Source organism: Erythrobacter donghaensis (assembly GCF_001557325.1).
Classification (GTDB): domain Bacteria; phylum Pseudomonadota; class Alphaproteobacteria; order Sphingomonadales; family Sphingomonadaceae; genus Erythrobacter; species Erythrobacter donghaensis_B.
Genome location: NZ_LSJS01000036.1, coordinates 1 through 45,378, shown reverse-complemented (window position 1 = coordinate 45,378; position 45,378 = coordinate 1). Strand labels below are relative to the sequence as shown.

At 68.6% G+C, this 45,378-nt stretch carries 41 protein-coding genes and 1 tRNA gene; 27 read left to right on the top strand and 15 right to left on the bottom strand.

The genetic code is table 11. The features are described from left to right. The 3 genes from AX692_RS00895 to AX692_RS19415 form a co-directional block, all read right to left on the bottom strand. Positions 1 to 3,339 (bottom strand): hydantoinase B/oxoprolinase family protein (locus tag AX692_RS00895; RefSeq protein ID WP_073977530.1); only part of this gene is annotated, 3,339 nt, incomplete at its 3' end. Positions 3,340 to 3,560: 221 nt separating this feature from the next. Continuing rightward, positions 3,561 to 4,856, bottom strand: coding sequence for a dicarboxylate/amino acid:cation symporter (locus AX692_RS00890; RefSeq protein WP_073975531.1), 1,296 nt, complete (start codon positions 4,854 to 4,856; stop codon positions 3,561 to 3,563). Then, positions 4,853 to 5,830: a methyltransferase gene (locus AX692_RS19415; protein WP_073978019.1), complete on the bottom strand. Its 978-nt coding sequence runs from the start codon at positions 5,828 to 5,830 to the stop codon at positions 4,853 to 4,855. Before AX692_RS19415 ends, AX692_RS00890 begins: the two co-directional genes overlap by 4 nt. Positions 5,831 to 6,076: 246 nt before the next feature. On the opposite strand from AX692_RS19415, the gene cphA reads away from it, so the two are divergent. The 8 genes from cphA to AX692_RS00845 all read left to right on the top strand — a co-directional run bounded on the left by cphA (position 6,077) and on the right by AX692_RS00845 (position 14,185). Further along, a complete protein-coding gene (gene cphA / locus AX692_RS00880; protein WP_196491745.1) occupies positions 6,077 to 8,872 on the top strand; it encodes a cyanophycin synthetase in 2,796 nt (931 codons plus the stop codon). After that, entirely contained in the window at positions 8,869 to 9,753 is an 885-nt protein-coding gene (locus AX692_RS00875; protein WP_073975363.1) for an isoaspartyl peptidase/L-asparaginase family protein, read from the top strand. Before cphA ends, AX692_RS00875 begins: the two co-directional genes overlap by 4 nt. Next, on the top strand, positions 9,750 to 10,589 hold the full coding sequence (locus tag AX692_RS00870; RefSeq protein WP_073975362.1) for a cyanophycinase: 840 nt from the start codon (positions 9,750 to 9,752) through the stop codon (positions 10,587 to 10,589). The genes AX692_RS00875 and AX692_RS00870 overlap by 4 nt, the downstream gene beginning before the upstream one ends. Positions 10,590 to 10,647: 58 nt before the next feature. Continuing rightward, positions 10,648 to 11,931: an NAD(P)/FAD-dependent oxidoreductase gene (locus AX692_RS00865; RefSeq protein WP_230959635.1), complete on the top strand. Its 1,284-nt coding sequence runs from the start codon at positions 10,648 to 10,650 to the stop codon at positions 11,929 to 11,931. Beyond that, positions 11,928 to 12,884: an NAD(P)/FAD-dependent oxidoreductase gene (locus tag AX692_RS00860; RefSeq protein WP_073975361.1), complete on the top strand. Its 957-nt coding sequence runs from the start codon at positions 11,928 to 11,930 to the stop codon at positions 12,882 to 12,884. The genes AX692_RS00865 and AX692_RS00860 overlap by 4 nt, the downstream gene beginning before the upstream one ends. A gap of 79 nt (positions 12,885 to 12,963) precedes the next feature. Beyond that, positions 12,964 to 13,155: a hypothetical protein gene (locus AX692_RS00855; protein WP_073975360.1), complete on the top strand. Its 192-nt coding sequence runs from the start codon at positions 12,964 to 12,966 to the stop codon at positions 13,153 to 13,155. Beyond that, complete coding sequence (locus tag AX692_RS00850; RefSeq protein WP_073975359.1) at positions 13,155 to 13,334, top strand: hypothetical protein; 180 nt, start codon at positions 13,155 to 13,157, stop codon at positions 13,332 to 13,334. The genes AX692_RS00855 and AX692_RS00850 overlap by 1 nt, the downstream gene beginning before the upstream one ends. Continuing rightward, positions 13,331 to 14,185, top strand: coding sequence for an MBL fold metallo-hydrolase (locus tag AX692_RS00845; RefSeq protein ID WP_073977080.1), 855 nt, complete (start codon positions 13,331 to 13,333; stop codon positions 14,183 to 14,185). The genes AX692_RS00850 and AX692_RS00845 overlap by 4 nt, the downstream gene beginning before the upstream one ends. Before the next feature lie 88 nt (positions 14,186 to 14,273). On the opposite strand, the gene AX692_RS00840 is transcribed toward AX692_RS00845, so the two are convergent. The 3 genes from AX692_RS00840 to hpnI are packed head-to-tail and all read right to left on the bottom strand — an operon-like array spanning position 14,274 to position 17,846. Further along, positions 14,274 to 15,299, bottom strand: a complete 1,026-nt coding sequence (locus tag AX692_RS00840; protein WP_230959926.1) for a lysylphosphatidylglycerol synthase domain-containing protein — start codon at positions 15,297 to 15,299, stop codon at positions 14,274 to 14,276. Continuing rightward, the gene (hpnJ, locus tag AX692_RS00835) at positions 15,277 to 16,704 is read right to left on the bottom strand and encodes a hopanoid biosynthesis associated radical SAM protein HpnJ (protein ID WP_196490126.1); all 1,428 of its coding nucleotides are present in this window, start codon (positions 16,702 to 16,704) and stop codon (positions 15,277 to 15,279) included. Before hpnJ ends, AX692_RS00840 begins: the two co-directional genes overlap by 23 nt. After that, positions 16,701 to 17,846: a bacteriohopanetetrol glucosamine biosynthesis glycosyltransferase HpnI gene (gene hpnI / locus AX692_RS00830; RefSeq protein ID WP_196490125.1), complete on the bottom strand. Its 1,146-nt coding sequence runs from the start codon at positions 17,844 to 17,846 to the stop codon at positions 16,701 to 16,703. The genes hpnJ and hpnI overlap by 4 nt, the downstream gene beginning before the upstream one ends. A gap of 134 nt (positions 17,847 to 17,980) precedes the next feature. Between hpnI and hpnA the strand changes: the two genes are divergently transcribed. The 9 genes from hpnA to AX692_RS00785 all read left to right on the top strand — a co-directional run bounded on the left by hpnA (position 17,981) and on the right by AX692_RS00785 (position 29,075). After that, on the top strand, positions 17,981 to 18,997 hold the full coding sequence (gene hpnA / locus AX692_RS00825) for a hopanoid-associated sugar epimerase (RefSeq protein WP_073977528.1): 1,017 nt from the start codon (positions 17,981 to 17,983) through the stop codon (positions 18,995 to 18,997). Beyond that, complete coding sequence (locus AX692_RS00820) at positions 18,997 to 20,133, top strand: glycosyltransferase (protein ID WP_073975645.1); 1,137 nt, start codon at positions 18,997 to 18,999, stop codon at positions 20,131 to 20,133. The genes hpnA and AX692_RS00820 overlap by 1 nt, the downstream gene beginning before the upstream one ends. After that, complete coding sequence (gene hpnC / locus AX692_RS00815; RefSeq protein WP_073975649.1) at positions 20,130 to 20,975, top strand: squalene synthase HpnC; 846 nt, start codon at positions 20,130 to 20,132, stop codon at positions 20,973 to 20,975. The genes AX692_RS00820 and hpnC overlap by 4 nt, the downstream gene beginning before the upstream one ends. Further along, on the top strand, positions 20,972 to 21,814 hold the full coding sequence (gene hpnD, locus AX692_RS00810) for a presqualene diphosphate synthase HpnD (protein WP_073975648.1): 843 nt from the start codon (positions 20,972 to 20,974) through the stop codon (positions 21,812 to 21,814). Before hpnC ends, hpnD begins: the two co-directional genes overlap by 4 nt. Before the next feature lie 19 nt (positions 21,815 to 21,833). Further along, positions 21,834 to 23,120, top strand: coding sequence for a hydroxysqualene dehydroxylase HpnE (gene hpnE / locus AX692_RS00805; RefSeq protein ID WP_073975644.1), 1,287 nt, complete (start codon positions 21,834 to 21,836; stop codon positions 23,118 to 23,120). Between the two features lie 10 nt (positions 23,121 to 23,130). Further along, positions 23,131 to 25,086 (top strand): squalene--hopene cyclase, encoded by a 1,956-nt coding sequence (gene shc / locus AX692_RS00800; RefSeq protein WP_073975643.1) that lies wholly within the window; start codon positions 23,131 to 23,133, stop codon positions 25,084 to 25,086. Between the two features lie 37 nt (positions 25,087 to 25,123). Then, entirely contained in the window at positions 25,124 to 25,798 is a 675-nt protein-coding gene (locus tag AX692_RS00795) for a hypothetical protein (protein WP_073975642.1), read from the top strand. A 256-nt stretch (positions 25,799 to 26,054) separates the two neighbouring features. Further along, positions 26,055 to 26,483, top strand: a complete 429-nt coding sequence (locus AX692_RS00790; protein ID WP_073975641.1) for a DUF2141 domain-containing protein — start codon at positions 26,055 to 26,057, stop codon at positions 26,481 to 26,483. A gap of 3 nt (positions 26,484 to 26,486) precedes the next feature. After that, on the top strand, positions 26,487 to 29,075 hold the full coding sequence (locus AX692_RS00785; RefSeq protein WP_073975640.1) for an MMPL family transporter: 2,589 nt from the start codon (positions 26,487 to 26,489) through the stop codon (positions 29,073 to 29,075). A 9-nt stretch (positions 29,076 to 29,084) separates the two neighbouring features. Here the strand turns inward: AX692_RS00785 and AX692_RS00780 are convergent, their stop codons facing one another. After that, positions 29,085 to 30,251, bottom strand: coding sequence for a VacJ family lipoprotein (locus AX692_RS00780; protein ID WP_073977079.1), 1,167 nt, complete (start codon positions 30,249 to 30,251; stop codon positions 29,085 to 29,087). A 1-nt stretch (position 30,252) separates the two neighbouring features. Next, positions 30,253 to 30,861 carry an ABC transporter substrate-binding protein gene (locus AX692_RS00775; RefSeq protein WP_073976068.1) on the bottom strand — a complete coding sequence of 203 codons (609 nt, stop codon included), beginning with the start codon at positions 30,859 to 30,861 and terminating at the stop codon, positions 30,253 to 30,255. Positions 30,862 to 31,105: 244 nt separating this feature from the next. On the opposite strand from AX692_RS00775, the gene ispH reads away from it, so the two are divergent. Beyond that, complete coding sequence (ispH, locus tag AX692_RS00770) at positions 31,106 to 32,062, top strand: 4-hydroxy-3-methylbut-2-enyl diphosphate reductase (protein WP_081095050.1); 957 nt, start codon at positions 31,106 to 31,108, stop codon at positions 32,060 to 32,062. Between the two features lie 9 nt (positions 32,063 to 32,071). After that, positions 32,072 to 33,217: an adenosyl-hopene transferase HpnH gene (hpnH, locus tag AX692_RS00765; RefSeq protein WP_073976070.1), complete on the top strand. Its 1,146-nt coding sequence runs from the start codon at positions 32,072 to 32,074 to the stop codon at positions 33,215 to 33,217. Between the two features lie 60 nt (positions 33,218 to 33,277). Here hpnH and AX692_RS00760 read toward each other — a convergent pair. After that, positions 33,278 to 33,368 (bottom strand) — tRNA-Ser (locus AX692_RS00760). A 299-nt stretch (positions 33,369 to 33,667) separates the two neighbouring features. Here AX692_RS00760 and AX692_RS00755 point away from each other — a divergent pair. Then, positions 33,668 to 34,621 (top strand): peptidylprolyl isomerase, encoded by a 954-nt coding sequence (locus AX692_RS00755; RefSeq protein WP_073975341.1) that lies wholly within the window; start codon positions 33,668 to 33,670, stop codon positions 34,619 to 34,621. Between the two features lie 111 nt (positions 34,622 to 34,732). Here the strand turns inward: AX692_RS00755 and AX692_RS00750 are convergent, their stop codons facing one another. Together AX692_RS00750 and AX692_RS00745 are read right to left on the bottom strand one after the other, a co-directional pair. Continuing rightward, entirely contained in the window at positions 34,733 to 35,092 is a 360-nt protein-coding gene (locus AX692_RS00750) for a VOC family protein (RefSeq protein WP_073975342.1), read from the bottom strand. A 1-nt stretch (position 35,093) separates the two neighbouring features. Beyond that, the gene (locus AX692_RS00745; protein ID WP_073977527.1) at positions 35,094 to 37,184 is read right to left on the bottom strand and encodes a RelA/SpoT family protein; all 2,091 of its coding nucleotides are present in this window, start codon (positions 37,182 to 37,184) and stop codon (positions 35,094 to 35,096) included. A gap of 410 nt (positions 37,185 to 37,594) precedes the next feature. On the opposite strand from AX692_RS00745, the gene AX692_RS00740 reads away from it, so the two are divergent. Further along, positions 37,595 to 37,804, top strand: coding sequence for a hypothetical protein (locus AX692_RS00740; protein ID WP_073975344.1), 210 nt, complete (start codon positions 37,595 to 37,597; stop codon positions 37,802 to 37,804). Between the two features lie 64 nt (positions 37,805 to 37,868). On the opposite strand, the gene hemF is transcribed toward AX692_RS00740, so the two are convergent. Continuing rightward, a complete protein-coding gene (hemF, locus tag AX692_RS00735; protein WP_073975345.1) occupies positions 37,869 to 38,726 on the bottom strand; it encodes an oxygen-dependent coproporphyrinogen oxidase in 858 nt (285 codons plus the stop codon). A gap of 113 nt (positions 38,727 to 38,839) precedes the next feature. Here hemF and pdeM point away from each other — a divergent pair, with 113 nt between their 5' ends. Then, positions 38,840 to 39,547, top strand: coding sequence for a ligase-associated DNA damage response endonuclease PdeM (gene pdeM, locus AX692_RS00730; RefSeq protein WP_073975346.1), 708 nt, complete (start codon positions 38,840 to 38,842; stop codon positions 39,545 to 39,547). On the opposite strand, the gene AX692_RS00725 is transcribed toward pdeM, so the two are convergent. Continuing rightward, a complete protein-coding gene (locus tag AX692_RS00725) occupies positions 39,544 to 40,113 on the bottom strand; it encodes a MarR family transcriptional regulator (protein ID WP_073977526.1) in 570 nt (189 codons plus the stop codon). The two genes, pdeM and AX692_RS00725, sit on opposite strands and share 4 nt — an antisense overlap. Before the next feature lie 274 nt (positions 40,114 to 40,387). Here AX692_RS00725 and infC point away from each other — a divergent pair, with 274 nt between their 5' ends. The 4 genes from infC (at position 40,388) to AX692_RS00705 (ending at position 44,119) form a co-directional block, all read left to right on the top strand. Next, on the top strand, positions 40,388 to 40,867 hold the full coding sequence (gene infC / locus AX692_RS00720; protein ID WP_073975348.1) for a translation initiation factor IF-3: 480 nt from the start codon (positions 40,388 to 40,390) through the stop codon (positions 40,865 to 40,867). Positions 40,868 to 40,988: 121 nt separating this feature from the next. Next, the gene (locus AX692_RS00715; RefSeq protein ID WP_081095048.1) at positions 40,989 to 42,413 is read left to right on the top strand and encodes an SLC13 family permease; all 1,425 of its coding nucleotides are present in this window, start codon (positions 40,989 to 40,991) and stop codon (positions 42,411 to 42,413) included. Between the two features lie 21 nt (positions 42,414 to 42,434). After that, complete coding sequence (locus AX692_RS00710) at positions 42,435 to 43,280, top strand: SDR family NAD(P)-dependent oxidoreductase (RefSeq protein ID WP_073975350.1); 846 nt, start codon at positions 42,435 to 42,437, stop codon at positions 43,278 to 43,280. A gap of 287 nt (positions 43,281 to 43,567) precedes the next feature. Continuing rightward, a complete protein-coding gene (locus tag AX692_RS00705) occupies positions 43,568 to 44,119 on the top strand; it encodes a DUF4274 domain-containing protein (protein ID WP_073975351.1) in 552 nt (183 codons plus the stop codon). A 12-nt stretch (positions 44,120 to 44,131) separates the two neighbouring features. Here the strand turns inward: AX692_RS00705 and AX692_RS00700 are convergent, their stop codons facing one another. After that, the gene (locus AX692_RS00700; RefSeq protein ID WP_073975352.1) at positions 44,132 to 44,665 is read right to left on the bottom strand and encodes a J domain-containing protein; all 534 of its coding nucleotides are present in this window, start codon (positions 44,663 to 44,665) and stop codon (positions 44,132 to 44,134) included. A gap of 138 nt (positions 44,666 to 44,803) precedes the next feature. On the opposite strand from AX692_RS00700, the gene AX692_RS19410 reads away from it, so the two are divergent. Beyond that, a complete protein-coding gene (locus AX692_RS19410; RefSeq protein ID WP_155645030.1) occupies positions 44,804 to 44,950 on the top strand; it encodes a hypothetical protein in 147 nt (48 codons plus the stop codon). Here the strand turns inward: AX692_RS19410 and pal are convergent. Then, positions 44,951 to 45,378 (bottom strand): peptidoglycan-associated lipoprotein Pal (pal, locus tag AX692_RS00695; protein ID WP_073977524.1); only part of this gene is annotated, 428 nt, incomplete at its 5' end.

The window sequence follows — 45,378 nt, the reverse complement described above, 5'->3', positions numbered from 1 at the left end:
CTGCCGCCCTGCCCCGCCCGAACCGCGCCGGATCGCGAATTCCTCCAGCCGCACCGGCAGGCGGGACTCGAGGATTTCGGGGTCGGTCAGGCGCGAGTTGGTCATGTGGGTCTGCACCGCGCTCGTGCCCGGGTGGTCCGGCCCCGCTCCCGAGCCGCCGCAGATCGTCTCGTAATACTGGTGCCGCTCATTGCCGAAGGTGAAGTTGTTCATCGTCCCCTGACTTGGCGCGAGCCTGCCCGTGGCGGCGAAGAGCGCGTCGGTCACCACCTGGCTGGTCTCGACATTCCCGGCGACCACCGCCGCGCCGGGATGCGGGTTCAGCATCGAGCCCTCGGGCACGATCAGCGTCACGGGCCTCAGGCATCCGTCGTTCATCGGGATTGCATCGTCGATCAGCGTGCGAAGGACATAGAGCGCAGCGGCGCGGGTGATCGAGCGGGGGGCGTTGAAGTTGTCGGGCAATTGGTCGCTGGTGCCGGTGAAGTCGAACACCGCAGACCGACTCTCGCGGTCGATGCGGATCGCCAATCGCACCTCTGCGCCATTGTCCATCGGGTAGGCGAAGCTGCCATCCTCCAGCCCGCCGAGCAGCCGCCGAACGCTTTCCTCGGCATTTGCGAGGACGTGGTCCATGTAGGCGGCGAGCACGTGCGATCCATGCTCGCGCGCTGCCCCTGCCAGCAGCTCAGCCCCGCGGGTGCAGGCGGCAAGCTGGGCGCGCAGGTCGGAGAGGTTGCGGTCAGGATTGCGCGCCGGATACTCCGCCGCCGCCAGCACGTCACGCAGCGCAGTCTCCTGAAAGCGGCCTTCATCGACCATCAGCACATTGTCGATCAGCACACCCTCCTCGGCGATGGTGCGGCTTTCGGGAGGCATCGAGCCGGGTGCGATCCCGCCGATGTCGGCATGGTGGCCTCTCGCCGCGACGAAGGCATCTGGTTCCCCGCCCACCCCATCGCCTTCGCCCGAATAGAACACCGGCACGATCACCGTGATGTCAGGAAGGTGCGTGCCGCCACGATAGGGATCGTTGAGGACATAGGCGTCCCCGCGCCGGAAGCCGCGACCATCCCGCGCGCTTCCTCGGGCTTCGATCACCCGCGCGATGCTGTCCCCCATGCTCCCCAGATGCACCGGGATATGCGGCGCATTGGCGATCAGCGCACCCGCGTGGTCGAACAGCGCGCAGGAGAAATCGAGCCGCTCCTTGATGTTCACCGAGGTCGCGGTGGATTGCAGCACCACGCCCATTTCCTCGGCAATCGCCATGAAGAGGTTGTTGAAGATCTCGAGCCGCACGGGATCGACCGCCGTGCCCGCCGCGCGTTCCCGCTCGAGCGGTGCGGTGCGGGTCAGGATCAGGCTGCCCTCGTGCGCCAACCGCGCCTGCCAGCCCGGCTCGACCACGGTGGTCGAGCCCGGGTCGACGATCAGCAGCGGGCCCTGCACCGCATCGCCGGTGTGCAGCGCGGCGCGGGCCATGATCGGCCATCCGCCCGGCAGCAGGCCACCCGCGCTCGCCGGGGTCTCGGGCAGGCCGGAGCTGGCGGCAAGCCCGCCCGCTTCGCCCGAAGCCTCGACGCTCAGCGCCTCGACAATGATCGCGCCCTCGGCGTCGGAATAGCCGAAGCGCTGGCGATGGAGCGCGCGGAAGGCGGTGTCCATGCTCGCGGGGTCATCGCAGGGGATCGCCAGCAGGCTGTCGCTCCCGGCAAAGCGCAGGCGGGCGGTGGGGGCGAGGCGGATCGCATCCGCAGCAATGCCTTGCACCAACAGATCGCCACGCGCCTGTTCTTCCAGCGCGGCGAGTTCGCTCGCGAAACTCTCGCCCAAGGGCCGCATCAGACTAACCTCGCGGATCGCCTTCACCGGCGCGAGGCCGATCCCGTAGGCCGAGAGCATGCCCGCCAGCGGGTGTACCAGCACCGTCTCCATGCCAAGCGCATCGGCGACGCGGCAGGCGTGCTGCCCGCCCGCCCCGCCGAAACAGGCGAGCGCATAGGTCACCACGTCATGCCCGCGCGCAACCGAGATCTTGCGGATCGCCGCCGCCATGTTGTCGATGGCGATGGCGAGGAAGCCCTCGGCAATCGCTTCAAGGCTGCGGGGTTCGGGCAGCGCCGCAGCGACCTCCTCCAAGCGTGCGCGCGCAGCCTCGGGGTCGAGCGGCGCGTCGCCAGCGGGGCCGAAGACAGCGGGGAAGAAGGCGGGGTCGATCCGCCCGAGGAACAGGTTGCAGTCGGTCACCGTCAGCGGCCCGCCCCTGCGGTAGCAGGCGGGCCCCGGGTCGGCGCCCGCGCTCTGCGGCCCCACCCGAAAGCGCGCGCCGTCGAAGCGGCAGATCGAGCCGCCGCCTGCCGCGACGGTGTGAATCTGCATCATCGGCGCGGCGACCCGCACGCCCGCGACCACGCTGTCGCCGGTCAGTTCCACCTCGCCCGCGTAATGCGCGACATCGGTGCTGGTGCCGCCCATGTCGAAGCCGATCAGCCGCGGGTAGCCGAGCGGCGTTGAGGCCGCGACCATCCCCACCACGCCGCCCGCCGGGCCGGAGAGGATCGCGTCCTTCCCCCGGAACGCGCCGACTTCGGCAAGCCCGCCGTTCGATTGCATGAACCGCAGCGCCCCGGTGGCGGGCAGGCTCGCCGCGAGCCCGTCGGTGTAGCGCCGCAGCACGGGGGACAGGTAGGCGTCCACAACCGTCGTATCCCCGCGCGGGATAAGCCGGATCAGCGGGGCGACCTCGTGGCTGACGCTGACCTGCGCGAAGCCAGCCTCGCGCGCCAATTCCGCCAGCCGTGCTTCGTGCGCGCGGTGTTGCCAGCCGTGGATCAGCACGATAGCGAGTGCCTCGAAGCCTTCATCGCGCAGGCCCGCAAAGGCGACGCGCGCGGCATCTTCGTCGAGCGGGCGCAGCACCGTGCCATCCACCGCCACCCGCTCCTCGATCTCCACCACCTTGGCAGGCAGCTGCTCCGGCAGCACGATGTGGCGCGCGAAAATGTGGGGCCGCGCCTGCGTGCCGATCCTCAGCGCATCGGCAAAGCCGCGCGTGATCGCCAGCGCGAGCCGTTCGCCCTTCCTTTCGAGGAGGGCATTGGTGGCGACGGTGGTGCCGATCCTCAGTTCCGCGATCGGAGCGTCCCTGTCCTTTGCGCCATGCTCCGCCATCAATCGCCGCACCGCCTCGCTTGCGGCATCGGCATAGTGGCCGGGGTTCTCGGAGAGCAGCTTGGCGGTCACCAGCCGCCCCTCCGGTGTGGTGGCGACGACATCGGTGAAGGTCCCGCCGCGATCCACCGCGAAACGCCAGGCTGGAGGTTGGAGCGCACTCATGCCGCCCCCTGTGTTGACCAGCGGGCGCGACAAAGCAACCGCGCCGCCATTGCTGGTGCGCTGCGGCAACCCGCGTCAAGGCCTCGAACACGGCGAGCCTGGTCAGCGCGCTGTTGGCGCCGGCTGCTCTCCCCGCCCGGGGCAAGCGTCGGATGGTGCCACAAAGGGTCTGCTGCGAGCCGTGCTCGTCCCCGTGCCGCGCCCTGTCCCGGTACCACGTGTCATGCGCGCCGCGCGCCCGGGCCTTCGGTCGCCCGCGTGCCGTCCGATGCTTCGCCGCCCGCCGGATCGCTCGGGGAACCGCGCAGCAGGCGCAGCACCGCGACATCCGCGGTCACGTTGCCGAGGGTGCGGAACACGTCGGGTATGGTCTCGATCGCCAGCAGCAGGGGCAGCATCGTGACGGGCACGCCCATCGCGATGCAGACCGGGGCGATGACGGCAAAGAACGACACCTGTGCCGGCAACCCCACCGCGCCGACGCTGACCGCAGCGGCCACGACCGCGCCGACAAGCAGGGTGATCGCCCCGACCGGCACCCCGTGGACCTGCGCAAGGTAGACCGCCACGGCGACGTTGGCCGCAGCGCTGGCGGCCCGGAATAGCGAGACTGCGAGCGGAAGGACGATCCCTGCCCTGGCGCTGTCGACCTGCATGGCGGGCGCGGCAGACATCATCACCGGCAGCGCCGCGAGCGAGGACTGCGTGCTCATCGCCACGGTCTGCGCGGGGAGCGCCGCGCGCGCGAGGGAGACCAACCCCATGCGCCCCGCCACCGCGGCAAACAGGTGCATGGCAAGCGCCACCGCGAGGCACACCATGATGATCACGAGGACGTAGTGCAGCAGCACCCCGGCCGCGCCCGCGCCGAGCGTCACCCCGACCCCGAAAGCGAGCGCAAGCACGCCGACGGGGCCGATCCACAGCACCCAGCCGACGATCACCAGCATCACCTCGGCGATGGCCCGGAACACGCGGGCGAGCGGCGCGGCGAGTTCGCGGTCGATCCGGGTGAGCGCGAAGCCGAACAGCATCGCGAACAGGACCAGCGGCACCATCGCGGTCTCGGCCGCCGCGCTGACGATGTTGGCCGGGACAATGGCGTCGACCCAATCGCCGCCCTGCCCCGACACGGGCTCGCCGGAGGCCGCGACCGTGAGGCGCGTCGCGCCCTGCGGGATCGGCCAGGCATCGAGAAGCAGCAGGGCCACGACCCCGCCGATCAGCGATGCGGCCAAGAGCAGCACCGCGAACCATCCCAATGAGCGGCGCGCCACGGCATTGCCGCCGCGCTGTCCGGCATCGAACACCCCCGCGATCAGCAACGCCGTCACCAGCGGCACCACGGTCATGGTCAGCGCGTTGAGCCACAAGCGCCCGATCGGCCGCGCTGCCGCAAGCAGGTCGGCCTCGTAGCCGCTCCCGTTCGCGACCGCGCCTGCCATCAAGCCGGCGACCAGAGCAACCAGCAGGCGCGTGGCAGGGGTGTTGAAGGGGTGGTCCAGCGCTCCGGTCACGCGATGCGATCGATGCGCAGGCCCACGGCCGCGATCCGATCGACATCGGCATAGGCCGGGCTCGACAATTCGTCACCGAAGATGTCGGGATCGAGCAGGCGGTAATCGAGCGCGTACCCGGCCCCGGGCAGGTAATCGGCCAGCGCATCGCGCAGCACGTCGCGCCCGGCGACGATCGAGACGCCGGTGTGCATCACCAGCCGCCCGTGCGGGGCCAGCAGCCCGGCCCCGGCCAGCGCCCAGTCGAGCGACAGCTGCCCGCCGTAGAGATCGCCGCCGTCGCGATAGGCACGGCGCTCGGCGTCGATCATGAACGGCGGGTGCATGACCACGAGATCGAAGCTGCGTGCCAGGTCGCCGGGGTCGGACGCTTCGGCCAGGTCATGCTCCACCCCTGCGTGGCTCGCATTGGCATCGGCCAAGGCGAGCGCCTTGGGGTTGATGTCCGCAAGCGTCAGGAAAGCGCCCGGAAGACGGGTCGCGGCGGTGATCCCGCCGACGCCCGCGCCCGCGCCGTAATCGAGCACCCGGCAGGTGCCCGGAAGGCCGTCGATGTTGCGCAGGATGTAGTCGCCGAAGCGATGGCTGTCGGGCCCGAGGAACACCGCGTCCTGTTCGAGCGTGGGAAAGCGCGAATGGATGAAGAGGTTGCCGAACACCCGCGAGACCCTGATGCGCGCGGCGATCAGCCCGCCGGGCCTGCGTTCCAGCCAGCCCGCCGCATCCAGCGCGCGCAGCACCGCCTCGGGCAGGGCGTCTTCGTGACACGGCAGGCTCCAGCCGAGCAGATCGGCAAGATCGCGCCCGGTCCTGTCCTTGTCGCGCGCGATCACGCGGGTGTGGGAGGCAGGGGTCGGCGCGAGAAAATCGTATCCCAGCTCCTCCAGCGCGCGCAGCAATGCCGTTGCCGGAGCCTGTCCTGCCGCGCCCTGCCCGCCGGCCGGCGCGTGGTCCGTGTCCGGATCTGTGCTCATCGTGAAACTTCCTCCTTCCGGCGCGTCGATGCGCAGCGGACCGGCCGGAAGGGGTTGGCGCAGGCAAATGTTCCAGCCGCGCCGGACAATGCGATGCTTCACCCGAAACACCGGTCGAATGGACTTCGGCGGGCCCGGCGCGCGCCGCGCACACTTCGATGTCGAACCGAGGTTACGGCCGCGCAGCGCGCCCTCCGCGATCAGCCTGTTCCTGTTCTCTCCCCCTGACGGGGAAACGAAGGATCGATGATGAGCCGGCAGGATGATCTTCACACATTGTCGCCGGTCGGAGAGCCCGCGACCATGCGGGGGCTCGACCACGTGATCTATCGCGGCGCGCATTACTACAGCCATACGCCGATGGTGCGGGTCGTGCTCGATCTGGGCCATCTCGAAGCCTGGCCGACCACCCGGCTCGAGGGTTTTGCCGAGCGGCTGCTCGCCGCGCTCCCCGGCCTCCGGCGGCATCGCTGCAGCCGCGGCCGTCCGGGCGGTTTCGCCGAGCGGCTGCGCGAGGGCACCTGGCTCGGGCATGTCGCCGAACATGTCGCGCTGGAGCTGCAATGCGAAGTCGGCCACCGCGTCACGCGCGGCAAGACCCGCGCGGTCAAGGGGCGGACGGGCGTCTACAACGTGATGTTCGCCTGGCGCGACGAGGAGGTCGCCCTGGCCGCCGGGCGGATCGCGCTGGAGATCGTGGACGACCTGCTGCCCGAAGAGCTCTCCGGGGTGTGCGGCCTGGACCGCCTCGCGACGCTGGACGGCGAGTTCGAGCTCGCGCGGCGCCGTGCGCAGCTCGCCCGCCTCGCCGCGCGCCGCGCGCTCGGCCCCACCACGCAGGCGCTGGTCGACGAGGCCGAGCGGCGGCGCATTCCCGTGACGCGGCTCGGCCGGGGCAGCCTCATCCGGCTGGGCCAGGGCCGCTACCAGCAGCTGATCCGCGCCAGCATCACCGGCAAGACGCCGCTGCTCGCCGCCGAGGCGGCGGGCGACAAGGAATACACCAAGCAGCTGCTCGCCGCACAGGGCATCCCCGTCCCCGTCGGCGAGGTGGTGCGCGATGAGGAGGGAGCGACGCGCGCCGCCGCCCGGCTCGGCTTCCCGCTGGTGACCAAGCCGCGCGACGGCAACCATGGCCGGGGCATCACCACCGGCATTCTCGAACAGCGCCAGCTGCGCGCCGGCTTCCGCGCCGCCCTGCCCCAATCACGCGGCGGAGAGGTGATCGTCGAGCGGTTCTTCGTCGGCAATGATCACCGTATCCTGGTGGTCGACGGCAAGGTCGTCGCGGTCGCCGAGCGGCTCCCCGCCGCGGTCACGGGCGACGGCTGCTCGACCGTCGAGGAACTGGTCGGCGCGGTCAACCGCGATCCGCGCCGGGGCGTCGGGCACGAGAAGATGATGACCCGCATCGCGCTCGATGCGGCGGCGGACGACCTCCTGGCGAAGGCCGGCCTCACCCGCAGCAGCGTGCCGGCGCGCGGCGAGACCGTTGTCCTGTCGGCCACCGCCAACCTCTCGACCGGCGGCACCGCGATCGACCGCACCAACGAGGTTCACCCGGAAAATGCCGCGATCGCCGCGCGGGCGGCGATGATCCTGGGGCTCGAAGTTGCGGGGATCGATTTCATCGCCCCCGACATTGCCCGGCCGGTGCGCGAGACCAGCGGCGGGGTGATCGAGGTCAACGCCGCGCCGGGCTTCCGGATGCATCTCGATCCCTCGCAAGGCGCCTCGCGCGATGTCGCCCGGCCCGTCATCGAGATGCTTTTCCCGCGCGGCGCCCGGTCGCGCGTGCCGATCTTCGCGATCACCGGCACCAACGGCAAATCGACCACCGCGCGGATGCTGCGCCACATCTTCCGCTTCACCGGCAAGACCGTCGGCATGACATCGACGGCGGGGGCCTGGGCGGGCGATTCGCTGATCCTGCCGGGCGATGCGACCGGCCCGCGCAGCGCCCGCATGGTGCTGAACGACCCTTGCGTCGAGGTCGCGATCCTCGAAACCGCGCGCGGCGGCATCCTGCGCGAGGGGCTCGGCTATGGCAAGGCCGACGTCGGCGCGGTGCTCAACGTCACCTCCGATCACCTCGGGCTGAAGGGCATCGACACGCTGGAGGAACTTGCCGGGGTCAAGTCGCTGATCGTCGAGAGCGTGCGCCGCCGCGGCGCGTCGGTTCTCAATGCCGACGATCCCCTGACCCGCAAGATGGCGCGGCGCGCGCGGGGCAAACTCATCTGGTTCTCGCTGTGCGGCGGGGAGGGCGAGATGGCGCCATGGCTGCGCGCGCATGTCGAGGATGGGGGCACCGCGGTGGTGCGCGAGCCGGGGCCGGACGGAGGCATGATCGTGCTCCACCGCGAAGCCTTGCGCGAAGTGATCCTGCCGTCCGGCTCGATCCCGGCAACGCTGCACGGCATCGCGGTCTTCAACATCGCCAATGCGCTGGCGGCGGCAGCGATGGCGACGGCCCACGGCATCTCGCTGCCGACGATCCGCTCGGCGCTCGGCACCTTCCAGTCCGATTTCGAGAACAACCCGGGCCGCCTCAACGTGCACGACGCGCACGGCTTCCGGACCATCGTCGACTATGCCCACAATGTCGCCGGGCTGGAGGCGCTCGGCGAGGTCATCGAGGGGCTCAGGCACCGCTATCGACGCACCATCGGCGTCATCTCCGTGCCCGGCGACCGCCGCGACGAGGACGTGCTCGCGATGGCTGCGATTTCCGCCCGGTTGTTCGACGAGCTCGTGGTTCGCGAGGATCCCGTCACCCGCGGCCGCCCGCGCGGGGAACTGCTCGGCCTGCTCCAGCGCGGCGCGGAGGAAAGCGGGCTCCTGCGCGGGACGGTGCGGGCGGTTGCCGGGGAGCCCGAAGCCAATTCCATCGGCCTCGGCCTTGCCGGGCCGGGCGACCTGCTGGTGCTCACCCCCAGCGACGTCGCCGGCTGCTGGCGGCAGGTCACGCACTTCCGCCCTGCCACGGCCGAGGCGCTGGGAGCGGAAACGCCGGCCGTTCATGCGGGACAAGGCGCATGAGCGGGTGCGAGGCGGGCTGGACGATCCTGATCCACGGCGGCGCAAAGACCATCGCCCCCGAAGATGAACGCGCCAATCGCGAGGGCCTTGATGAAGCGGTGCGCGCAGGTGCCGGGGTGCTCCAGCAGGGGGGCACCGCGCTTGCAGCGGTCGAAGCGGCGATCCGGGTGATGGAAGAACGCCCCGTGTTCAACGCCGGGAGCGGCTCGGTCGCCAATCGGGACGGCGGGATCGAGTTGGACGCGGCGATCATGGACGGCGCGACGCTCGCGATCGGCGCGGTCGCCGCTTTGCCACTGGTGCGGCACCCGATCAGCGTCGCGCGCGAGGTGCTGGCCGAGCGCGAGATCCTGCTCGCGGGGCAAGGCGCGCTCGCCTTCGCGCGCGATTGCGGGGCGGAACTGCGCGACCCGGAGGAGCGCGGCCCGGTGCGGGTTGCCGCCAGCGCGGGATCGGCCTGCGACACGGTGGGCGCGCTGGCCCGCGACGGTCGCGGCAATTTCGCCGCCGCGACCTCGACCGGGGGGCTGGAAGGCACGCTCGCGGGCCGGGTGGGCGACAGCCCGTTGCCGGGCTGCGGCTTCTATGCCGACAACACGGCCGGCGCTGTGGCGCTGTCGGGCGACGGGGAGGACATCGCCCGCCTCGCGCTCGCCGCGCGCATCATCGACAAGCTGGGACGAATGGATGTGAAGGCTGCATTGGAATGCTCGCTTACCCGCATCGCCCAGCTGGGCGCCGAGGCGGGGGCCATCGCGCTCGACAAGCACGGCAATCCGGGCTTCGCGCACAATTCCCGGCATTTCGCCGTCGCCTCCCTGCACGAAGGAGAGACGGCGCCTGCGATCTGGCTGTCGCGCCACGAGGAGCAGGGCCGATGACCGAGGCGCAAGAAGCGCACGGCGCGGGGCCGCTGTTCATCATCGGCGGGCACGAGGACCGCGACCAGGAGGGACGCCGCCACATCCTTGCCGCCGTGGCCGAGCGGCTCGCGGGCGGCAAGCTGGTGATCGCGACCATCGCCAGCCCCTCGCGCACCGGCTATTTCGAGGACTATCGGGCGGCCTTCGCGGATCTGCACGAGGGCGAGCTGGTCGAACTCTATCTCGACCAGCGCAGCGAGGCGGACGCGCCGGCGACGCGCGACATCATGGAGGGCGCGCGGGGCATCTTCTTCACCGGCGGCAACCAGACACGCCTCACCACCATGGTCGCGGGGACGGCGGTGGAGGCGTGGCTGAAGCGGCTGCATCACGGCGGCGGGCTGATTGCCGGCACCTCTGCCGGGGCCTCGGCGATGAGCGCGACGATGCTCGTGTCCGGCGACAGCGTCGAAAGCGGCCGGCGCGGGGCGGTCGAGATGGCCCCGGGGCTCGGCCTCGTCGCGAACACGATCATCGACCAGCACTTCGCCCAGCGCGGGCGCATGGGGCGGCTGGTGGCGGCGCTGGCGGCGGCACCCGGATCGCTCGGGCTGGGGCTGGACGAGGACACCGCGGCAGTGGTCGAGAACGGACAGATCCGCGTCATGGGATCGGGCGCGGCCTATGTCCTTGATGCTGCCGAACTCAGCTATTCGGACGTGGCCGAGGTGCGCGCCGGGACACCGATCACCGTGCATGACATGCGCCTGCATGTGCTGGGTGCGGGTGCGGGCTTCGACCTTGTCGAACGCCAGCCGTTGGTTCCCCCCGAGCGGGAGACGGATCATCGCTGACACCGAGGCCCCGAAACTGCCGGCCAGCTTCACCGCCACCGCGCCCGGGCGCCCGCGCGTGGTGATCATTGGCGGCGGCTTTGCCGGGATTGCCTGTGCCAAGGCGCTCGCGCGGGCGCCGGTGGGTGTCACGCTGATCGACCGCAACAACTACCACCTGTTCCAGCCGCTGCTCTACCAGGTCGCGACCGCCGCGCTCTCGCCTGCCGACATCGCAGAGCCGATCCGCAAGATGCTGCGCCGCCAGCGCAATGCCGAGGTGCTGATGGCCGAGGTGACCGGCATCGACACCGCCGCACGCGCCGTGCTGACCGCGGATGGCGCGCGGATCGGTTATGACACCCTCGTGATCGCCACGGGATCGGTCTACAACTATTTCGGCCATGACGACTGGGAAGGGCACGCCCCCGGTCTCAAGACCATCGACAATGCCCGCGCGATCCGCACCCGGGTGCTCACCGGCTTCGAATGCGCCGAACGCGAGAGCGATCCGGCGCGCAGGCAGGCGTTGATGACCAGCGTGGTGATCGGCGGCGGGCCGACCGGCGTGGAGATGGCGGGCGCGATCGCCGAGCTCGCGCGCCACGCGCTCGCCCGCGATTTCCGCCACATCGACCCGCGCGCGGCCCGCGTGGTGCTCATCGAGGCAGGGCCGCGCATCCTCTCCGCCTTCCCAGCACCACTCTCGGCCTATGCCCTGAGGCGGCTCGAGGCGCTTGGCGTGGAGGTGCGCACCGGCGAAGCTGTCGAGGATGTCACCGCCGACGGGGTGCGGCTGCCGGGCGAATTCCTCGCGGCCAATGCGATGGTGTGGGGTGCGGGGATCCGCGCATCGCCCGCCGCGCAGTGGCTCGACGTCACGCCCGACCGCGCGGGACGCATTCCGGTCAGCGATCGGCTCGAGGTCGCCGGTCAGCGGCAGGTCTTCGCGATCGGAGACACGGTGGCCGCGCCCGGGGAAAACGGCGCCCCGCTCCCCGGTCTTGCGCAGGTCGCCAAGCAGCAGGGCGAGCATCTGGGGCGCGAACTGGCGCGGCAGGCCGCATGCGGCGACGCGGTCAGGCCCTTTGCATTCCGCAATCGCGGCAACACCGCGATCATCGGCCGCCATGCCGCGGTCTTCGATTTCGGCAGGCGCCAGATGAAGGGCTATCCTGCCTGGCTGCTGTGGGCTGCGGTCCACATCTACCTGCTGGTCGCCTTCGAGCAGCGCGTGCTGGTCAGCATCCAGTGGCTGTGGCGTTACGTCACCTTCCAGCGCGGCGCGCGGCTCATCACCGGCCCGGAAGGCGGCAGCGAGCAATCGGCGGGGCGCAGCGAACGGCAAGCGGTGCGGTCATGACCCACGACATCGTGATCGTCGGGGCCGGGCCTGCGGGCCTGAGCGCGGCGCTTTATGCGGCCCGCTTCCTGCGCAGGACGATCGTCCTCCATGACGCAACACCGCGCGCCGGCCAGATCCCGCTCACCCGCAACGTCCCCGGCCACGATGCCGGGATATCCGGCCGCGATTTGCTGGAGCGCATGAGCCGCCACGCATCGAAGTGCGGCGCGACCATCGTGGCGGCGAAGGTCACCGCAGCGCACCGCCACGAGGACGGCCTGTTCGAACTGGTCGGCGAAGACGGCACGACCTGGGTCGGCCGGGCGCTGATCCTCGCTACCGGAGTAGCGCAGAACCAGCCGCCGCTTCCCGAGGACGTCCACCAGGCCGCGGTCGACGCAGGCGTGCTGCGCTATTGCCCGATCTGCGACGGCTTCGAGCACCGGGGCGAGCGGATCGCGGTGCTCGGCTGCGACGCCTCGGGTGCGGCCGAGGCGCTGTTCCTCAAGGGCTATTCCAGGGACGTGACCCTGATCCCGCGCCGCGATGTCGAACTGGCAGCGCAGGAACGGCGCGACCTCGAGGAGGCCGGCGTTCACGTGCTGACCGATCCCGTCGCCCGCTTCGCGCCGACCGGGCGGCAGATGCTCCTCCACATGGAAGGCGGCGGCGCGCCGCTCGCCTTCGACGTGCTCTACCCGGCGCTCGGCTCGCGACCCCGCAACGAACTGGCGCGGATGCTGGGGCTCGATACCGGCGAGGCAGGCACCGCTCCCGAAACCGCTCCCTTCGGCACCGGCATTCCCGGCCTGTGGTGCGCGGGCGATCTGGTCGAGGGGCTCGATCAGATCAGCGTCGCGATGGGCCACGGCGCGGTGGCAGCCACGAAAGCGCACAACTGGCTGCGCGAGACCGACGGAGAGACGGCCGAGACGGTGCTTGGGGCCGAGGCGAGCACCGGGCGCGGCTGAACGCCCTGCGTGCTGCTAGCCTATGTCAGTGCCCCCGTGTCCGCCGCAGCGATGATGGCCGGATCAAGGGAGAACGATCATGGCACAGAAGGGGGCCGGGGGTAATCCCGGCGCGATCACGAAGAAAGGCGGCGACGGGGCAAGCGGCAGCACCGGCACCGGGCGCGGCGGCGGCAACAATGCGCGCGGCAAGTCCTCGGCGGGGCAGACCAAGGGCAACGACAAGCGCGCCGACGAGGATGCGGGCAAGGGCTCGGGCGAGCCATCCTGATGGCCCGGCACCCGGCCCGCAGGCCCCGCGCCGCGCTTGCAGGTGCAGGCAAGCTCCTCTTCCTCGGCATCGCCGGGGCTGCGGCCGCCGCGTGGTGGCGCAGCCGGAGCGGCGAGGCTGATCTCGACCGGCGCACCGCGCACCGGCTGCGCCCGCCCGGCGCCGGACGGGGCGCATGAGGATCCATCACCTCAATTGCGGCACCTGCTGCCCGCTCGGCGGGCGCCTGTTCGACGGCACCAGCGACAGCGCCTTCGGTCACATCGTGTGCCACTGCCTGCTGATCGAGACCGATGCCGGGCTCGTGCTGGTGGATACCGGCTTTGGAACCCGCGACGTCGAGCACCCCGGACGGCGGCTCTCGCCCTTCTTCCGCGCGCTCAACAACATCCAGCTGCGCCCCGAAGAGACCGCGTGCGCGCAGGTGCGTGCGCTGGGCTTCGATCCGGCGGAGGTGCGGCACATCATCGTCACCCACCTCGACTTCGACCACGCAGGTGGAATCGAGGACTTCCCTGTGGCCCGCGTCCACGTGACCGCCCACGAAAAGGAAGTGGCCGAGGCGGGCCGGGGCGGCGCATTCGTCGGCACCCGCCGCTACCGGCCGCAGCAATGGGACGAGGTCGGCGACTGGCGGCTCTACCCCCTCGGCGGCGGGGAAAGCTGGTTCGGCTTCGATGCCGTGCGCGACCTCGATGGCCTGCCGCCGGAGATTCTGATGGTGCCGCTGGCAGGGCACACCTGGGGCCATGCCGGCGTGGCGATCCGCCAGCGCGAAGGCTGGCTGCTCCATGCGGGCGATGCCTATTTCCATCGCGGCGAGGTCGGCGCCGCGCGCTACGAATGCCCGCCGCTGCTGCGCGGCTATCAGCGCATGATGGAGGTCGACCGCCGGGCCAGGCTGACCAATCAGGCGCGGCTGCGGCGGCTATCGCTCGAGCGGGCGGGCGAGACGCGCATCTTCTGCGCCCACGACCCGGTGGAGTTCGCCCTGCTCGCAGGGCAGGGCCCGGCGGGGGCGGATCGCTAGCACGTCACGCCCCAATCGGCACCCCGGTTGGGCGCGCGGGATGCGCAGCCATGGCGCGGGCCGCGCGACGGCGAAGGATCGGCAGACCTCATTCACGCGAATGACGCCCCAGCATCTGCCTTACCTCGCCCAGCTGCCAGACCAGCATTGCAGGCACATCGACGATGAGGTCGCGCGCGCGCTTGGCCAGCGACAGGGCCAGCGCCGCCTCTGCGGGCAGGCCGAACAGCGGACCGATCAGAACATAGGCGCCTTCCTGCAGCCCGATGCCTCCGGGCACCAGAAAGGCGGCGGTGCGGAGCGTGAAGATCAGGCTCTCGATCACCAGCACGTCCGCAAGGGGCACCTCGAAGCCGATGAAGGCGAGCGCGATCGCCGCCCCTGCCCCGCTGGCGACCCAGGCGAGGAGGTGGAGCAGGAAGCAGGCGATCAGTCGGCCGCGCCGGGCATAGATCTGATCGAGTTCGTCGCGCACCTCGACCACCGCTGCCGCCGAGCCGGGCAGGATCGCCCCGCCGATCCGCGCGGCGATGGTCAGCATCGGGCGCTGCGCGAAGGCGAAGGCAAGCATGATCGCGAGGCTTGCGCCAAGCCCGACCAGCGCGAGGCTGCGCAGGTCGGCGCCGTCCGATCGATCCTGCAAGACGAGCAGCAATCCCGCCGCCCCGTACAGGGTGAACACCAGTTGGGCGGCTAGCTCGGCCGTCTGATCGGCGATGATCGAGCCGTAGGCCCTGCGCTGGCTCACGCCCGATGCGACCAGCACCCGCAGGCCGACCACGATGCCGCCGAATTGCGAGAACGGCAGCACGTTGGTGGCCGCCTCGCGCATCGTGCGGGCCCAGGCGAATGCCGTCCACGCGGCCCCGGGCACCAGCACCTGCCACGCGATCCCCAGGATCAACAGGATCAGCAGCGTGTAGGCGGCGTAGAGCACAAAGCGCAGCGCGCCGATCCGGGCGAGGATGCCCAGCACTTCGCCGAGCCCGACCGAACCCAGCAGCACCAGAGTCGCAGCGAGCCCGGCAAACGTGATGGCGATGGCCGCTATCTTGAGCCAGTCGGCACGGGCCAGCGCGCGGCGCCCCACCTCAGGCGGCAAGCTTGCGGTCACGCAGGAAACGGAAGAACTCGACACCCTCGCGCAGCCGCCGCTTCATCATGTCGCCATCGGTCACCATTTCGCCGACAATGCCGGCGATCTTCGTGGGGCGCAGGTAGAACTTCTTGTAGAACATCTCGACCGCATCAAAGATTTCCGCGGCCGGCAGGTGATCATAGCTCAGTTGCGCGATCTGCGTGCCGTCGTCGTTGAGCAGTTCGCTGTCGGTGTCGAACCAGCCGTTCTCGCTCGCCTGTTTGTGCAGGAAGGTGCCCGGATAGGGCGCCGCGAGCGAGACCTGGATCGTGTGCGGGTTGACCTCCTTGGCGAAGGCCAGCGTCTCGAGGATCGTCTCGCGCGTTTCCCCCGGCAGGCCGAGGATGAAGGTGCCGTGCACCGTAACGCCCAATGCCCGGCAATCCTTGGCGAACTGCCGCGCGACTTCGACCCGCATGCCCTTCTTGATATTGTGCAGGATCTGCTGGTTGCCGCTCTCGAAGCCGACCAGCAGCAGGCGCAGCCCGTTGTCCTTCATGATCTTGAGCGTGCTGTAGGGCACGTTGGCCTTGGCGTTGCACGACCAGGTGACGCCGAGCTTGCCCAGCTCCACCGCCAGCGCCTCGACCCGGGGCAGGTTGTCGGTCAGGGTGTCGTCGTCGAAGAATATCTCCTTGGCCTGCGGGAAGGCCTGCATCACGTATTTCACTTCCTCGATCACATGACCGATCGAACGGACGCGGTAATTGTGCCCGCCCACGGTCTGCGGCCACAGGCAGAAGGTGCAGCGCGATTTGCAGCCGCGCCCGGTGTAAAAGCTGACATAGGGGTGGAGCAGGTAGCCGCCGAAATAGTTCTCCATCACCAGATCCCGCTTGTAGACCGGGGTGACGAAGGGCAGCAGGTCCATGTCGGTCACGATCGCACGGTCGCGGTTGTGGACGATCACGCCGTCACGGTTGCGATAGCTGATGCCGTCGATATCCGCCCAGCTGTGCCCGTCGGCGATGTCCTTGATCGTGAAATCGAATTCGTTGCGCGCGACGAAATCGATCGCTTCGGAGGCCTTGAGGCTGCCCTCGGCATCGACCGCCACTTTCGAGCCGATCATCCCGATCTTGAGCGCGGGGTTTTCCGCCTTGAGCAATTCGGCGGTGCGCACGTCCTGCCGGAAGGACGGCGTCGAGGTGTGGAGCACGACAAGGTCGCGCTGATGGACTTCGTGGCGGATGTCATCGAAGCTGAGGCCATGCGCGGGCGCGTCGATCAGCTTGCTGCCCTCGATCAGCGCGGCCGGCTGCGCCAGCCAGGTCGGATACCAGAAGGATTTGACCTCGCGTTTCATCTGGTAGCGCGACCCCGCGCCGCCGTCGAACCCGTCGAACGAGGGACCCTGGAGAAAGAGCGAACGCATCGTCATATCTGCCTTCCTTGCATCAGTCGGCCATCGGCCGTCACTTCGAAACGGTATCCGCGCCAATCGACCTTGCCGACGAAGAACGTCAGCAGCCACACCGCCAGCGACAGGCAGTCGCGCAGCGGCAGGAGCCAGAGCGGGCCCGAGACCACGGGCGCGAGCCGATCCAGCCGCAGCTTGATCGCGGATCTGACACCGAGCGCCGCGAGCAGCAGCAACCACGCCGCCATCGCCCCGCCCGATACCAGCACCGCAAGCAGCGCGATCGGGGTGACATGGGTGACGATGCTTCCGGCAAAGCCCGCCGGGTCGATGCCGTAGATCGTTCGCGTCCAGCGCAGTTCATGGCGCAGCAGCGCGGGAAAGCCTTGATCGCTGCAACCATGCCCCACGAAGGGCCCGCACAGTTCCACCCGCAAGCCGAGCCTCCGCACCGCCCGGCCGATCTCGTAATCGTCCGCCAGGACATCGGCGAAAGCGGAAAAGCCGCCGATCCGTGCAAGGGTTTCGCGGCGCAGCCCCATCATCGGCCCCAGAACCGGCTCTGCAAGGTGCAGACCCCGGCCGACCAGAACGGAGGGCATGAAGCGGTAGGTGATGTCCATCGCCGCAAGGCGCGACCAGAAGCCGGCCTTCGCGATTCCGGCATGAAGGCTGCTTCCCACCCCGACCGCAGGGTCCGCCACGCGCGCCGCGAGCGCCGACACCGCGCCGCGCGGCACGGTCACATCGCTGTCGATGATCATCACCACCGGGTGCCGGATGAGCGGCTCCATGTTGACGAGGTTCGACACCTTCTTGTTGGCCCCGTGGGCTTGCGGATTGATCACCACGCTGACGTCCAGCCCGGGGTAGCCGAGGCGCGCCTGCTCGATGGCGAGCAGCGCCGGGTCGTCCGCGTCGGCGGCGCCGAAGATGATCTGGACCGGCGCGCCATGACCGTGATCGAAAACGCTCCGGATGGCATCGACCAGACCCGGTTCGTCGCCGTGGAGCGGCCTCAGGATCGTCACCGCGGCAGGCGCGGCCGGGATACCCGGCAGCGCCGGGTCAGCGGTGCGGCTGACGAAGAACAGGGCGACGAAGGCGAAGCCGAGACCCGCCGCACAGAGCACGATCAGCGAAATCACGAAATACGGGGCCAAGCTTCTGATCCATTGCTCGCTTGAGGGCACATTTGTCAGCACCTACCCGGTGTCGGAGCGGAAATATTTCCAAGTAACCGCCCCGAGTGACCTCGATGTCGGACTTTGGAACCGGGAGCAGACACCGGCCCGTCATGGGGATCGCATCCAACAGTGCGCCGGGCCCGGTCCTCGTCACCGGTGCGTCCGGTTTCGTCGGTTCAGCCGTGGCACGGGCGCTGATCGCGCGCGGAGAGCAGGTGCGCCTGATCGTCCGGCCCAGCAGCCCGCGCACCAATATCGAGGGCCTCGGGGCCGAAGTGGTGGTGGGCGACCTCACCGATCCGGCGGCGGTGCGGGCGGCGATGGCGGGGGTGCGCGGGCTCTACCATGTCGCCGCCGACTACCGCATCTGGGCGCCCGATCCGGCTGAGATCATTGCCAATAATGTCGCGACCACCCGCACCGTGATGGAGGCTGCGCTGGCGGCAGGCGTTCCGCGCATCGTCTACACCAGCAGCGTGGCGACGCTCAAACCCTCGCACAATGCAACCCCGGTGGACGAAGCCGCCGCGGCGACCCCCGAACAGGCGGTCGGGGCCTACAAGCGATCCAAGGTCGAGGCCGAGCGGCTGGTCGAGGCGATGGTGGCCGAACGCGGCCTGCCCGCGGTGATCGTCAACCCCTCGACCCCCATCGGCCCGCGCGACGTGCGCCCGACGCCGACCGGGCGAATCATCGTCGAGGCCGCATCTGGGCGGATCCCGGCCTTCGTCGACAGCGGTCTCAACCTCGTTCATGTCGACGATGTCGCGGCCGGGCACCTTGCTGCCTTCGATCAGGGGGTGGTGGGGGAGCGCTACATCCTCGGCGGTCAGGATGTGAGCCTCAAGCAGATGCTGGCGGTGATCGCGCAGCAGGTCGGCCGCCGCGCTCCCCGGATCGCGCTGCCCCGTGCGCCGCTGTTCCCGCTGGCGCTGGTGAGCGAGGGGGTGGCGCAGATCACCCGGCGCGAGCCGATGCTGACCCGCGATTCGCTCAGGATGGCGCGGCACAGCATGTTCTTCTCCTCCGCCAGGGCCGAACGCGCCTTGGGCTACCGCGCGCGCCCGTTCGAGGAGGCGATCGGCGATGCGATCGCCTGGTTCCGCGCGGCCGGGATGGTCGCGTGATGATCGTGCTGGCCGCCCTTGTCGTGGTGATCTGGCTCGCCATGCTGGGCTTGCGCGACGGTTTCTGGCGCGCCGATGTCACCGACAGAAGCGTGCCTGCGCTGCCCCGGGTGCTCCCGAGCGTTGTCGCCATCGTTCCGGCGCGCGACGAGGCGGCGGTGATTGCCCCGGTGATCGCCAGCCTCGCCGCGCAGGATTATCGGGGCGACTTCAGGATCATCCTGGTCGACGATTCGAGCAGCGACGGCACCGCCGCCATCGCGCGCGCCGCGGCTGCGGATTCGCGCCGACTGACCATCATGTCGGCCACGCCGCTCGCATCGGGCTGGACCGGCAAGCTCGCCGCGGTGTCACAGGGCATCGCTAAAGCCAGTGGCGGCATCGCTCCCCCCGACTACCTGTGGCTGACCGATGCCGACATCACCCACGCGCCGGACACGCTGTCGAGCCTTGTCGCGCGCGCCTCGGCGGGCGGCCACGTACTGGTATCGCTGATGGCGCGGCTGCGCTGCGAGAGCCTTGCCGAGCGGATGCTGATCCCCGCCTTCGTGTTCTTCTTCCAGCTGCTCTATCCCTTCGCCGCCATCAACGACCCGCGCCGGACGACCGCCGGGGCGGCGGGCGGGTGCATGCTGGTCAGGCGCGAGGCGCTGGAGGCGGCCGGAGGGATCGCCGCGATCCGCACCGCGCTGATCGACGATTGCGCGATGGGGGCGCTGATGAAGCGGCAGGGGCCGATCTGGCTCGGCCTGACAGACCGCTCGCTCAGCATCCGGCCCTATCCGCATTTTGCCGATGTGGGCGCGATGATATCGCGCTCGGCCTATGCGCAGCTCGGGTATCAGCCGCTGCTGCTGGCGGGCACGGTGGTGGGGATGGCGCTGGTCTATCTGGCGCCGCCGGTGCTCGCTCTGGCGGGCGAGGGCACGGCGCGCTGGCTGGGGCTTGCGGCATGGCTGCTGATGGCGCTCGCCTTCTGGCCGATCAGCCGCTTCTACCGGCAATCCCCGCTGTGGGGCCTCGCGCTGCCACTGATCGCCGCCTTCTATTCGGGTGCGACCATCTGGTCGGCGTGGCAGCACTGGCGCGGACGAGGGGGGCTGTGGAAGGGCCGCGCGCAGGCGGCGCTGCAATGAGCCACGCCGACAGCCTGACGCTGGCCTCGGGAAAGGGCCACCGCGACGAGAACTTCCCGGTCGCCTCCTTCGTGCTGCGCCGCGATCTGCGCGCGCCGGTGATGGCCTTCTACCGCTTCGCCCGCGCCGCCGACGACGTTGCTGACGATCCTGCCAGCGCGCCGGAGGAGAAGCTTCACCTGCTGGCACAGATGCGCGCCACGCTCGACGGCCGCAGCGATGCCGACGGCCCCGCCCGGGCGCTGCGTCTCGCGCTCGCGAACCGGCCGGTCCCGCTCACCCATGCCCATGACCTGCTGACCGCCTTCGAACGCGACGTCACCAAGCTGCGCACGGCGGACTGGGACGACCTGATGGATTACTGCCGCTATTCGGCAATGCCGGTCGGGCGGTTCATGTTGGACCTGCACGAAGAGGATCGCGCGCTGTGGCCCCTGTCCGATGCCCTGTGCGCGGCGCTGCAGATCATCAACCACCTTCAGGACTGCGCCAAGGACCGGCGCCATCTCGACCGGGTCTACCTCCCGCTCGACAGCCTGGTGCGCCACGGCACCTCGGTCGAGGCGCTCGATGCCCCCGCAGCCAGCCCCGGACTGCGCGCGGTTATCGCTGACCTTAGAAAAGACGCGGAGCAGTTGCTGGACAAGGCTGCGTCGTTCCCGGCCGCGATTCGCGACCGGCGACTTGGGATGGAAGTGGCCATGATCGATGCTCTGGCGCGCAAGCTGCTCGACCTGTTGCAGCGGCGCGATCCGTTGTCGCAGAACGTGCATCTCGGCAAGCTCGCAGCCGCCCGGATCGGGTTCGGGGCCGCGCTCCGCCGGCTGGTGTGGGCGCGATGAACATCGCCGCCCCGCACACGCTCACCCCGGCCGGACAAGCCGCCGGAAGCAGCTTCTATGCCGGAATGCGCGTCCTGCCCCGCCCGCGCCGCGAAGCCATGTACGCCATCTACGCCTTCTGCCGCGCGGTCGACGACATTGCCGACGATCAGGACGGTGACCGCGCAGGACGCGCCCGTGCGCTCGAAAGCTGGCGCGCCGACATCGACGCGCTCTACGCAGGCAGGCCCGCCGGGCAGGCCGAACTGCTGCGCGAGGCGGTCGCGCATTTCGCGCTCGAGCAGGTCGATCTGCACGCGGTGATCGACGGCATGGCGATGGACGTGGCCGAGGATATCCGCTGGCCCGACAGGGCGACGCTTGATCTCTATTGCGACCGGGTCGCCTCGGCGGTCGGCCGCCTCTCGGTCAAGGCCTTCGGCATGGACAAGGAGCCGGGCAAGGCGCTGGCGCATCACCTTGGCCGCGCGCTGCAACTGACCAACATCCTGCGCGACATCGACGAGGACGCGGCGATCGGCCGGGTCTATCTCCCGCGAGAGGCGCTGGCCGCTGCCGGGATCGCGCCCGAAACGCCTGCGCAGGTCGCCGGCCATGCGCGCATCGACACCGCGGCCCGCATCCTCGCTGCCGACGCGCACCGCCATTTCGACGCCGCCCGCGCGCTCCTGTCGGGGCGGCTCAAGGGGCACCTGATCGCGCCGCGGCTGATGGAGGTCGCCTATGCCCGGCTGCTGCGGCAGATGGAGCGCGACGGCTGGACCGCGCCGCGCACCCGCCCGCGCACCAACAAGCTGCGGCTGATCCTCTCGGTCGTCTGGCTGAGCCTGTTCCATTGATTGCGCGCAGGCAGGCCGGATGCAGCGCGTGGAGGGCCCGCGCGGTGCCAAGGGCGTGACGTCGGGGCGCATCGTCCATGTGATCGGCGCCGGGCTTGCCGGGCTGGCGGCGGCCATCGAACTCACCCGCCGGGGCGCGCGGGTGACGCTGCACGAGGCGGCCCCGCGTGCGGGCGGACGCTGCCGGAGCTACTTCGACCGCACGCTCGGCCAGACGATCGACAACGGCAACCACTTCGTCTTCTCGGGCAATCAGGCGGTCCGGCGCTATCTGGGCGTGCTGGGCACGGCGGACCGGCTCGAAGGCCCCAAACATGCCGACTTCGCCTTCCATGACTTGAGGGACGGCGCGCGCTGGACGCTTGCGATCAACGATAGTCCGCTGCCATGGTGGGTGCTCGATCCGAGCCGGAGGACACCGGGGACGACGCTCGGCGAGCATCTGGCGCTGGCCCGCCTCGCGCTGAGCCGGCAGGGGCCCGCGACGATCGCGGACCGGGTCGACAGCCAGGGGGCCTTCTGGGACCGGGTGGTCGATCCGATGATGCTGGCGGTGCTCAATTGCCCGCCCGCCGAGGGTTCGGCGTGGCTGGCAGGGCGGTTCCTGCGCGAGTCCTTCGCGCGCGGCGGGCGCGCCTGCCGGACGATGGTCGCCGTGCCCAATCTCGATGCGGTGTTCGTCGATCCGGCGCTGACCTGGCTCTCCACCCGCGGCGTGACAGTGCGCTTCGGCGCCCGGCTGCGCGGCATCGCGATGGAGGGGGACGACGTCGTCGCGCTCGATTTCGGCGCAGGGGCAGAGCCGCTCGGCGATGCTGGCGTGGTCCTCGCCGTGCCGCCCTGGGTCGCGGGCGAGCTGGTCGCGGGCCTGGTCGTGCCCGACCGCTTCTGTTCGATTCTCAACGCCCATTTCGCCTGCCCCGCGCCCCCCGGCGCGCGCGCCATCACTGCGCTCATCGGCGGGACCGCGCAGTGGGTGGTGTGCCATCCCGATCGCATTTCGATCACGATCAGCGGGGCCGACGACCTCATCGACGCCGATCGCGAAGAGCTTGCCGCGCGGATCTGGAAAGACATCGTCGCAACGCTCGGCTGCGATGCGCCGATGCCGACGTGGCAAATCGTCAAGGAGAAGCGCGCGACCTTCGCCGCGACCCCGGATCAGGATGCCAGGCGTCCTGCCACCCGGACTCGCTGGCGCAACCTGTTTCTTGCGGGGGACTGGACGCAGACCGGCCTGCCCGCAACCATCGAGGGCGCGCTGCGGTCAGGGGAAGCCGCCGCGCGTCTGGCGATCGCGAGCTAAGGGGGCAGTCATGTTGAACACCGCAGTTCTCGAACGTGTCGATCTCATCGACACTGCGGACAAGGCCGCTGCGCGCGCCGCGGATGCCCTGTCGGCGCTGCAGCGCGAGGACGGCCATTGGCTGTTCGAGCTCGAAGCCGATGCGACGATCCCGGCCGAGTACATTCTGCTGCGCCACTATCTCGCCGAACCGGTCGATACCGAGCTGGAGGGCAAGATCGCGCGCTATCTGCGGCGGATCCAGTCCGATGCGCATGGCGGCTGGCCGCTCTACCATGGCGGCGATTTCGATGTCTCGGCGACGATCAAGGCCTATTATGCGCTCAAGATGATCGGCGATGCACCCGACGCGCCGCATATGGCCCGCGCGCGGGCGGCGGTGCTGGCGGCTGGCGGGGCAGAGACCTGCAACGTCTTCACCAGAATCCAGTTGGCGCTGTTCGGCGCGGGTTCGTGGGACGTGGTGCCGACCATGCCGGCCGAACTGATCCTGCTGCCGCGCTGGTTCCCGGTGCACCTGTCGAAGATGTCCTACTGGGCGCGCACGGTGATCGTGCCGCTGCTGGTGCTGGCGGCCAAGCGCCCGCTGGCGCGCAATCCCAAGGGCATTCTGGTCGACGAGCTCTACACCGGCCGCCCCGCCGCGCTCGGCACCCAGGCGGCCGATGCCAAGCGCGTCTGGCGCGCAGCCTTCGGCGCGCTCGACGTGGTGCTGAAGCGCGCCGAGCCTCTGTGGCCGGAGCGGCTGCGGGCCCGCGCGGTGCAGGCCTGTGTCGACTTCGTCGTCACCCGATTGAACGGCGAAGACGGGCTCGGTGCGATCTATCCCGCCATGGCGAACAGCGTGATGATGTTCGATTGCCTCGGCTATCCGCCCGATCACCCGCACCGCGCGATCGCCCGCGCCAGTGTCGAGAAGCTTCTCGTGGTGGGCGAGGAGGAGGCCTATTGCCAGCCCTGCCTCTCGCCGGTGTGGGATACCGCGCTGGCGGCGCACGCGATGCTCGAGGCGGGCGGGCCCGTCAACGAAGCGCGCGCGCTGGCCGCGCTCGACTGGCTGCGGCCGCTCCAGGAGCTGGAGGTCAGGGGCGATTGGGCGGACGTGAAGCCCGACGTGCGTCCGGGCGGCTGGGCGTTCCAATATGCCAACGCGCATTATCCCGACCTCGATGATACCGCCGTCGTGGTGATGGCGATGGCCCGCGCGCGCGGCCACGCGGGCGGACGCTTCGACGAGTCCGTCGCGCGCGGCGCCGAATGGACCGTCGGCCTGCAATCGCGCGATGGCGGCTGGGGCGCCTTCGATGCCGACAACAGCTACCACTACCTCAACAACATCCCCTTCGCCGATCACGGCGCGCTGCTCGACCCGCCTACCGCAGATGTCTCGGCGCGCTGCGTCTCGATGCTGGCGCAGCTCGGCGAGCCTGCCGACAGCGCGCGGATGCGCGCGGCGATCGCCTATCTGACCAACGAACAGGAGACCGATGGCAGCTGGTTCGGGCGCTGGGGGGTGAATTACATCTACGGCACCTGGTCGGCGCTCTGCGCGCTGGCGGCGGCGGACCTCGGGCCGGATCATCCCGCGATCCGCAAGGGCGCCGATTGGCTGCGCGCCATTCAGAACCCGGATGGTGGATGGGGCGAGGATTGCCGCAGCTATGCGCTCGACTACGCGGGTTACACCTCGGCGCCCTCCACCGCCTCGCAGACGGCCTGGGCGCTGCTCGGGCTGATGGCGGCCGGCGCGGTGGACGATCCCGCGGTCGAGCGGGGCGTCGCGTGGCTCGCCCGGCACCAGCAGGCCGACGGGCTGTGGGAGCAGGATGTCTACACCGGCGGCGGCTTTCCGCGCGTCTTCTACCTGCGCTACCACGGCTACCCGAAATACTTCCCGCTGTGGGCGATGGCGCGCTATCGCAATCTCAAGCGCAGCAACACGCGGCGGGTGGCTTGGGGGATGTAGGCAGGCCCCGGTCGCCTTCGGCCGGAGGGGATCAAGCGTGAACAGGCTCATCGTCGTCACCGGCACGCAGCGCGAGGCGGCGGTGCTCGGCCCCAAGGAATTCACCGTCATCGCCGGCGGGGGCGATGCCGAGGGCCTGCGCACTCGCCTGCGCGCCGCCGCGCCCGGCGCGATGGGCATCGTTAGCTTCGGCTTTGCCGGTGCGCTGGCCGACGGGCTGGGCATCGGCGACTGGGTCATCGGCGCAAGGGTGTCCGGCGCGATCGCGGCGGAATGCGATCCGCTCTGGTCCGCTGCGCTGCGGCGGCAGCTGCCACAGGCGCGGACCGGAACAGTCTACGCCGATGGTCGCCTGATCGCCGATGTCGCCGAGAAGCGGTCGCTCGGGGCCCGCCATGCCGCGCTCTGCGCCGACATGGAAAGCCACGTCGCAGCCGAGGTCGCCGCCGAGCGCGCGCTGCCTTTCGCAATCGCGCGCTGCATCTCCGACGAGGTATCGCGCGCCCTGCCGCCGGCGATTGCGGTGGCGATGCGTCCCGATGGCTCGGTCGACGGGCGGGCGATGGCGCTGTCGCTGGCGACCCGGCCCGGGCAATTCGCCGATTTCGTCCGGGCGATCGGAGGCTTCGTGCGTGCGATGACCAGTCTGCGCGAAGGCGCACGGAGGCTCGCCCTGCCCGAGGCGCTCCCTCTCGGCGGCGGATCGGGCTGAATATCCCGGCATGCCTGGGTGCCTGCAAAAAAGCCGATATTCCGAAAGCCCGGGCTGGACCCGTGGTCGAACCCTCCGGCGTGGGGCGACTCAGTGCCGCCGCGATCATGCGCCGTATGATGGAGGGATCTGCCGGATGAGAGCACGCCTTTCGCAGGCGCGGCGCGGTCGTGCGCGCGCCTGCCGGATCGCCCCGCCGCCTGCCGCTTCGGGCCCACCACTCCGCCCCGCGGGAATTATCGCGTCGGCCCTGGCGATGCCGCTACTCACCATTGCCGCGCAGGCCGAACCGCAAGATCCTGCGGATCAATCCCGCACGCTCCACGTCATCATCGAAAACGCCCGCAGCGCACGCGGCAACATCCATGTCGATATCTGTCCGCAGGCCAGTTTCTTGTCGAAATGCCCCTACTCCGCCGAGGCGAGCGCGCGGCAGGGCCGGGTCGAGGTCGTGGTGCGCGGCGTTCCCCCGGGTCGCTATGCCGCGCAGATCACCCATGACGAGAACGGCAACAAGAAGGTCGATCGCGGCCTTCTCGGAATCCCGCGCGAGGGGATCGGCTTTTCGAACAATGTGCGCGTGCGCTTCCGCGCCCCGCGCTTTGCCGAGGCGGCCTTCGAGGTGACCGGCGGCAGACAGTCGATCTCGGTCAGGCTGCAATATTTCGGCGGATCGGGCTCCTAAACCATGGAAAACCCCATTCATGCGATGGTGGCGCTCGGCACGCGGCGCCCGGTGGCGGTTGTCGCTGCCGCCCTGCTGGCGATGCTGTCGGCAGCGCTTTATGCCGCCACCCACTTCGCCCTCACCACCGACACCGGGGCCCTGATTTCCCCGAACGTGACGTGGCGCAAGCAAGAAGCGGCGGCAAATGCGGCGTTCCCGCAATTCACCGACGCCTCGCTGGTGGTGATCGACGCGACCACGCCCGAGGCGGCCGAGCGCGCGGCGGCAACCCTGGCCGAGGCCATGGCCGCAGACACCGCCCACTTCCGTTCGGCGCGCCGCCCCGACGGCGGCGGGTTCTTCGCGACCCACGGCCTCCTGTTCGGCAGCGAGGCGGAGGTGCGCGCGGCGACATCATCGCTGATCGAGGCGCAGCCCCTGCTCGGCCCGCTGGCGGCCGATCCGTCGCTGCGCGGGATCGCGGGGGCGCTCGATACCGTGCTTCTGGGGGTCGAGCGGGGCGATGCGGAGCTGTCGGCGCTAGACCAACCGGTCGGGCGGTTCGCCGATGTGGTTGAAACCAGCCTCGCGGGGCGACCGGCGCAGTTTTCCTGGCAGCAGCTGATCGGCGGCGGGCAAGGCACGCTCGCGGCACCGACGCGGCAGCTGATCCTGTTTCAGCCGGTGCTGGATTTCACCGCCCTCAAACCCGGAGAAAAGGCCACCGCCGCCGTCCACGCCGCGGCACGCGCGGCGGGGCTGGACGCTGACAGCGGCGTTACCGTGCGGGTCACCGGCGCTGTGCCGCTGGCCGACGAGGAATTCTCCTCGCTCGAGGAGAACATCGGCCTCGTCGGCCTGCTGATGGTGCTTGCGATGGTCGCGACCTTGTGGTTCGCGACGCGCTCAGCCGGGATCGTTGCGGCGATCGTGGTCACGATTGTCGCCGGACTGGTGACGACCACCGCCATCGGCTTGCTGGCGGTGGGCGAGCTCAACCTCATCTCGGTGGCCTTCATCCCGCTGTTCGTCGGACTGGGCGTCGATTTCGGGATCCAGATCGCCGTGCGCTTCAACGCCGAGCGGCACGAGGGCGCGGATTTCAGCGCGGCGCTGAACAATGCCGCCAGAGCGCTGGGCGGGCCCCTGATGCTCGCGGCGGGCGCGGTGTTCCTCGGATTCGGGGCCTTCCTGCCGACCGCCTATGTCGGGATTGCCGAGCTGGGCATCATCTCGGGAATCGGCATGGTCATTGCGCTGCTGTTCAGCGTCATCCTGCTGCCCGCGCTGCTGATGCTGATCAAGCCGGGCCGCCCCCGCGCCGAGGTCGGCTTCGCCCGGGCCGCGCCGATCGACCGGTTTCTCGAACGCAGGCGGAGCGCGGTGCTGTGGGCCTTCGGCCTGTCGATGATCGGGAGCATCGCGCTGCTGCCGCTGGTCACCTTCGATTTCAACCCGTTCCACCTGCGCGACCCCGATGCTCCGGCGATGCGGACGCTCGCCGACCTGATGCAGGATCCCTTGCGCACCCCCAATACGATCGACGTCATCACCGCCGATGCGGACGCCGCGGCGGCACTCGCCCGGCGGTTGGCGACGCTGCCCGAGGTTGCCCAGGCAATCACGCTCGACAGCTTCATCCCCGCCGATCAACCGGCCAAGCTCGCGATCATTCAGGATGCCGCGCTGCTGCTCGATCTTTCGCTCAACCCCTTCGACATCGCCCCGCCCGCGAGCGACGCCGAAACCGTGGCGGCGCTCACCGCGACAGCCGCGAAGCTGCGCGCAGTCGGAGGCGGAGCGGAGGGCGGCGAAGCGCGGCGGCTGGCGGCGGCCTTCGAGCGGCTGGCGGCAGCACCCCCGGCGATGCGCGAAAAGGTCGAGCGGGTGCTGACCCAGCCGCTCGAAACCATGCTCAGCCAGGCCAGCACCGCGCTGCAGGCGAGCGAAGTTACCCGCGACACCCTGCCGCCGGAAATCGTGCGTGACTGGGTCACGCCTGACGGGCGCGCGCGGGTGCAGGTCTTTCCCCGCGGCGACAGCAATGACAACCGTGTGCTCGAACGCTTCACGCGCGCAGTGCAGCAAGTCGCCCCCACCGCGACCGGCCTGCCGGTCTCGACCCAGGCGGCGGCGGGGACGATTGCCGGGGCCTTCGTGCAGGCCGGGGTGATCGCGCTCGCGCTGGTGAGCCTCTTGCTGTTCGCGGTGCTGCGCAACCTGCGCGAAGTGGCCTTCACGCTCGCGCCGGTGGTCTTATCGGGGTTCCTGACGCTGGGCTCCTGCGTGCTGATCGGCCAGTCGATCAATTTCGCCAACATCATTGCCTTCCCGCTGTTGTTCGGGGTGGGCGTTGCCTTCCACATCTACTTCGTGATGGCGTGGAGGGCAGGCGCGCGCGATCTGCTGCAATCCAGTCTCGCGCGCGCGGTGCTGTTCAGCGCGCTCGCCACGGGGAGCGCGTTCGGTGCGCTGTGGATCTCGCAGCACCCCGGCACCGCGAGCATGGGCAAGATCCTGATGCTTTCGCTTGCATGGACGCTGGTCTGCGCGCTGATCTTCGAGCCGGCCCTGCTCGGCCCGCCGAGAGCGCGCGCGCTGCAGGACTAGCGCATCGGCTCAATAACCCGGCGCGGCACCCACGAGCATGGGTGCAGCTGCGGAGGGATCTTCGGGCGCTTGTTCGGCAGGGTCTTCGGCGCCGTCCACCGGATCGGGCAGCGGTTCAGGGACCGAGTCGGTGGCAGGTGCATCCGCCGGGGCGCCGCTATCCGCGGCCGGGTCTGCCGGATCGAGCAGCGGATCATCCAGCGGAGCAAGTTCGAGCGGCTTGCCGCGGGCATCGGCGATGGCTGCCTCCCGGCTCTGGAGATAGACCGAACGCAGCGTCGCGTAGGGATCGGCAGCACCGCTCAAGAGGGCCTGGAGATCGGCTTCGGCCTCGGCGCGCTTGTCGATCGTGGAGACCACCGTCCGGCTGAGCTGATAGTCGAGACGATTGAACGGAAAGCCGACGCCTACCGGCAAGGTGAGCGCATCGATCTGCCCGGCCAGCAGATCGCGCAAGGTGGTCGGCCCGATGAGCGGCAGATACAGATAGGGCCCCGGCCCGACACCCCACCGGCCGAGCGTGGTGCCGAAGCCGTTGCTGCGGTAGGGTAGATCGAGCTTCTCGGCGACATCGATCGCGCCGCCCAGCCCGACGGTCGAATTGATCGCGAACCGGCCGAGCGTCTTCAGCGCGCGGCCGGGCCGCAGCTGGAGGAGATCGTTGACGAAGACGATCGGTTCGGTGAGGTTGCGGATGATGTTGCGCAGCCCCGAGCGGACAGGCTTGGGCACGACCCGCTGATAGGCCTTGGCGACGGGCTGGAAAAAGCGGCGGTCGATACTGCTCTGGGTCTTGAAGAAGCCGCGATTGGTGCGCTCCAGCGGATCGCCGGGCGTGGTTTCATCGGGGGGCGACAGCGCGTCGGCGACCGGGCCCGGCCCGAGCACCACCTCCTCCTTTGGCGGGAGCTCGAAGGCGGCCAGCAGTCTGGTTGGGATGGCAGTCGTCTCGGGGTTCGGGGCCGCCGCTGCGGCAGGCGCGGCGTCGACAGGCGGCGCAGGCGGCACCGCGCCGACGCCCACGAACTCGGTCGGCATCGTCGACGTCCCGTCCTCGGCCGCCCCTGTTGCCTGCGCACGTCCCGGCGTCTCGATGGCGAGGAGGGCAACGAGAGCGAAGGCGAGCGCCGATCCGGCATGGGCCGGCATGCGCAGCGGCCCGGCACATCCGGCCATGTCAGCGCGCGGCCTTGTCGGCAGCCGCTCCGAGATGCGCGATCAGCGCCTTGGCCCCGCCGCGCTTGACGATCGCCGCATAGTCCGAACGCCGGGTCGCAAGCTGGCTCACCGATCCGTTGAACAGGACATCGACGATCCTCCAGCGACCGCCGCTCTGCCGCATGCGGTACGCGATGACGACCGGCGCCTTGCCTTTCCGGGTGAGCGTGGTGCGCACCAGAGCATCGCCTCCGCGAACATTGGGTTTGCCGTCGACGATGATCGCCTCACCGTTCCAGCTCGAAAAGTTGCGGGCGTATTCGGCAACCGTCATCCGCCGGATCGCTGCAACCAGGGCGGTCTGATCGCTCGCGCTGAAGGTCGACCATGCCGGGCCGACCGCCAGCCGCGTCGTGAGCGGCAGATCGAAGCTCCGTTCGATGACAGGAGCGAGCCGCGCCGTGCGCTCGGCAAACTTGATCGAGCCGCCTGCCTTCATGCTGTCGACGAGGGCATCGCTGAAGGTCTGGACCACCGCCACCGCCGGGCGCGTGTCCGGTGCCTGCGCCAGCGCGGGTTGCGCCCACACGATTGCCGCCACGGACATCGATATTGCGCGATAAGTCATGGGATGCCGCTTCCGATGTTCAAAGGCAAAGGATCGGCTTGAAGGCTACAAAGCGACCCCGTGGCAGGCAAGCCACGCCCCGCCCTGCCGGGCATCGCCGTGCTCTTTTCAGCGATAATGGACAATATCGCGGACGAACGTCAGCGCAAACTCGTCAAAACACAGCTGGCACCACCTCTCTTGGCTGACAGGTACGTGACCACAGGGGGTCATGCCATCGAGAGATCTTTGGGATTTTCGCAGAATGAAAGTAATTCTCGCTCAACCCAGGGGGTTTTGCGCCGGTGTGGTGCGCGCCATCGACATCGTCGAGCGGGCGCTCGACCGCTACGGCGCGCCGGTCTATGTCCGCCACGAGATCGTGCATAACCGCCACGTGGTGGAAGCGCTCAAGGCCAAGGGCGCGGTGTTCGTCGACGAGCTCGACGAGGTGCCCCGGGGCGCACGCACGATCTTCAGCGCCCACGGCGTGGCGCGGGAGGTCGAAGCCAAGGCCAGGGAGCGCAATCTGCCGGTGCTCGACGCGACCTGCCCGCTGGTCACCAAGGTTCACATGCAGGGGCGCCGCTATGCCGCTGCCGGGCGGACGGTCATCCTCATCGGCCATGCCGGCCACGCCGAGGTTGAAGGCACGCTCGGCCAGATCGACGCTCCCGTGCATCTCGTGGGCAATTCCAGCGATGTCGGGGCGCTCGCAATTCCGGAGCACGAGCCGGTCGCCTACATCACCCAGACAACGCTCAGCGTGGACGACACGCGCGAAGTGATTGCGGCCCTCGAAGCGCGGTTCCTCGATGTCGTGGGCCCGTCCACCTCCGACATCTGCTATGCGACCCAGAACCGCCAGACCGCCGTGCGCGACCTGTGCAGGGTGGTCGATCTGCTGCTGGTGGTTGGCGCACCGAACAGCTCCAATTCGAACCGCTTGCGCGAAATCGGCGACGATCTCGGCGTGCCGAGCTATCTCGTTGCCGATGGCAGCTCGCTCGACCGATCCTGGTTCTCGGGCAAGTCGCGGATCGGCCTTACCGCCGGGGCGTCCGCTCCGGACTCGCTGGTGCAGGACGTGATCGCGAGGCTGAGAGACTTCGCCCGGATCGAGGTCTCGACCCTTGATGGCATCATCGAGAAGGTCGAATTCAGCCTGCCTGCCGAATTGCGGCACAGCCCCGCGCACAGCGAGGCCATTGCTGCCGAATAGGACCGCCTCATGACTCTCCCCGCACAAGTGCTTGCCCGGATCGGCAGCTATACTGTCAAGAACCACATCAGGGGCGGAAAATATCCGCTGGTGCTGATGCTGGAGCCGCTGCTGCGCTGCAACCTTGCCTGCCCCGGCTGCGGCAAGATCGACTATCCGGACGCGATCCTCAATCGGCGGCTCAGCTACGAGCAATGCATGGAAGCGATCGACGAATGCGGCGCGCCGGCCGTGTCGATCGCCGGCGGCGAGCCGCTGCTCCACCGTGACATGCCGCGGATCGTGGCGGGCTATGTGGCGAAGAAGAAGTTCGTGATCCTGTGCACCAACGCGCTGCTGCTCAGGAAGAAGATCGACGATTACGTGCCCTCGCCCTTCTTCACCTGGTCGATTCATCTCGATGGCGACAAGGGCATGCACGACCACGCGGTGGATCAGGCCGGCACCTACGAGGTCGCAATTGCAGCGATCGAGCTTGCCAAGGCCAAGGGCTTTCGCGTTCAGGTCAATTGTACCGTGTTCGACGGCGCCGATCCGGCGCGGCTCGCCGCCTTCTTCGACGAGATGGAAAGACGCGGCGTCGAAATCACCATCTCCCCCGGCTACGCCTATGAACGCGCTCCCGACCAGGAACATTTCCTGACCCGCGAGCGCACGAAGAACTTCTTCCGCGACGTGTTCCGGCGTGGCGACGGGGGCAAGGCCTGGACCTTCACCAACTCGCCGCTGTTCCTCGACTTCCTCGCCGGCAACCAGACCTACGAATGCACCCCTTGGTCGATGCCGCTGCGCACGGTGTTCGGCTGGCAGAAGCCCTGCTACCTGATCGGCGAGGGCTATGTACAAACCTTCGCCGAGCTGATGGAGGGCACCGACTGGGACCGGTTCGGGCTCGGCAAGTACGAGAAATGCGCCGATTGCATGGTGCATTGCGGGTTCGAGGGCACCGCGGCAAGCGACGCGATTTCGCGCCCGTGGAAGCTCGCCAGGATTGCCCTTCAGGGAATCCGGACCGAAGGCCCCATGGCACCCGACATCGACCTGTCGCAGGCGCGCGCCGCGCAGGACGTGTACTCCAGCCATGTCGAACGCGAGATGGCACTCATCCGCGCAGAGCAGGGCGATCCGGCAAGGCCTGCAAAACGGACAGCCTGAGGCCGGGTGATCGGGCCGCAGGGCGAACGCAAGCCGCGCAATGCCTGTCCGGCGGAAAGCTGGCGGAGCAGGAGGGATTCGAACCCTCGATACGGTTTTGCCGTATACACACTTTCCAGGCGTGCGCCTTCGACCACTCGGCCACTGCTCCGCGTGACTTTCCTGCTGCGCTACCGCTGCGCTGCTTGAGCGCTGGAATGGCGCGCTATCGCTTCGCTGCTTGAGCGCTCAGAAAGACAGGCACGGGCCGATAGCGGCCAAACGCCGCCTCCGCAAGGCGTTGAGGTTTGGCCGGGTACCAAAATCGTGGTAAGGGAGTCGCCTCGGCCAGCGCTGCGCGGATCCGGCATTCCCTGCGAACGCGGCCGCAAGAGCCCCTTTTTCGCGCCCCCCTTTGCGTGCGGAAAAGGGGTTTTTGATTGGGCGGGGTCTGTGCAACAACTCGCGCCCATGAGAACCGCACTCCTCGCCGCCGCCGCTGCGCTCGCCCTGACCCTGCCGCTTGCCGCTCAGGAGGCTGCCAAACCTGCGGCCCCCGCCCCGTCCGAGATCGTCGCGGCCGCGCCCAGAGCGGATTGGGTGGCGATCCCGGCGGAGGACCTGCTGGTGATGACCCTCGCGCCCGATGCCGAGGGCAAGCCGCGCACCGTGGTGATCCAACTGATTCCTGCGCCCTTCAGCCAAGGCTGGGTGCACAACATCCGGCTCTTCGCGCGCTCGCGCTGGTATGACGGCATCTCGGTCAACCGGGTGCAGGACAATTACGTCACCCAGTGGGGCGATCCCAATTACGACAACCCCGAGGCGACGGGGAAGCCGAAGCCATTGCCGGAAGGGCTGAAGGCGATGGGGGAAGACGACTATATGGTCCCACGCCATTCGGGCTTCGCCACCTGGTTTTCCTGGCTGACGGACAAGAATTATGCACCCCATGTCGGGTTCCGAACTGGCTGGCCCATTGGGTGGAACGGCGATGTAGCTTGGCCCACCCACTGCTACGGCATGGTCGGCGTCGGTCGGAACTATTCGCCCGACACAGGCTCCGGCGCGGAGCTCTATACCGTGATCGGCCATGCCCCGCGGCACTTGGATCGCAATATCGCGCTCGTGGGCCGGGTGATCGAGGGGATGGAGCACCTCTCCTCGCTACCGCGCGGGTCGGGCGCTTTGGGGTTCTACACCGCCGAGGAAGCAGGCAAGCGCACGCCGATCCTGTCGGTGCGGGTGGCAAGCGACTTCGTGGCCGCCGAGCAACCGAAGTTCGAATACCTCTCGACCGAGAGCGAGACCTTCGGCCGCTACGCCGAAGCCATCGCCAACCGCCGCGATCCGTTCTTCATCACCCCCGCAGGCGGCGCGGACATCTGCAACATCAAGGTGCCGGTGCGGCGCGTCGCTTCCTAATCGTCATTGCGAGCGGCGCAGCCGCGCGGCAATCCGTGGACTGACGTCGTCCATTGCGGAACCGCCGATCGATGGATTGCTTCGCTACGCTCGCAATGACGAAGGATGGCCCTACGCCCGCTCCATCAGCTCGATGCGGTTGCCGAAAGGGTCCTCGGTGAAGAAGCGCGTGTAGCCTTCCACCGGCTTGTCCTCGCGGATCGGATGGCCCGCCGCTGCCAGCGCCTCGCGCAGAGCTGCAAGGTCGTCCACCAGCAGCGCGGGGTGCGCCTTTTTCGCGGGACGGAAATCGTGGTCGACGCCGATGTGCAGCGCCATGCTCCCGCCGGTGAACCAGCAGCCGCTGGCTGAGAGGTTGGCGGGCTTGGGCACCTCGGTCATCCCGAGCAGCTCCGCGAAAAACCACCGCGCTCGGTCCTCGCCGCCCGCCGGAATCGCGAGCTGGACGTGATCGAGCCCGACAACGCCCACCCTATTGCCGCTCCGCCTGCGCCACGGCGTCGCTGGCGCGCAGGGCCGAGACGATGCGGTTCAGGTGCCCGACGTCCTCAACCTCGACCTCGACGTCGTAGGTCACGAAAGGATGGTCGATATGCGCCTGCATCAGGGTGATGATGTTGGCCTTGTTCTGTGCGAAGATGCCCGCCATCTCGGCGAGCGTGCCGAGCCGGTCGTAGATCGTCACCGAGAGCTGCCCCGCAGCCCCGAAGGAACGGTTGCCCCAGGCAAGGTCGATCCAGTCGCTGTCCACGCCGCTCGCCAGTTCGAGGCAGTCGATCGCGTGGACCAGCACCGGCTCGCCCTTGCGGCGGATGCCGACGATGCGGTCGCCGGGGACGGGGTGGCAGCAGGGGGCGAGTTCGAAGGCGACACCCGGCGCTAGGCCGCGGATCGAGATCGCGCGCTCGCGGCGCTCCCAGTGCTCGTCCTCGGCGATGCCCGCGGTGCAGCCGGGGACGAGCGCCTCCATCACCTCGCGGTCCGAGATCTTGGCCGCGCCGATCGCGTACATGAGGTCATCGGGCTCCTCCATGCCAAGCCGTTCGACCGCGGCGCGGATGGCCTTCTTGCCGATCCGGGCGGGGACGCGGGCCGAGATCTCGTCGAACAGCTTGGAGCCGATCGCGGCGACCTCGTCGCGCTCTTTCATCCGCACCGCGCGCCGGACTGCGGCCCGTGCCTTGCCGGTGACCACGAAGGCGAGCCAGGAAAGCTGAGGGCTCGCGTGGGGGTTCTTGATGATCTCGACCACGTCGCCATTCGCCAGCGGCGTGCGCAGCGGCATGTGCCGCCCGTTGATCTTCACGCCCGCGGTCTGAAGCCCGAGATTGGTGTGGACCGCAAAGGCGAAGTCGACCGCCGTCGCCCCCTTGGGCAGCTGGAACAATGCACCCTTGGGGGTGAAGGCGAAGATGCGATCCTGGTAGATCGCCATGCGGGTGTGTTCGAGCAGCTCCTCGGCGTCGTGGCTGGCATCGACGATCTCGATCAGGTCGCGCAGCCAGCCGACCGCACCGTCGGGCTTGTCACCCTGCTTGTAGGCCCAGTGCGCGGCGAGACCGAATTCGTTGGTGCGGTGCATCTCGCGGGTACGGATCTGCACCTCCACGCGCATCGAGTTCTCGTACATCAACGAGGTGTGCAAGCTACGGTAGCCGTTCGACTTGGGCGTCGAGATGTAGTCCTTGAAGCGCCCGGGCAGGAATTGCCATGTGGTGTGGAGAATACCCAATGCGCGATAGCAATCCTCCTCGCTTTCGGTGAGGACGCGAAAGGCCATGATGTCGGTGACCTGTTCGAAGCTGACATGGCGTTCGGCCATCTTGTGCCAGATCGAGAAGGGGTGCTTCTCGCGCCCCCAGATCTCGACCTTGAGCCCAGCTTCGGCGAGGCGCTGCTTGATCTTGAGGGCAATGTCGTCGACCTGCCCGCCGCCTTGCGAGCGCAGCTGTTCGAGCCGGCCCGTGATCGTGGCCCAGGCTTCCGGTTCCAGCTCGCGGAAGGCCAGCGCCTGCATCTCGCGCATGTATTCGTACATCCCCACCCGCTCGGCGAGGGGGGCGTAGATGTCCATCGTCTCGCGGGCGATGCGTTTGCGCTTCTCCGGGTTCTTGATGAAGTGCAGCGTGCGCATATTGTGCAGCCGGTCGGCGAGCTTGACCAACAGCACGCGGATATCCTCGGACATGGCGAGCAGGAACTTGCGCAGGTTCTCGGCCGCGCGCTCGTTCTCGGGCATGGTCTCGATCTTCGAGAGCTTGGTGACGCCATCGACCAGCCGCGCGACCTCGGTGCCGAAATGGGCCTCGATATCGTCGATCGTGGCAAGGGTGTCCTCCACCGTGTCGTGGAGCAGTGCGGTTATGATGGTCGCCTGATCGAGCTTGAGGTCAGTCATCAACCCCGCGACTTCGACAGGGTGCGAGAAATAGGGGTCCCCGCTGGCGCGCTTCTGGGAGCCGTGCTTCTGCACGGTGTAGACATAGGCACGGTTGAGCATCGCCTCGTCGGCGTCAGGGTCGTAATCGAGGACCTTCTCGACGAGTTCATACTGGCGGAGCATCGTGCCCGAATATGGGGGCGCGCAGGCGACTGGGCAAGCCATTAAGGCTATGCGCGAGCTGCGACGGAGGGGCTCAAATTCCTCATGAAAGGGGCGGCAATCCCGAGCGGGATCAGGATCTATCCGGTAAAATTCATTGATCTGTTCCGAATCATGGCCAACTTTCTGACGAGTTAGTTAACTATTAAACCGAGCAACTAAAATAATATTTTGTATTTATAAAATACGAAATGATATTAGCACGAAATTTTGTTAGGATTTTATTGTAATCATTTTCCAAATTTCCGGTCAAAATCCCAATCCGTCAAAATTTTGTTTGACATGATATTGTCACGACACACTCTTCCAGCGCTGCCCAATCCTGGCAGCGCTTTGAAAGGGTTGCGAAAATGCACATATTGAAAAGGGCCTTGACGGCCACCGCTGCAACGCTTGTCGTCGCATCTGCAGTTCCCGCTTCCGCGCAGGAAAGCCCGCCGGGCCCGCCGGCCGACTTCTGGTGCAATGGCGTCACCTGTGAAGGCTACATCGTCACCGGTTACGACCCCATCACCGGCAACCCCATCCTCAGCTACATCGTGCTGCCGGACGTCAATTTCTACGCGCCGGCGCCGATCTGATCGCTACGTGGACAGAGGGGCGAAGGCCCCTCTGTTTCCAGGACCCTGACCACGGACGGCCCGCTCAGCTCCACGTCGCGCGCGGCGGCAGGCTCATCAGGATTGCGTCGATGTTGCCGCCGGTCTTCAGGCCGAAGATCGTGCCGCGGTCGTAGACGAGGTTGAATTCGGCATAGCGGCCCCGGTATTCGAACATCTGCGCCTCGTCCGCCGCATCGAAGGGCGTGTTCATCCGCTTCCTGACGATCGCCGGAAACACCTCGAGGAACTGCCTGCCGATGTCCTGGATAAAGGCGAAATTGCGCTCCCACGCGGCATCGTCGGGGCATTCGAGGTGGTCGCAGAACAGTCCGCCGACGCCGCGATGCACCTTGCGGTGGGGGATGTAGAAATATTCCTCCGCCCACTTGGAATAGCGCTCGTAATAGGTCTCGTTGTGCGGATCGCACGCGGCGCGCATCGCATCGTGGAACTGCGCGGTGTCCTCGTCGTAGGGCAGCGGCGGGTTCAAGTCCGCGCCGCCGCCGAACCACGCCTTGGTGGTGGTGAGGAAACGGGTGTTCATGTGCACCGCGGGCACATGCGGATTGCTCATGTGCGCGACGAGGCTGATGCCGGTGGCGACGAAGCCGGGCGCTTCCGCGCTCGCGCCGTTGATGCTGGCGGCAAATTCCTTGGCAAAGCTGCCGCGCACGGTCGAGACATTGACCCCGACCTTCTCGAACACCTTGCCCTTCATCAGCCCCTGCGTGCCGCCGCCGGGATCGGGGTTGCCCTCCTCCTCGCGCTGCCAGGGAGTGTACTGGAAGGCGGCGTCGGAGCCAGCCTCGCGCTCGATCTTCTCGAATTCGGCGCAGATGTCATCGCGCAGTGCTTCGAACCACACGCGCGCGCGGTCCGTGTAAGGTGTCCAGTCCGTCATACATCCCCGTCCGTAATCCTTGCGCACCATAGGCGAAGGCGCGCGGGGCACAAGCCCCGCCAAGGCTTCGCGGCGCTGTTGCCAAGCGGCGGAATTGGCGGCAGAGAGAGTACATGGTTCGCGCTATGTTCACCCCCTTTCCCTTCGCCGGACACGAGCTTGCGCTCGGCAGCGGGCGCGCACTCTACTGGCCGGCCGAGCGCGCGCTGCTGGTGGCCGACCTGCACCTGGAAAAGGCGAGCTGGTTTGCCGCAAGGGGCCAGATGCTCCCGCCCTATGACAGCCGCGACACGCTCGAGCGGCTGGCCGACGCGGTGAAGGTCACGGGCGCGCGGCGGGTGATCACGCTGGGCGACAATTTCCACGACGACGCGGGCGCGCTGCGACTCGATGCCCATTGCACGGGCATGCTCGAGGCGCTCACCCGCGCGCTCGACTGGGTGTGGATCACCGGCAACCACGACGAGGCGCTGCCGAAAGGCTTCGGCGGGACGATCATGCCCGAGCTCGAGCTGGGCGGCGTGATCCTGCGCCACGAGGCCCGCGCGGGAGAGACCGCGCCCGAGCTATCCGGCCACTACCACCCGAAGCTCAGGGTCAATGTCCGCAATCGCCACATCGCCCGCCCCTGTGCGGTGATGGGCCGCAGCAAGGGCGGGGCCGAGCGCATGATCCTCCCCGCCTTCGGCACGCTCACCGGCGGGCTCGACGCCGCCCACCCCGAGATCCTCGGCGCGCTGCAACCCGCGCACGCGATCGAGGCGCTGATGCCCGCCGCCGGGCGCATCGCCCGCTTCCCGTTGTGGCAGCGTGCTGCCTAGCTGCCGAAGCGTTCGAGCACCGAGCCGACCTTGGCGAGGCCCTCGCGGCTCAGCGCGACAAAGGTCACCCGCCGGTCGGTGTCCGACGGAATCCGGATCACGAGCCCGCGATCCTCGAGCTTGTCGATGATCCGCAACGCGGTCGTCTCCGGGCAGCGGGCAATGATCTGGAGCGACTTGGTCGAGACCCTCGCCCCGCCCGAGAACTGCTTGAAGAGCTCCAGCAGCATGTTCCAGGCCGGGATCCCGACCAGATCGCCGCCGAGCGCCTCGTCGCGGAACTTGGCGCGATATTCTTCCTTGGTAGCCGCGAACGAGAGCGACAGGGCATTGCGCTCGATCCGGGCGGCACGCGAGAAGACCGGATAGTTGGACCGCCGAAGACCCGGGTCCCAATTCTGGTCGATCGAATCCGCCAGCCTCAGGATTGTTGCCGCAAGATCGCGCAAGGACGAAGGCGACATATTCGCTTCGAGATTGTCGAGGAGATCCTGAACTTCCACTTCGCCCTCGCTGCGCTGGTGCACGCGTGCCGAACCGAACTCCGCGAAAAATCGCTCATACACATTAACTTACTTATGTGGCGAACGCAAAGGATGCAGGCGATCGCTCCGAAAGGGAGGGTAATGCATCCATATCGGATCAGTCCCGCGCGACCCTCCCGACCGGCACCCGACCGGAGCGGCGCGCACGGCGACGTGCAAGACTCCATCTGGCGCTGGCCCGCGTTTCGCACTACATAGCCGCCAGCACGAAGCTACCACAGGAGAACACCCCATATCACGTCCACCCCGGCGCTCGTTGGCCCCGCCTGTCAAAAGCGGCCCTCGTTTTGATTTCATGATCAACGTCCCGAAGGTTCGCGTCATCGATGACGAAGGCGAAAACCTCGGCGTGATGTACACGCGCGAAGCGATCGAGCAGGCCAACGAGAAAGGCCTGAACCTCGTCGAAGTGTCCCCCAACGCGGACCCGCCGGTGTGCAAGTTCCTCGATGTCGGCAAGTATCGCTACGAGGCGCAGAAGAAGGCGAACCTCGCGCGCAAGACGCAGAAGACGCAGGACATCAAGGAAGTGAAGATGCGTCCGAACATCGACACCCACGATTACGACGTGAAGATGCGCAACGTGTCGAAGTTCATCGAACATGGCGACAAGGTGAAGATCACGCTGCGCTTCCGCGGGCGCGAGATGGCTCACCAGCACCTCGGCATGGACCTGCTGAAGAAGGTGCAGGACGATGTCGCCGAAATCGCCAAGGTCGAGGCCTTCCCGCGCCTCGAAGGCCGCCAGATGCTGATGGTGCTCGCGCCGAAGTAGGCGCGCCTTCGCTGCACAGGACCAGAGGGGGCGGGCCGCGAGGTTGCCGCCCCTTTTCCTTGCCCGCCCCCGGCCCGTGCTGATAGTCCCTCCCGCCATGACCGGGGGAGACAGGCATCGCATGACAGCGCGCAGCATCGGTCTCGTTCTCGGCCCGCTGGCTTTCGCCCTCACCGCGTTCGCCGCCCCGCCTGCGGGGATGGGCGAGGGCGCGTGGCTCGTCGCGGGGCTGACGCTGTGGATGGCCGCCTGGTGGATGACCGAGGCAGTGCCGCTCGCGGTCACGGCGGTGCTGCCCTTCGTGATTCTGCCGCTCGCCGGGGTCTCGGACGCCGAGAAGACCGCCAGCACCTACTACTCGCCGATTCTGTTCCTGCTGCTCGGCGGCGCCTTCATCGCGCTGGCGATCGAGCGCACCGGCATGCACCGCCGTCTGGCGCTGGCGATCCTGCGCGGCGTGGGCGCGGACGGCGGGCCGGTGCGGCTGCTGATCGCCTTCATGCTGACGTCCGCGCTGCTCTCGATGTTCATCTCCAACACCTCGACCGCGCTGATCATGATGCCGATGGCGCTGGCGGTGCTCGAAGGGGGCGGGAGTGTCGCCGAGGGTGACGCGCAGGTGCCGCAAGACGGCATCGCAGGCGCGCTCCCGATGGGGATCGCCTTTGCCGCGAGTATCGGCGGTCTCGGCACCATCGTCGGCTCGCCCACCAATGCGATCGCGGTGGGGCTGCTCGACAAGCTGGCGGGCGTGCGCATCACCTTTGCCGAGTGGTCGCTGTACGGCATCCCGCTGGTGCTCCTGAGCGTCCCGCTCGCCGCCTTCATCGTCGCACGGGTGCAGCGCGTGGCGGCACACCCCTTCGACGTCGCCGCCGCGCGGGCCGCGATCGATGCCCACGCTGCCTGGACCGCGCCCGAAAAGCGGCTGGTGCCGTTAGCGATCGTCACCTTCATTGCCTGGGTCACCCAGCCGCTGGTCGCTACGCTGCTGCCGCCGGGATCGTGGACCGACGGCACCATCGCCATCATCGCCGCGCTGGCGTTGTTCCTGCTGCCTGACGGCACTGGCCGCCCGCTGCTGGTGTGGCGCGAGGCCGACCGCGCGCCGTGGAGCGTCATCTTCATGTTCGGCGGCGGCCTCGCGCTCGCCGCCGGCATGTCGGCCTCGGGCCTCGCCAAGTGGATCGGCGCCGCGCTGCTCCCGCTCGAGGCCTGGCCGCTGCTGCTGGTGGCACTCGCGGTGACGGTGCTGGTGATCGTCGTCACCGAGTTTGCCAGCAACGTCGCGACCGCCACGGGTATCGTCCCCGTCGTCGCCGCACTGGTGGTGGCGCTCGGGGTCGATCCGGTGCTGCTCGCGCTCCCCGCGGCGCTGGCGGCAAGCTGGGGCTTCATGCTTCCGGCCGGCACCGGGCCCAACGCCATCGCCTGGGCGACGGGGCGCATCCGCATCGGCGCGATGGTGACCGCGGGCGCCTTGCTCGATGTGGCAGGGGCGGTGCTGATCGTCGCCGTGGTATGGGGGATTGCCGCGCTGGTGTGACCGGCGGCGCAAGGGAGATTGATGATGACCGACAGCCGCAAGCCCGTGTTCCTTGTCATCGGCGCGGGCGCCGGGATCGGGGGCAGCGCCGCCGCGCGCTTTGCCGCCGGAGGCTACCACGCCGTCCTCGCCCGCCGTTCGGACGCCGAGGGCCTCGCCCGCATGACCCGCGCCATCGAGGCGGCGGGCGGCAGCGCCACCGGCACCCTCCTCAACGCGGCCGAGGACGGCAGCATCGAGGAGCTCGTCGCGCGCACCGAAGCCGATATCGGCCCCATCAGGGCCGCGCTCTACAACCTCGGCGCGCAGATCGGGAACCGCGCGCTCGAGCAGACCCCGCACCGCATCTTCGAGCTCGGCTGGCGGCTCGGCACCTTCGGCGTCTTCCGCCTCGCCCACGCGCTGTTCCCGCACATGGTCGAGCGGGCGCGCGATGGAGGCCCCCACGGCACGCTCCTCGTCACCTCGGCCACCGCCGCGGTGCGCGGCAATGCCGGGCAGCACAGCCACGCCGCGGCGATGGGCGGGCGGCGGATGCTTTGCCAGACCTTGAACGCCGAGTTCGCCCCCAAGGGCATCCACGTCGCCCACGTCATCGTCGACGGCCCGGTCGACGCCCCCGACACGCTCGGCAAGCTGCTGGGCGACCGGTTCGACGCCTTCAAGCAGGGCAAGGGGAGCGATGGCATCATCGACCCCGCCGCCCTTGCCGAGACCTACTGGCACCTCGCCCACCAGCCGCGCAACTGCTGGAGCCACGAGGTCGACGTGCGCCCCTGGACCGACGTGCCGTGGTGGAACGACAACCCCGATCCGCAGATCGACTCCAAGGGCAAGGGCTTCGCCGGCCCGCCCGTTCAGCCCTGATCCCGCAAGGTTGAACCATGAGACGCGAGAGACACTCTATATTGTGAAATTTCCTTCCCCCGCGTGAGGCCGCCCGAGGCGGCACGAGAGCAGGCGGGAAGGAGCGCGGGGCAAGTCATTCCGGCAAGCTGTCAGACAGCGCGAGAGTAGGAACGTCCTTTCGCTCGTCCCGCGCCGGGAGACGCCGGGGGTGCGTGCGGACCCGTCTGCCAGACGCAGCTTCAGCAATCTTTTATCATTCCCGATTAGGCACTTGGCACCATCGCCGCAGATCGGGACCCGCCGCCATGAACCAAGCCTACGATGATTTCGAGCGCCAGCAGGAAGAGCTGTTCCAGCGCCAGATGGCGTTCCTCGCCAGCCGTTCACCCGACGACTGGCACCGCTATGCCGACAACCTCAACTGGGACGACCGGCTCGACGGGCTCTACTGGATCGTCAGCCAGCCCGATTGCGACAGGGCCACGGCAGTGATGACCTTCTGGAAAGGGGAGCCGACCGGCTACGACTGGCAGGATTGCGAAGAGCCGATGGGCGAAAACGAATTCTCCGTCCCGCCCATGCTCAAATACATCGTGCAGCGCTTCAACACGGATGGCTACCCGCGCTCCGAGATCGCCTATGATTGCCGCGGGAGCCACGGGCTCAACATCGCTGCCCATGCAGAGCGCGATCGCGCGTCCCGGCGCCGCGACATCGAATATCTGCTGGAGCAGCAGGCTGATTTCGACGACCCCACGATCAGGCTCCATCCCGAGCTGATGCGGCTCTCGATCCCCGGCCGCAAGGTCGGCGGCTATGCCGATCGCAACGAATATTACGACCTTTTCCCCGAATAGGCCGCGCCTGCCCTACCCCCGCCACTCGCGGCGTTCCTCCGCCGCGCGCAGGACTTCGTAGCTCGTCTGGATCAGCTGGAACTGCTTGGCGGCCTCGGCATCGCCGGGTTTCACGTCGGGGTGCACTTCCTTGGCGCGCGCACGATAGGCCTTCTTGATCGCAGCGAAATCGGCATCGGGTTCGAGGCCGAGCACCTCCAGCGCGCGCATCTCGTCTGCGGAGCGCGAGCCGTCGCCTGAACCCGCCCAGCCATAATGGGCGCTTTCGGCGTAGCCCGCGCTCTCCTGCCGCTCGGACCGCGCGCGCTCCTCCTTCTCGGCCTTGTCGAGGCCTTCGAAATAGTCCCACTTGGCGTTGTATTCGGCCGCGTGCTTCTGGCAGAAATACCACCGGTCGCGGCTGTTGGGGGCCTTGGGTGCCGGGCAATCGCCGGGCTCGTCGCAGCCATGGCGGTCGCAGATGCGGACATTGGCCGCCTCCTGCGAGGAACCATAGCCGCGCCAGCGCGGGAAACCCCAGTCCATCGACCGGCGCGCGCGGCTCACCGGGTTGCCCCGGAGGTCATGTCGTTGGTCGATTGGGTCACGCGGTCAATCTAGGCGCTATGGCACCGAATGGGAAGGCGTGAGAAGCCGGGAACCGGTTGCAATGTGAAATGTTGCATTGCAAAAGGATCGCATATCATGAGCCAGCAACTGACCCTCTCCAGCCTGTTCTGCGTGCTCGCGCTCGCGGGGCTGTGCGTTGTCACGGGCGCGCGCGAACTGGCGGGCTTCGAGGCGCCGGTCGCGGTGCAGGCCGAGCTCTCGCCCGGCCTGCTCCACAGCTGATCAGTTGATGATCACGCTCGCGGCGCGGCGGTTCTGCGCCCACGAGCCTTCGTCCGATCCCAGCGCCACGGGGCGCTCCTTGCCGTAGCTCACCACCGCGATGCGGTTGGCATCGACGCCGAGGCTGACGAGATAGGCCTTCGCCGCATTGGCGCGCTTTTCGCCCAGCGCGATGTTGTATTCGCGCGTGCCGCGCTCGTCGGCGTGGCCCTCGATGGTGAAGGTGATCTGCGGGAAGCGCGCGAAATACTGCGCCTGCGCCTGGAGCGCGGCGGCATCCTGGGTGTCGACGTTGTAGCGATCGGTCTCGAAGTAGATCGTGGTCGAGGAGCCGACGGCCTGCGCGAAGTGCGCCTGCGTGCCCACCGCCGGGCCGGCGATAGTGGTCGGACGCGGGGCCGGGGTCGGGGTCGGCGTGGTGTCGCTGT

Bases quoted from the DNA above. Each gene is read 5' to 3' on its own strand.
- AX692_RS19415 (WP_073978019.1), bottom strand. From the start codon at position 5,830: ATGAGCACAGATCCGGACACGGACCACGCGCCGGCCGGCGGGCAGGGC.
- cphA (WP_196491745.1), top strand. From the start codon at position 6,077: ATGATGAGCCGGCAGGATGATCTTCACACATTGTCGCCGGTCGGAGAG.
- AX692_RS00875 (WP_073975363.1), top strand. From the start codon at position 8,869: ATGAGCGGGTGCGAGGCGGGCTGGACGATCCTGATCCACGGCGGCGCA.
- AX692_RS00870 (WP_073975362.1), top strand. From the start codon at position 9,750: ATGACCGAGGCGCAAGAAGCGCACGGCGCGGGGCCGCTGTTCATCATC.
- AX692_RS00860 (WP_073975361.1), top strand. From the start codon at position 11,928: ATGACCCACGACATCGTGATCGTCGGGGCCGGGCCTGCGGGCCTGAGC.
- AX692_RS00855 (WP_073975360.1), top strand. From the start codon at position 12,964: ATGGCACAGAAGGGGGCCGGGGGTAATCCCGGCGCGATCACGAAGAAA.
- AX692_RS00850 (WP_073975359.1), top strand. From the start codon at position 13,155: ATGGCCCGGCACCCGGCCCGCAGGCCCCGCGCCGCGCTTGCAGGTGCA.
- AX692_RS00845 (WP_073977080.1), top strand. From the start codon at position 13,331: ATGAGGATCCATCACCTCAATTGCGGCACCTGCTGCCCGCTCGGCGGG.
- hpnJ (WP_196490126.1), bottom strand. From the start codon at position 16,704: ATGACGATGCGTTCGCTCTTTCTCCAGGGTCCCTCGTTCGACGGGTTC.
- hpnA (WP_073977528.1), top strand. From the start codon at position 17,981: ATGGGGATCGCATCCAACAGTGCGCCGGGCCCGGTCCTCGTCACCGGT.
- AX692_RS00820 (WP_073975645.1), top strand. From the start codon at position 18,997: ATGATCGTGCTGGCCGCCCTTGTCGTGGTGATCTGGCTCGCCATGCTG.
- hpnC (WP_073975649.1), top strand. From the start codon at position 20,130: ATGAGCCACGCCGACAGCCTGACGCTGGCCTCGGGAAAGGGCCACCGC.
- hpnD (WP_073975648.1), top strand. From the start codon at position 20,972: ATGAACATCGCCGCCCCGCACACGCTCACCCCGGCCGGACAAGCCGCC.
- hpnE (WP_073975644.1), top strand. From the start codon at position 21,834: ATGCAGCGCGTGGAGGGCCCGCGCGGTGCCAAGGGCGTGACGTCGGGG.
- shc (WP_073975643.1), top strand. From the start codon at position 23,131: ATGTTGAACACCGCAGTTCTCGAACGTGTCGATCTCATCGACACTGCG.
- AX692_RS00790 (WP_073975641.1), top strand. From the start codon at position 26,055: ATGCCGCTACTCACCATTGCCGCGCAGGCCGAACCGCAAGATCCTGCG.
- AX692_RS00785 (WP_073975640.1), top strand. From the start codon at position 26,487: ATGGAAAACCCCATTCATGCGATGGTGGCGCTCGGCACGCGGCGCCCG.
- AX692_RS00780 (WP_073977079.1), bottom strand. From the start codon at position 30,251: ATGGCCGGATGTGCCGGGCCGCTGCGCATGCCGGCCCATGCCGGATCG.
- AX692_RS00775 (WP_073976068.1), bottom strand. From the start codon at position 30,861: ATGACTTATCGCGCAATATCGATGTCCGTGGCGGCAATCGTGTGGGCG.
- ispH (WP_081095050.1), top strand. From the start codon at position 31,106: ATGAAAGTAATTCTCGCTCAACCCAGGGGGTTTTGCGCCGGTGTGGTG.
- hpnH (WP_073976070.1), top strand. From the start codon at position 32,072: ATGACTCTCCCCGCACAAGTGCTTGCCCGGATCGGCAGCTATACTGTC.
- AX692_RS00755 (WP_073975341.1), top strand. From the start codon at position 33,668: ATGAGAACCGCACTCCTCGCCGCCGCCGCTGCGCTCGCCCTGACCCTG.
- AX692_RS00745 (WP_073977527.1), bottom strand. From the start codon at position 37,184: ATGCTCCGCCAGTATGAACTCGTCGAGAAGGTCCTCGATTACGACCCT.
- hemF (WP_073975345.1), bottom strand. From the start codon at position 38,726: ATGACGGACTGGACACCTTACACGGACCGCGCGCGCGTGTGGTTCGAA.
- pdeM (WP_073975346.1), top strand. From the start codon at position 38,840: ATGGTTCGCGCTATGTTCACCCCCTTTCCCTTCGCCGGACACGAGCTT.
- infC (WP_073975348.1), top strand. From the start codon at position 40,388: ATGATCAACGTCCCGAAGGTTCGCGTCATCGATGACGAAGGCGAAAAC.
- AX692_RS00715 (WP_081095048.1), top strand. From the start codon at position 40,989: ATGACAGCGCGCAGCATCGGTCTCGTTCTCGGCCCGCTGGCTTTCGCC.
- AX692_RS00710 (WP_073975350.1), top strand. From the start codon at position 42,435: ATGATGACCGACAGCCGCAAGCCCGTGTTCCTTGTCATCGGCGCGGGC.
- AX692_RS00705 (WP_073975351.1), top strand. From the start codon at position 43,568: ATGAACCAAGCCTACGATGATTTCGAGCGCCAGCAGGAAGAGCTGTTC.
- AX692_RS19410 (WP_155645030.1), top strand. From the start codon at position 44,804: ATGAGCCAGCAACTGACCCTCTCCAGCCTGTTCTGCGTGCTCGCGCTC.